This window comes from uncultured Oceanicoccus sp., assembly GCF_963968385.1.
Lineage (GTDB): Bacteria > Pseudomonadota > Gammaproteobacteria > Pseudomonadales > Dasaniaceae > Oceanicoccus.
The window spans coordinates 1-41,394 of record NZ_CAXAHB010000007.1 but is presented as its reverse complement, the minus strand read 5'-3'; the positions used below and the strand labels follow the sequence as shown (position 1 = coordinate 41,394).

Annotated in this window: 37 protein-coding genes and 1 other RNA gene; 21 read left to right on the top strand and 17 right to left on the bottom strand. The window is 44.9% G+C overall.

The window, feature by feature from the left end; genetic code table 11:
* Positions 1-146: 146 nt before the first annotated feature.
* The 6 genes from AACP44_RS01770 to ffs all read left to right on the top strand — a co-directional run bounded on the left by AACP44_RS01770 (position 147) and on the right by ffs (position 5,601).
* The gene (locus AACP44_RS01770; protein ID WP_339338407.1) at positions 147-776 is read left to right on the top strand and encodes a TetR/AcrR family transcriptional regulator; all 630 of its coding nucleotides are present in this window, start codon (positions 147-149) and stop codon (positions 774-776) included.
* A gap of 394 nt (positions 777-1,170) precedes the next feature.
* A complete protein-coding gene (locus AACP44_RS01765; RefSeq protein WP_339338405.1) occupies positions 1,171-1,800 on the top strand; it encodes a TetR/AcrR family transcriptional regulator in 630 nt (209 codons plus the stop codon).
* A 675-nt stretch (positions 1,801-2,475) separates the two neighbouring features.
* Complete coding sequence (locus AACP44_RS01760; protein WP_339338403.1) at positions 2,476-3,105, top strand: TetR/AcrR family transcriptional regulator; 630 nt, start codon at positions 2,476-2,478, stop codon at positions 3,103-3,105.
* Positions 3,106-3,227: 122 nt separating this feature from the next.
* Positions 3,228-4,607 carry a DegQ family serine endoprotease gene (locus AACP44_RS01755; protein WP_339338401.1) on the top strand — a complete coding sequence of 460 codons (1,380 nt, stop codon included), beginning with the start codon at positions 3,228-3,230 and terminating at the stop codon, positions 4,605-4,607.
* Positions 4,608-4,717: 110 nt separating this feature from the next.
* Entirely contained in the window at positions 4,718-5,356 is a 639-nt protein-coding gene (locus tag AACP44_RS01750) for a DUF4136 domain-containing protein (protein ID WP_339338399.1), read from the top strand.
* A 148-nt stretch (positions 5,357-5,504) separates the two neighbouring features.
* An RNA gene (gene ffs / locus AACP44_RS01745) (signal recognition particle sRNA small type) lies at positions 5,505-5,601 on the top strand.
* An 85-nt stretch (positions 5,602-5,686) separates the two neighbouring features.
* Here the strand turns inward: ffs and AACP44_RS01740 are convergent.
* From AACP44_RS01740 to AACP44_RS01730, 3 genes are all read right to left on the bottom strand, one after another.
* Complete coding sequence (locus tag AACP44_RS01740; RefSeq protein ID WP_339338397.1) at positions 5,687-6,688, bottom strand: metal-dependent hydrolase; 1,002 nt, start codon at positions 6,686-6,688, stop codon at positions 5,687-5,689.
* 83 nt (positions 6,689-6,771) lie between these two features.
* Positions 6,772-7,698, bottom strand: coding sequence for a ribosome biogenesis GTPase YlqF (gene ylqF, locus AACP44_RS01735; protein ID WP_339338395.1), 927 nt, complete (start codon positions 7,696-7,698; stop codon positions 6,772-6,774).
* Between the two features lie 234 nt (positions 7,699-7,932).
* Complete coding sequence (locus tag AACP44_RS01730; RefSeq protein ID WP_339338411.1) at positions 7,933-9,105, bottom strand: patatin-like phospholipase family protein; 1,173 nt, start codon at positions 9,103-9,105, stop codon at positions 7,933-7,935.
* Between the two features lie 117 nt (positions 9,106-9,222).
* On the opposite strand from AACP44_RS01730, the gene AACP44_RS01725 reads away from it, so the two are divergent.
* Positions 9,223-9,534 carry a Rieske (2Fe-2S) protein gene (locus AACP44_RS01725; RefSeq protein ID WP_339338393.1) on the top strand — a complete coding sequence of 104 codons (312 nt, stop codon included), beginning with the start codon at positions 9,223-9,225 and terminating at the stop codon, positions 9,532-9,534.
* 33 nt (positions 9,535-9,567) lie between these two features.
* On the opposite strand, the gene AACP44_RS01720 is transcribed toward AACP44_RS01725, so the two are convergent.
* The 6 genes from AACP44_RS01720 to AACP44_RS01695 form a co-directional block, all read right to left on the bottom strand.
* Positions 9,568-10,707, bottom strand: coding sequence for a cupin domain-containing protein (locus AACP44_RS01720; RefSeq protein ID WP_339338391.1), 1,140 nt, complete (start codon positions 10,705-10,707; stop codon positions 9,568-9,570).
* Positions 10,708-10,755: 48 nt separating this feature from the next.
* Complete coding sequence (gene purB, locus AACP44_RS01715; protein ID WP_339338389.1) at positions 10,756-12,120, bottom strand: adenylosuccinate lyase; 1,365 nt, start codon at positions 12,118-12,120, stop codon at positions 10,756-10,758.
* A 116-nt stretch (positions 12,121-12,236) separates the two neighbouring features.
* On the bottom strand, positions 12,237-12,863 hold the full coding sequence (hflD, locus tag AACP44_RS01710) for a high frequency lysogenization protein HflD (protein ID WP_339338387.1): 627 nt from the start codon (positions 12,861-12,863) through the stop codon (positions 12,237-12,239).
* A gap of 10 nt (positions 12,864-12,873) precedes the next feature.
* Positions 12,874-14,004 (bottom strand): tRNA 2-thiouridine(34) synthase MnmA, encoded by a 1,131-nt coding sequence (gene mnmA, locus AACP44_RS01705; RefSeq protein WP_339338385.1) that lies wholly within the window; start codon positions 14,002-14,004, stop codon positions 12,874-12,876.
* A 25-nt stretch (positions 14,005-14,029) separates the two neighbouring features.
* Positions 14,030-14,470: an NUDIX hydrolase gene (locus tag AACP44_RS01700; protein ID WP_339338383.1), complete on the bottom strand. Its 441-nt coding sequence runs from the start codon at positions 14,468-14,470 to the stop codon at positions 14,030-14,032.
* A gap of 35 nt (positions 14,471-14,505) precedes the next feature.
* Positions 14,506-15,099, bottom strand: coding sequence for a pseudouridine synthase (locus AACP44_RS01695; protein WP_339338381.1), 594 nt, complete (start codon positions 15,097-15,099; stop codon positions 14,506-14,508).
* A gap of 395 nt (positions 15,100-15,494) precedes the next feature.
* Between AACP44_RS01695 and icd the strand changes: the two genes are divergently transcribed.
* On the top strand, positions 15,495-16,757 hold the full coding sequence (gene icd, locus AACP44_RS01690) for an NADP-dependent isocitrate dehydrogenase (protein ID WP_339338379.1): 1,263 nt from the start codon (positions 15,495-15,497) through the stop codon (positions 16,755-16,757).
* 120 nt (positions 16,758-16,877) lie between these two features.
* On the opposite strand, the gene AACP44_RS01685 is transcribed toward icd, so the two are convergent.
* Entirely contained in the window at positions 16,878-17,138 is a 261-nt protein-coding gene (locus AACP44_RS01685) for a cold shock domain-containing protein (RefSeq protein WP_339338377.1), read from the bottom strand.
* Positions 17,139-17,401: 263 nt separating this feature from the next.
* On the opposite strand from AACP44_RS01685, the gene clpS reads away from it, so the two are divergent.
* Positions 17,402-17,740 (top strand): ATP-dependent Clp protease adapter ClpS, encoded by a 339-nt coding sequence (gene clpS, locus AACP44_RS01680; RefSeq protein WP_339338409.1) that lies wholly within the window; start codon positions 17,402-17,404, stop codon positions 17,738-17,740.
* A gap of 61 nt (positions 17,741-17,801) precedes the next feature.
* On the top strand, positions 17,802-20,069 hold the full coding sequence (gene clpA / locus AACP44_RS01675; protein WP_339338376.1) for an ATP-dependent Clp protease ATP-binding subunit ClpA: 2,268 nt from the start codon (positions 17,802-17,804) through the stop codon (positions 20,067-20,069).
* 21 nt (positions 20,070-20,090) lie between these two features.
* On the opposite strand, the gene infA is transcribed toward clpA, so the two are convergent.
* From infA to trxB, 4 genes are all read right to left on the bottom strand, one after another.
* Positions 20,091-20,309, bottom strand: coding sequence for a translation initiation factor IF-1 (gene infA / locus AACP44_RS01670; protein WP_339338374.1), 219 nt, complete (start codon positions 20,307-20,309; stop codon positions 20,091-20,093).
* A gap of 125 nt (positions 20,310-20,434) precedes the next feature.
* Complete coding sequence (locus tag AACP44_RS01665) at positions 20,435-21,142, bottom strand: arginyltransferase (protein ID WP_339338372.1); 708 nt, start codon at positions 21,140-21,142, stop codon at positions 20,435-20,437.
* Between the two features lie 12 nt (positions 21,143-21,154).
* On the bottom strand, positions 21,155-21,868 hold the full coding sequence (gene aat, locus AACP44_RS01660; RefSeq protein WP_339338370.1) for a leucyl/phenylalanyl-tRNA--protein transferase: 714 nt from the start codon (positions 21,866-21,868) through the stop codon (positions 21,155-21,157).
* Positions 21,869-21,939: 71 nt separating this feature from the next.
* Positions 21,940-22,893, bottom strand: a complete 954-nt coding sequence (trxB, locus tag AACP44_RS01655) for a thioredoxin-disulfide reductase (protein WP_339338368.1) — start codon at positions 22,891-22,893, stop codon at positions 21,940-21,942.
* A 230-nt stretch (positions 22,894-23,123) separates the two neighbouring features.
* On the opposite strand from trxB, the gene AACP44_RS01650 reads away from it, so the two are divergent.
* Genes AACP44_RS01650 through cysG form a run of 6 tightly spaced genes read left to right on the top strand, consistent with a single transcriptional unit; the run spans position 23,124 to position 30,535 of the window.
* A complete protein-coding gene (locus AACP44_RS01650) occupies positions 23,124-25,454 on the top strand; it encodes a DNA translocase FtsK 4TM domain-containing protein (protein WP_339338366.1) in 2,331 nt (776 codons plus the stop codon).
* A 20-nt stretch (positions 25,455-25,474) separates the two neighbouring features.
* Positions 25,475-26,107 carry an outer membrane lipoprotein chaperone LolA gene (gene lolA, locus AACP44_RS01645; RefSeq protein WP_339338364.1) on the top strand — a complete coding sequence of 211 codons (633 nt, stop codon included), beginning with the start codon at positions 25,475-25,477 and terminating at the stop codon, positions 26,105-26,107.
* The gene (locus AACP44_RS01640; RefSeq protein WP_339338362.1) at positions 26,097-27,419 is read left to right on the top strand and encodes a replication-associated recombination protein A; all 1,323 of its coding nucleotides are present in this window, start codon (positions 26,097-26,099) and stop codon (positions 27,417-27,419) included. Before lolA ends, AACP44_RS01640 begins: the two co-directional genes overlap by 11 nt.
* Positions 27,420-27,439: 20 nt before the next feature.
* Complete coding sequence (crcB, locus tag AACP44_RS01635; protein ID WP_339338360.1) at positions 27,440-27,829, top strand: fluoride efflux transporter CrcB; 390 nt, start codon at positions 27,440-27,442, stop codon at positions 27,827-27,829.
* A 24-nt stretch (positions 27,830-27,853) separates the two neighbouring features.
* The gene (serS, locus tag AACP44_RS01630) at positions 27,854-29,143 is read left to right on the top strand and encodes a serine--tRNA ligase (protein WP_339338358.1); all 1,290 of its coding nucleotides are present in this window, start codon (positions 27,854-27,856) and stop codon (positions 29,141-29,143) included.
* A gap of 9 nt (positions 29,144-29,152) precedes the next feature.
* On the top strand, positions 29,153-30,535 hold the full coding sequence (gene cysG / locus AACP44_RS01625; RefSeq protein ID WP_339338356.1) for a siroheme synthase CysG: 1,383 nt from the start codon (positions 29,153-29,155) through the stop codon (positions 30,533-30,535).
* A 286-nt stretch (positions 30,536-30,821) separates the two neighbouring features.
* Here the strand turns inward: cysG and AACP44_RS01620 are convergent, their stop codons facing one another.
* Together AACP44_RS01620 and AACP44_RS01615 are read right to left on the bottom strand one after the other, a co-directional pair.
* Positions 30,822-32,942, bottom strand: coding sequence for a carboxy terminal-processing peptidase (locus tag AACP44_RS01620; protein WP_339338354.1), 2,121 nt, complete (start codon positions 32,940-32,942; stop codon positions 30,822-30,824).
* 193 nt (positions 32,943-33,135) lie between these two features.
* On the bottom strand, positions 33,136-33,381 hold the full coding sequence (locus tag AACP44_RS01615) for an RNA-binding protein (RefSeq protein WP_339338352.1): 246 nt from the start codon (positions 33,379-33,381) through the stop codon (positions 33,136-33,138).
* A gap of 80 nt (positions 33,382-33,461) precedes the next feature.
* Between AACP44_RS01615 and AACP44_RS01610 the strand changes: the two genes are divergently transcribed.
* The 4 genes from AACP44_RS01610 (at position 33,462) to AACP44_RS01595 (ending at position 38,011) form a co-directional block, all read left to right on the top strand.
* A complete protein-coding gene (locus AACP44_RS01610) occupies positions 33,462-33,701 on the top strand; it encodes a VF530 family protein (RefSeq protein WP_339338351.1) in 240 nt (79 codons plus the stop codon).
* A gap of 88 nt (positions 33,702-33,789) precedes the next feature.
* Positions 33,790-35,091, top strand: coding sequence for a DEAD/DEAH box helicase (locus tag AACP44_RS01605; RefSeq protein ID WP_339338350.1), 1,302 nt, complete (start codon positions 33,790-33,792; stop codon positions 35,089-35,091).
* 2 nt (positions 35,092-35,093) lie between these two features.
* Positions 35,094-35,552 carry a DUF1456 family protein gene (locus tag AACP44_RS01600; protein ID WP_339338348.1) on the top strand — a complete coding sequence of 153 codons (459 nt, stop codon included), beginning with the start codon at positions 35,094-35,096 and terminating at the stop codon, positions 35,550-35,552.
* A gap of 224 nt (positions 35,553-35,776) precedes the next feature.
* On the top strand, positions 35,777-38,011 hold the full coding sequence (locus AACP44_RS01595; protein ID WP_339338346.1) for a cytochrome c3 family protein: 2,235 nt from the start codon (positions 35,777-35,779) through the stop codon (positions 38,009-38,011).
* Between the two features lie 7 nt (positions 38,012-38,018).
* Here AACP44_RS01595 and AACP44_RS01590 read toward each other — a convergent pair whose 3' ends face one another.
* On the bottom strand, positions 38,019-39,452 hold the full coding sequence (locus AACP44_RS01590) for a YdiU family protein (RefSeq protein WP_339338344.1): 1,434 nt from the start codon (positions 39,450-39,452) through the stop codon (positions 38,019-38,021).
* Positions 39,453-39,772: 320 nt separating this feature from the next.
* Between AACP44_RS01590 and AACP44_RS01585 the strand changes: the two genes are divergently transcribed.
* The gene (locus AACP44_RS01585; protein ID WP_339338342.1) at positions 39,773-41,194 is read left to right on the top strand and encodes a deoxyribodipyrimidine photo-lyase; all 1,422 of its coding nucleotides are present in this window, start codon (positions 39,773-39,775) and stop codon (positions 41,192-41,194) included.
* Positions 41,195-41,394 lie beyond the last annotated feature (200 nt).

Sequence of the window (41,394 nt, the reverse complement as noted above, 5' to 3'; positions counted from 1 at the left end):
CCAAATAGACCAAATAGACCAAATAGACGTTTAGCGATCTGGATAATGCTATTATCAAAAATTGGTTAAGCATAGCAATATTATAAGCCGTTTTAGTTTTCTTACCGAAACATCAGCCCATCTCACAAGGAAGTACATGGCGGCTTATGAAAAAAACTCAAAGCAATAATGTGATTCCGATTACACAGGCTAAAAAGCTCAAACCTGTTAACACTCGAAAAAAAATTATTGATGCCTATATTGAGTTAATCACCAAGCAAGGCTTTTCGGCTACCACACATAAACAACTAGCAGAAAAGACACAAGTTTCTTCAAGTACCATCTACCATCACTTTGCCAAAAAAACTGATTTATATGAGGCCTTAATTGACCGCGCCCATAAAAAGTTTCTAACGCTTATCGACGATGAAGATATGTTTGCCGGCACACTTGAAACTCGAGTTAGTCTTCTTGTCTCGTTGAGTTGGGATTTTTTTCAGAGTCAGCTCTATTTGGCCTCGCTAGAAATTCGCATAATGACCCGCAAAGACCCGATCATGGTTGGTGCAGCGGAACTCAGCGAACACTATGATACGAAACGGACACAACGTTTAAGGCAGATATTAGTTGGGGCTAACGTAAACGACCGTGAACTATGGGAGGCATTGACCTATGGGCATACCACTCTTATCGGTTTATGCCATGAAACTATCCGTAAACCCAAACTAGATAATATTGACAGTTATTTATGGCGTATCAGTCGCAATATGGTGAAGATGCTGAAATCTGCTGATTAGTTCTTATTGCGCTTTTATTCTCTGCCGTACTAATGAAATCTATATAGGTCTTGACGATGACTGCAGCTACTAGCACAGCCAAAACGTATCAGAATATATTTTCTTCGGTTAAGATTAATCAACCGTTGGAAGCGTCATCGCTAACGACTAGCTTTAACAAGCCTACAGCCCACTTTGTTCGATTAATATCGATCAGCAGCAGACCTATTGCTCAGTTTTAGCGAGAGTCCCGGCACTTGAAGTACGATTAACCTAAAGTGCTTGAAATCCAATAAACGGTCTAGCGAGCTAGATAATACGAGTATCAAAGTCTGGTTAGGCATAGCTATGCTATCAATGATTTTTGCCTTATTGCTAAAACCTCCCCTTCTTACAAGCTCGTGCTGAGTGGCTTATGGAAAAAAATGAAAGTAATAATGTTGTTTCGATAACGCAGGCTAAAAAGCTTAATCCCGTTAACACTCGGGAAAGAATTATCGATGCCTATATTGAGCTAATCACAAAACAGGGCTTTGCGGCTACCACCCATAAACAACTGGCTGAAAAAGCCAAGGTTTCTTCAAGTACCATCTATTATCACTTTGCCAAAAAAACTGATTTATATGAGACCTTATTTCATCATATCGATGAAAAGTATCTGGCATTATTCGACAACGAAGATCTGTTTACCGGCAAACTTGAAGCTCGAGTGACTCTTTTTATCTCGTTGGTTTGGCAATATACACAAAGTCCGCTCTATTGGATCATGATGGAAATTCGTTTGGTGATTCGTAACGACCAGATGATGGCAAGGACATTGAATCACCCCGAATCTTTTTTAAAGAAACGAAATCAACGATTTAAACTGATATTGGCTGGATCTAAGGTAAGCGATAGAAAAGTCCGGGAGGCAGTCACCTATGCCAATATCTCTCTTATTGGTTTAAGCTATGAAACTGTCCGTAATCCCAAACTGGCTAATATTGGCGGTTATTTACGGCGCATTAGTCGCAATATGGTGAAGATGCTGAAATCTCCTGATTAGTTTTTGTTGCGCTTTATCAGGATCATCGCTTCTCGATTGATCATTTCCGCACTGGTGCCAAATGTTGGTCTTTCCTCATGCCGATGCGTTTGATTCAGGTCACTGACTAGTGGAGAGTGGAGGGCGCAGGAGGTTGCTCGTGACGATAATCATGGCTCGCCGAGTTTTGTTAATAGATTTATTACTGATTCTCGCCATTCCTTTTTAGTACATTGGGCCTGGTTATCGGCTACCAAGCAATTAGCTATCGCTATGCAGTTATTATTTGCCGAGTTTAATTTTGAGGATCTGCTGTTTTTTTTGCAAGGTTTATCCAGTGTTTAAGCCTGCTGGTTACTAGCATTGAGTTATGGCGTTTATTCGACTGACTGGCCTGCAATAATTTACGGCTCTATTGCCGGTTTAATGCTATTAAGTCGTCTAATTATATTCTCTTCGATTAAAACTTATCGTTCACTGCACACACCATCACAAGTACTTAACCTTATGCAGTTTTATTAAATTGGTAGCTAATTTTTTTCGATTAATATGATCGGCTATTGTAGACTTTTCAATCAATTTCAGCGATGATTTTTATACTTGTCATACGACTGATTAAGGATTGTCATGTTGTAAGTAGATTTAGTCTTCTCGCTGAACCATTATCCCATTTCACAAGGCATTGCTAAGTGGCTTATGAAAAAAACGCAAAGTAATAATGTTATTTCGATAACCCAGGCCAAAAATTTTATCCCCGTTAACACGCGAGAGAAAATTATCGATGCCTATGTTGAGTTAATTACAAAGCAAGGTTTTGCAGTTACCACGCACAAACAACTGGCCGAAAAAGCCAAGGTTTGTTCAAGCACCATCTATTACCACTTTGGCAGTAAAACTGATTTATACGAGGCGTTAATTAAGCGTGCCCATAAAAAATTTCTACAACTTATTGACAATGAATATCTATTTTCCGGTGATCTTGAAGATCGAGTTAGCCTTCTGGTCTCTTTGAGTTGGCATTTTTTTCAGAGTCAGCTCCATATGGCCACGCTTGAAATTCGCATGGTGACCCGTAACGATCAAATAAATTCGAGCATATCAGCTATTACCGAATATTATGACAAGAAACGGTTACAACGATTACGACAGATATTAATCGGTGTTGACGTGAATGATAGGGAGCTCTGGGAGGCATTAGCCTATGCCCATATCTCACTTATCGGCTTAAGCTACGAATGTATCCGCAAGCCGCGAATGGCTAATCTTGGTGGTTTTTTGCGGCGTATCAGTCGCAATACGGTCAAAATGCTGAAATCTCCTGGCTAGCTATTGTTGCAATTTTGTCATCGGCTAAATTGGTTATTTTAGCTAGAAAACCCTTGAAAACACTGCTAACCATCGCTATCTAGTGCTTATTGATTGTTATACATTTATCTTAGGAGTAATTAATGAGTCGATTTTTACGCCGTGTTTATTGTGTTTGGCTTATGCTGCTAGTGGTACCCACTACAGGGGCAGTACTGCCTGCTGCCGATAGCGAGGGCAGGCCGTTACCAAGCCTTGCCCCCTTGTTAAAAAATGTGAACCCCTCGGTTGTGAATATATCCACCTATACCACCCGCACCCTGCAACAAAACCCGCTGCTAAACGATCCGTTTTTTAGACGCTTCTTTAATATCCCCCAAGGCCAAACAATACCACAAACCCGCCGCAGCCAAAGTGCCGGCTCTGGCGTTATTATCAATGCCGAGCGGGGCACAGTGGTCACCAATCACCATGTGGTCAATGGTGCCGATGAAATCACTGTAGGCCTTGAAGATGGCCGCAGCTATCAAGCCAGCCTAATCGGATCAGACCCAGAAGTTGATATCGCTGTTCTGCAGCTGCAGAAATTTGAAAACCTTACCGAGTTGCCGATTGCTGATTCTGACCAATTACAAGTCGGTGACTTTGTCGTTGCTATCGGCAACCCCTTTGGTCTGGGTCAAACCGTCACTTCCGGTGTGGTTAGCGCATTGGGAAGAAGTGGCTTGGGTATGCAAGGCTATGAAAATTTTATTCAAACCGATGCGTCAATCAATCCCGGCAATTCCGGTGGCGCGTTAGTTAATTTAAGTGGCGAGCTGGTCGGCATTAACACTGCGATCATTGCGCCGGCGGGCGGTAATATTGGTATCGGTTTTGCCATTCCAACCAATATGGCAAAAGCGAGTATTGACCAAATTGTGCGATTTGGCGCCGTTGAGCGCGGCCAGCTGGGCATTATTATTCAGGACTTAACTCGCGAGCTGGCTACAGCGTTTGATATTGATCAGCAACAGCGCGGTGTGGTGATCGCTCAAGTGCAACAGGGCTCTGCTGCCGATAAAGCAGGTTTATTGGCCGGTGATATTGTCATCAGTATTGATGCTAAACCGATTAAATCAACTGCCGAATTACGCTTTGAAATCGGTCGCCATCGAGTGGGTGATAAGATTCAACTGACTGTGTTAAGAGATGGCAAAAGCCAACTGATCAAAGCTAAAATCGGTGAGGCGGGTGATACGGAAGCGGCGAAAGTCCGGCAGGCCAAAAACGAAAGCCTACATCCCTTTCTGGAAGGCGCCAGCCTTCAAGCCACCGAACAAAGCGGTATTAAGGTGATCGATATTGAACCAGCCTCTAAGGCCGCTTTTGCCGGCCTGCGACCGGGCGATATTATTTTATCGGCTAACCGCGAACAGGTTTCTACTATGACGGATTTGGCACAAGCTGTGCAGAACTCTGATCGTCGCTTGGTACTGCTTATTCAACGTGGTAACGTCGCTTTATATATTGTGTTGCAGTAGTTTTAATGCCTTAATGCTGGTATTAACATGATTAGACATCAGTTGTTACCCAACACCCTGGGCTAACAAAACCAATGGGCTAATAAAACAAGGAAGATTGAGGTCATATTATGATTATGAAAATAATGTCTATGATAAAAATAGCTATATTGTCTGTGCTGTTCACTTTAACTGCCTGCAGCACAATTAAAGTCAGTACCGACTTTAATGTAGAATATGATTTTAATAATCTGACTACTTATGCATGGATGGAACCCAAGCAGGCAATACCGAAGAACCCTTTGGTTGATAATGATTTAATGAACGAGCGGGTGCGACGCTCGGTAGCAAAGCAGCTGACTTCACAGGGCTTTGCTAAAGCCGAGGGCGATAACGGCGCAGACTTTTTAATCACTTACCATATCAGTACTGAAACCAAGATTAGTATTAAACGTTTTCATAATCTGTATGGTTATTATCCTTACTGCTGGAACCATTGCTTCCTTTATAACCGTTTTTACGGTTACGATTATTTTCATGGCTATCGTTATGGTCATTATGGCCCAGATGATGATATCTCGGTCGTTCAATACCAGCAGAGCACCTTTATGCTTGATATCATCGAGCCTGCCACTAATAAGCTTATATGGCGTGGTGTAGCCAAGCGGCAACTACCGAGCGGCAACGCGCAACAGCGGGATATTTATATTGATGAAATAGTCACAGCCATACTGGCGCAGTTCCCACCGCCGGTTAAATTAGCTGATTAGCAAACGATTGATCGGAAAGTAGAGCAGCCTTGCTAAAGCCATAAAATGCGCTTGCAAGGGCGACTAAATTTAAGCACAATACGCGGCCTTTGAAGCAGGCCAGATGTCGAAAAAGCCTTATTGTGTTTCAAAGACGTTATGGTGGTCCTTCCGGTCCTCTCGCAACGTTAGATAGCAAACCCCGCCAGGCCCGGAAGGGAGCAACGGTAGTTATCAATGCGTGTGCCGGGATGTGGCTGGCTGGACTGCCACCAATCTACTGCTCCGTTTAACCAAGTTTTTATGGCTTATTCGGTCAAACAACTCGATAGAATCCTAATAAAACCAGCATTAATCATTGAATAGCATTCGCTTAAAGCTTTCAATGTGCTCTGGGCTCATCTTCCTTAACATCACATAAGCCACATGATCGCTGTCTTTAGCCTCAGGATTTAACTCGATTCCCCATAAGGCGTTTACCTCGTTGGGTAGCAGTGAATAACGCATATCAATAATACGATTTGGATTGTCGGGATCTTTGGCGATATAACCATTGGAAAACCAGCGAAATCGTTCTATATCTTTGGCCTGCTGTGTGTTGGGTTTTAACCATGGAAAATCTCTAGTGAGATTAAGTTTGTTAACACTGTCACCCTGATAGGTGTTAACACTGCTACCGACCCTGACAGCATCAATATAAAACTTATCTTCGGTTTCATAAACTATTTTCCATAGCAGTAAATTAGCAAAACTCGGCTTGGCCTCAAGGCGAATAGGGGTGTGTTGACGTTGTTGGGCCAGTCGTTGACCAAGCTGTTCAGCACGCTCATTTTGTATTAAACCCAAAACGGGGTAGCTAATAGCCCATATCAGTGCCGCGCGGGCGTAGCGGTTATTTTTTTTCAGTGCTGACAGAATCACTAGCAGGACTAATGGCAGGGTATAGAGAGGGTCGATAATGGACAGTGTATTCCAGGCAATACGCATATCGCTGACAGGCCATAATAGCTGAGTGCCATAAGTGGTACAGGCATCGACCAAGCCATGGGTGGCAAAACCTAGCGTACAATAAAGCCAGCAACGCCTAAAGCTAAGACCCCAGCGTCGAGCAAATAGACAGTAGAATACTGCGGCGCAAATCAAACCGCCAAATGGGATAAATACTAGAGAATGCGTAAACTGACGATGATATTCCAAAAACAGCAGGGGGTCGGTATTAGAGCGGAACACTACATCCAGGTCAGGAGCCAAACCGGAAAAAAATCCCAGTAAACCAGCAATCACAGTATGCTGATTTTTATTGGTGGCCTGGGGTAATGTTGCCCCGACAATGCCTTGTGTTAGTGGATCCATAAACAACCTGTTAGCTAGTAATAAGGCTGTGCATAATAACGCTATTGCAAAGCATTAGCATGATTTTTTATGCAGGGGACTACCTAGGAGGACTTGCCTCGCTTTTTGGCAGTTTTCCTAGCCGCTTTTTGGGCCGCTTTTTTAGCCATTAACTGTTTAACCAGCTCGGTTTCGGATTCGGTTTGTTCGGGGCTTTCAAGCGTAATTCGCCCCAGTGTTCCGGCTCTTAATTCATTAAGTAAAATGGTCGATATCTTTTCTAAATCGACTTTGCCGCCTGTCCGCAGGCAACCGCGTTTTTTACCGATCTGTTGTAAAAATTCAAATTCGGTAGCGGGCAGCTGGTCAAGTTGATAGCGATCTAATAATTGCTCAGGATAATACTTGAGTAGAAAGTCCGCAGCAAAAAATGCCACGTCGTCATAGCTCATGGCGGTATCTTTAATCGCGCCGGTTGTCGCCAGCCGATAGCTACTTTGTTCACTTTCAACTTTAGGCCAGAGCATACCGGGGGTATCAAATAGCATAATGCCGTTTCCAAGCTTAATCCGCTGCTGGCCTTTAGTAATAGCCGGCTCATTACCGGTTTTAGCAATGACTTTTCCCGCCAGTGTATTAATCAACGTGGATTTTCCGACATTGGGGATACCCATAATCATCACATGGATATCATGATGGCTTTGGTTTTTTTTTGGTAGCATCTTGCGACACAGATCAATAATGGTTTGAGCTTTCTCCGGTTGGGTATGACTTAGGGCCAATGCTTTTATGCCTTGGGTTTGATCTAGATAATCAATCCATTGTTGGGTCATCAACGGGTCTGCCAAATCGCTTTTTGTCAGTACTTTGATGCAGGGTTTATCGCCGCGCAATTTAGCAATCATGGGGTTTTCACTACTAAAGGGAATTCTCGCATCCAGCACCTCAATAATAAGATGGATTTGAGGCAGTATCTCTTCGATCTGCTTACGCGCCTTGTTCATATGGCCCGGAAACCATTGAATACTCATGCTGATGTTCTCGTGATGTTGATCATGGGGAGGTCGCCCAATGAGGTCACAATCGATATTCGCCATAGATATAGCAATAAATCATTTAATTCAATGATTTACAAGGTATATCTAGAAAGTTAGTTAAAATGGTCGTAGCTCAAAACTTCTTGGCTATCCCCATTTATTTTATCGGCGGTAGATTATACCGCTATTAGTCAACTGCATTAGCCAGTGGAGGACAGTCTTTATCGCTCACTCTGATGATAAAAACTGCAGAATTTTTTCGGCTTGGTCTTTGCCATCTTTATAACCCAGATCAATCAGTCGTTGACAAAAGTTTGGGGTAAATAATAAATAGCTGGCAACGTTAACACCGCCATCACTGGAGCCACCACCACTGATACGTAAAAAGGTTCTAATGCTTCTGGGTAACTCCTTAAAATACTTATCTGCCAGTGTATCAATATCTTCAGAAGGTGAAATAACGTGGAAATCAATCGGGCGCAATGTTCTGCCTTCCTGATTTTCAATCTGGTTATGGTTGTTAGCTAATAACTGGTTCATTTGTTCTAGCAGTTCTATATCTGTTTCAAGGCTATCGACAAAGGCACTATTTAACAGGTGACCAATAACCTGACCAAAAGCGGGCGAGTGAACTCGACTATAGGGGCGCTCATAATTTTTTTTATGGCCGGTACTGCTGATAATTAACACTTTTTTAGCACCGAGATGCAATGCTGGGCTAATCGGTGCTAGCTGTCTTAAAGCGCCGTCGCCATAGTAGTTTCTGCCAACCCGCTGTGGCGGGAAAATAGTCGGTATGGCGGTTGATGCCAACAGATGCCGATGTTGTAGCGGTGTCGGGATGCCTTGCCTGCGCCAGCGCTGCCAGTCGGCATTTTCAGGGCCGCCTTGATAAAAGCTAACTGAAACTCTATCGGTATAGTTCATGGCGGTAACGCAAACAGCTGATAGATTGCCGGCTTTTAAGTTGCGGCCAATACCAGAGAAGTCTATTTTTTCCCGTAAAAATTGTTTTAACGGGGTATTGTCGAGTAGGGCGACTGGGCGACCAACAGCAATCCCAGAGTTAAATAACGAAACAATCAGTCGCCAGGCATTGCGGCAAATGCCAGACCAATCACTGCGATAAACATGCTCTGTTCCCAGTGTTTGCCAAAGCTGTTCTAACCAAGCGCAACTCTGCTGAAAATTACTTTCTCGACTAGCAATAGCCACGGCGTTAATGGCACCCGCTGATGTGCCGCAGTAAACAGGGAATGGGTATTCGTATTTATCTTGGGTCATTTCAGCCAGCGCTTTTAACACGCCAACCTGATAGGCGGCTCTTGCTCCACCTCCGGGCATAATTAAAGCGGTACCCGTATCGCTAGAGGGGCTATTAGATTGTTGGTCTGGATTCATCACAAGATAGGTCTGTTATTATTGATCAAGTTACTTGCAGTTTAGCGGCATATTGCTTATTTTCAAATCTGAACTCTACTCTTGCTGTTGACTAGTCTCAGAACCGGATTTTTCGCCATGCGTTTTTATTCTTTGGATAAGCTGATTAACTTGCACGATGGCTATCGAAAGGTGTTTAAAATTGATCAATATCAATTGATCTTATTACAGTTAGACGGTGAGCGATATTTACTGGAGAGTACTTGCCCGCATCGCGGCCATCCTATTTCAGAGTCAGATATTACCGGAACCACTTTACGCTGCGCCTTACATGGCTATCAGTTTGATATTGCTAGCGGTCAATTAATTGCTGCCACCGCACAGCCTTGTCGCGGCCTTAACACTTATCCATTAATCTATCAGGATACTGAGATAGGCGTCATGCTTTAATCAGCGCCTATTTTAGCTCAAGTCATACCAACATTAGTCAGACTCTGCATCAAAATAGAGAGAGCCTTGCGCAACTAACTGCTTAATCAACTCGACACTTTGTAAATCTTCAAGCCATGGCTGAAGCTCTTCAGCGCGATAATGATCATTATTGGCTAATAGCGCTGCCAGCTTAGGTGCTGCGTTATAGCTACAGCCATTAACAAAAAGCGTGGCTTGATGGCCAGCATTGATATAAGCAAAGCGCGCACTGCTATCACGGCAAAGCCGCTTATGCTTGGTTAGCAGGGTACTGATATCCTCATCCAAAACGTCGGCATGATCTGTATTTTCAGGATACTTGGGCGCTGTTATAAAGTCGCCAAACCAGGCGCCAATAGCCGATTTGTCATCGATAAACTGTTTCAATAATGCCTGTATTTTATCAATGGTAGCGGCGGTGATCTCACCTGGATTCGGCTGCTGTGTTAGTTGGGGGTCGGTATAGCGATTATGTTCGTCAAGCTGGCTTATTTGGTGATCACAAAAATCCGATAATAGCTCACCATAACTGGGTGCCCTAAAGCCAATGGAATAAGTCATACAGTCATTATCGATTGAGGTTCCCCAATGACCATAACCCGGCGGGATATAAAGCATATCCCCAGCGCTTAATTCCCACTCTTGCTCGCTAACAAAGTCTTTCAATAAGCGTAGTTGCTGATTATCTTGTAAAGAGCTTTGCTCAGAGTATTTTGGACCCAGTTGCCAACGACGACGACCAGCGCCCTGCAATAAAAAAACATCATAGTTATCATAGTGTGGTCCGACACTGCCGCCTTGGGTGGCATAGCTGACCATCACATCATCAATCCGCCAGTTGGGAATAAAGCGAAAGCTATTGAGTAATTCCGCTACTTCCGGCACCCAGTGGTCGACGGCCTGCACTAATAAAGTCCAGTTCTTTTCGGGTAGTGTATGAAAAACGGATTCTTCGATTGGGCCATGTTGCACATGCCACTGCTGTTGCTCTGTCGTGATCAGTCTGGATTCAATTTCCTGCTCACAGGCTAGTCCGGCTAACTCCTGCGGTGATAATGGATTGTTAAAATTGGGGAGGGCGTTGCGAATTAGCCGTGGCTTTTGCTGCCAGTAATGTTGCAGAAAGTTGTCAATATCCAGATTGTTAATCATGGTAACCAAATAATAAAAAAGCCCCGCACTGCGAGGCTTTTAAAACGATTAAATATCTTTTGCCTGTTCTATCGCATTGCCTATATAGGTATCAGGCGATAGCTGTCTGAGGTCTGCTTTGGCCTGTTCTGGAATAGCCAAGCTATCAATAAAGGTATCGAGTGTTTCACGGTTTATGGTTTGACCACGGGTTAGCGCTTTGAGCTTTTCATAGGGCTCTTCGATATTGTAGCGACGCATCACCGTTTGAATGGGCTCAGCCAACACTTCCCAGCTATTGTCCAAATCGTCCGATAGGCGTTGCGGATTTATTTCCAGCTTGCCCAAACCTTTAAGGGTGGCGGCATAGGCAATTAAACTATAACCCATACCAACGCCCATATTACGTAATACGGTTGAATCGGTCAGATCGCGTTGCCAGCGTGAAATCGGCAGCTTGCTAGCCATATGACTAAATACCGCATTGGCTAAACCCAGATTGCCTTCGGAGTTTTCAAAATCGATGGGGTTGACTTTATGCGGCATGGTGGATGAACCCACTTCACCGGCAACAACACGCTGCTTGAAAAAACCCATGGAAATATAGGCCCAGATATCACGGTCCAGATCGATCACAATGGTATTGAAACGGGCAAAAGCGTCAAACAACTCAGCAATATAATCATGCGGTTCAATTTGTGTGGTGTAAGGATTCCAGTTAAGACCCAAGCTCTCAACAAAAGCTTGCGCATTAGCTGGCCAGTCAATATCGGGGTAGGCGGACAGATGTGCATTATAGTTACCGACCGCACCGTTGATTTTGCCTAACAATTCAATCTGTTCGATTTGCTGGATTTGGCGGCGCAGGCGGGCGACGACATTGGCAAATTCTTTACCCATGGTGGAAGGGCTAGCGGTTTGACCATGAGTGCGGGACAGCATCGGGGTCGATGCGTACTCGTGGCTGAGCTCGGTCATTTTGTCGACTAGAGAAGTCATCGATTGAACAATAATCTGGCGACCTTCTTTTAACATCAGTGCATGAGATAAATTATTAATATCTTCCGAGGTGCAGGCAAAGTGGATAAATTCGCTAACGGCGTTAACTTCTTGATTGTCTGCCACAGCCTGTTTAAGAAAATACTCAACCGCCTTAACATCATGGTTGGTGGTACTTTCAATTGTTTTAATAGCCAGCGCGTCTTGTTCGGAAAAATTATCGACAATGTTATTCAGCAAGGCATTGGCTTTATCGCTAAAAGGCGGGACTTCACTAATAGCCGGATGCGCAGCCAGACATTGCAACCAGCGAACCTCAACCAGTACGCGATTTTTAATTAAACCAAACTCACTAAAAACACCGCGCAGTGAAGCGGTTTTGCTGCCATAGCGTCCGTCGATAGGTGAGATTGCGGTTAGGGCTGATAATTCCATGAATGTGTCTCGTTATTTAAAAAGGTCTTATGTTTAAAAACTTGCCTGCGCCTGTCTGAAAGGACGCGCAATCATACATGATTTTGTGGCTAATTTCAGCGCCAATCCCTGTTGATTTAACAGCCTGCTAGTAACTCTTTGGCGCATTGTAATAGCTGGCGTCTGGCGAATAGCCATTTCCAGCGCCGGCCACCGGCCTGGCGCCATAACACCGCGCTACGAATCCCGGCCAGTAATAGCGCCCGAATGGTATCGGCGTTTTGCGGGTTTTGCAGTTGCTGCATACTGCCGCTGATGTGAATCCGAAATTTAAAGGTACTTAAGGTATCTTGGTAAATGGCGGCAATACTTTTCGCAGTAGAGGCAGGGTTGTCACTAAAGTGCTCGGCTTTAAGCGAAGCATGTTCCAAACGACTGCGAATAATCGATAATAGCTCGTCATTGGCTAACAGTTTCTTTTGTAAATAAAGCATTCCCATCGTATAGCGAATAATGCTTTGGTATTGATGACGATGGCCACCAGTTAGTATATCGCTTAATACTTGCAAGCCCAATTTAACACCATAAACACCTCCATAAATAGCGGCTGAATCTTTGGCATCAAAAACAAATAGACTATTGATCGAGGGGTTGACGCTTTCAGCGGGAGCCTTACCGGTACGGGCAATTTGATCGACCAGATAGGCACTTTGTAATACGCCTGCTAAGGCCAAGGTTTGCGAGGTGATATTTGCTGTAGACAAGGATAAAGACCTAAATTGATGCCGCCGTGCTGTTTGAGAGCGTGGTTGGGTTGTAAGCCTGCTCTATAATACCGCCGCCAAGACAGAGTGTATCGTTGTAGAAAACCACCGATTGCCCCGGGGTAATGGCGCGCTGAGGCTGATCAAAAATCACCTGATAACCCGCCTCACCCTGAAGGATTTCACAGGCTTGATCCTGCTGGCGATAGCGAACTTTTGCCAGACAGCGGTAGGGCAGTTTCGGCTCAACACCGTCAATCCAGTGAAGATGACTAACGAATAGCGCCTGTTTAAATAATCGTGGATGCTGGCTACCTTGAGCAATAATTAATACATTGCGTTGCAGGTCTTTATCAACCACATACCACGGTTCATCACCGCCACCCTTAACACCCCCAATACCCAAACCCTGACGCTGACCAATGGTGTGATACATCAGGCCGTTATGCTGACCCATGGGGCTGCCATCAATACTTTCTATGTCACCAGGCTGGGCCGGTAGATACCGCTGTAAAAAATCTTTAAACCGGCGCTCGCCGATAAAACAAATGCCGGTACTGTCTTTTTTGTTGTGGGTTACCAGATCATGCTGTGCAGCGATATGCCGGACTTCTGGTTTTTCTAGTGCGCCGATCGGAAATAAGGTTTTGGCGATTTCCTTGCCGCTAACTGCATGCAAAAAATAACTTTGATCTTTGTTGTTATCGACACCTTTGACCAGTTGCGCCGTATCACCTTGCTGTTGTTTGCGAACATAATGACCTGTGGCAATAAAATCGGCGCCTAATGCTAAGGCATAATCGAGAAAAGCCTTAAATTTTATTTCGCGGTTACAAAGAATATCGGGGTTGGGGGTTCTACCGGCTTTATATTCTGCTAAAAAATGTTGAAATACATTATCCCAATATTCCGCTGCAAAATTGGCCGTATGTAAATGAATACCGAGTTTATCTGACACTGCCTGTGCATCCGCCAAATCTTCTTTGGCCGTGCAGTACTCCGTGCCGTCATCCTCGTCCCAGTTTTTCATAAACAAACCCTCAACCTGATAGCCTTGCTGTTGTAGCAACAAGGCTGATACGGAAGAGTCAACGCCGCCGGACATACCGACAATAACTTTTTGTTGTGCGGGTTTATTCATCAATAATAAGTTGGGCAGTTAGGTTTTAATTAAAGACCAGATCAAGCGGGTAACGATGTCCCTGCTGATAATGCTCAATACATGTGATCACCAAATCTGAGCGCATACGATCACGGTTGGCCAAAATCTCGTCATAACTCATCCATACAGCTTGTTCGATACCCTCATCAAGCGCTTGCTTAGGATCGTGCTCCACAGCTGTGGCATAAAAGGTCGTACGGTGATAAGTCACTTGATTATGAGGTGAGGTATAAAGGCCAACACCTACCACACCCTGAAGTTGCACATGCCAACCAGTTTCTTCGAAGGTTTCCCTGATAGCGGCCTGCTCGAGGGTCTCATCCGCATCAAGATGGCCGGCAGGTTGGTTAAATACCAGCTCGCCGTTGCAATGCTCTTCTACTAATAAATACTTGCCGTCTTTTTCTATTACCGTGGCCACGGTGACATGGGGCTGCCAGTTCATCCGAATTCCTACTACTTAATGTTGTGAAGCGGCGATTATAGCCTTCTATTGCCACGAGTTGAACGCTTGGATCGCTTGTTTACTGGCGCATGAACCATTAATTGTCTGGATTGTCCGGGGCTTAATGACTCCAGCGACCAATCACCCACCTTGGTGCGAATTAACCGAAGCGTTGGCAAACCGATGGCTGCGGTCATTCGTCTAACTTGACGGTTGCGACCCTCGCTAATCGTCAATTCAAGCCACTGAGTAGGGATCGAGGCTCTTTCTCTAACAGGGGGGGTACGTGGCCATATCTTCGGCTCTGTTATTAAGCCGACTTTGGCAGGGCGACAGAGACCATCTTTGAGCTCTATGCCTTTACGAAGCGGCTCAAGGTCAGTGTTAGTGGGCTTACCTTCCACCTGAACCCAGTAAGTTTTATTGCGCTTAGTATCAGCATGACTAATCTGATGCTGTAATTGACCATCATCGGTCAGTACGACTAGCCCCTCGGAATCATAATCAAGTCGACCGGCAGGATAGACTCCAGGGGTATCGACAAAATCGGCAAGGGTGGAGCGACCTTCTTTATCCGTAAATTGACAAAGCACGTTAAAAGGTTTGTTCAGAAGGATGATTTTGGCCATTAATTGATCGATACTAAGCTAAGTGATTGTTTTAAACCATATTATCATCTATCAGAATGCGTTGCTTGGTGCTATAATCACCACCGCACAACTTGGACAGACCAACAATTGCAGTAACCATGGCTGTTATCAATAAAACCTCACCTATAGTGAATAAAATTGTCCATATGCTGTTGATAAAGGGAAGGGTCTCTGTCTGTTTTTCTTCGACAGCAGATTGAAAACGCTAACAACAATAGTGCAAGCTTTAGCCATGCTGACAATAGCTTTATCTGACCACTTTCGGCGTTAATAGGGTTTCGATGGTCTTTTTATTTATTACTTCATCATTGTATAAAAGTGGCTCAATCTACCGCGCCATTTTTGACTTTACCAGTTAATCAAAGGAGTTTTTGATGTCTTATCAGTTTATCAAGGTGCCCGTCCAAGGCGAGAAAATTGTCGTTAACAACGACTCGTCCTTAAACGTACCCGACCAGCCTATTATTCCTTATATTGAAGGTGATGGTATTGGCGTCGATATTAGTCCAGTGATGATTAAGGTGGTCGATGCAGCGGTAGAAAAAGCCTATGGCGGCGAGAAAAAAATTAGCTGGATGGAAATTTTTACCGGCGAAAAAGCCGCTGAAATGTACGATGGCGATTGGTTTCCGGCCGAAACCCTTGACGCTATTAAAGAATATTCTGTGGGTATCAAAGGCCCATTGACTACACCGGTAGGTGGCGGCTTTCGTTCATTAAATGTAGCGCTACGTCAGGAACTGGATTTATATACCTGCCTGCGTCCAGTTCGCTGGTTTGAGGGTGTGCCTTCACCGGTTAAGGAACCCAATAAAACCAATATGGTGATCTTCCGTGAAAACTCTGAGGATATTTATGCCGGCATAGAGTGGAAAGCGGGCACCGATCAAGCGGACAAAATTATTCAATATCTGCAAGCAGAAATGGGCGTTAGTAAAATCCGCTTCCCAGACAATTGCGGTATCGGCATTAAGCCTGTTTCAAAAGAGGGCACCCAGCGCTTAGTTCGCAAAGCGATTCAATATACGATCGATCAAGATTTGCCGTCACTGACGCTGGTGCATAAGGGCAATATCATGAAGTTTACCGAAGGGGCCTTTAAAGATTGGGGCTACCAGTTGGCTCAGGAAGAATTTGGTGCCGAGTTATTAGATGGCGGACCATGGATGCGTTTTAATAACCCAGTGACCGGCAAAGAGATTATCATCAAAGATGTGATTGCCGATGCCATGTTGCAACAGGTGCTATTGCGCCCTGATGAATACAGCGTCATAGCCACCCTAAACCTTAATGGCGATTATTTATCTGACGCCTTGGCGGCTCAAGTGGGTGGTATTGGTATTGCTCCCGGCGCCAATCTCAGTGACAACATTGCTTTGTTTGAGGCGACGCACGGTACCGCGCCAAAATATGCTGGGCAGGATAAGGTTAATCCAGGTTCATTAATTCTTTCGGCTGAAATGATGCTACGTCATATCGGCTGGAATGAGGCGGCAGATTTGATTATTGATGGTATGAACGGTGCTATTCAGGCTAAAACGGTCACCTATGACTTTGAGCGACTAATGGATGGGGCGACATTATTAACATGTTCCGAGTTTGGCGATGCCATTATCGAACATATGCCCTCAGCCTAAAGGCTGATGCTCTGGGGATTGAAAAGCCCGTGGGTATTTTTCCCCATCTGATTACACTTATCCAACAGTATCGAAAAAGTGTGAGACTGAAGAAAAGCTAGAAGATGGATTGATCAGCTGTTAGCTGGTCTCTGTTGCCGCTTCTAGGGTAGCAGTAACTTCATTATCACTGGGACTATCGACAACCACTATATTTGTCGCATGGAGGCCTTTGGGGCCATCAACGGTTTGATAAGATACAGCTTGGCCGGCTTTGAGTGTTTTGTAACCACTCATATCGACAGAAGAGTAATGAGCAAAGACATCAGCACCACCATCCTCCGGAAGGATAAATCCGAAACCTTTAGCGTTGTTGAACCACTTTACTGTTCCAGTTTGCAAGGCAGAGGTCCTTTTATTATTACCCGCAGGCGGGAGTACTTATAGATCACTAGCTTGTTTAATGGCTGGGTGTTATACAATGCTAGGTAAATTCGCCCTAGCCGTCATATCAGAATGTAATTTTTTAACATTTTTTAACCAATAGTCAAGCGTTCTGGCCGAAATTTAGCCAAATAGCTAAAATTAGGACGATAAATTTGGCAATATTTGTTGTAAAAGGTAGGAATATGGGTCAACAGGAAAATCTTCAACTAACATTCACTATGGGTGAAGCTGATGATCTCCCTCCCGATTATGATCAGGAGGGGGATGTTGCTCTGGCCGAAGCTAAGCCAGAGCTTAAGCCGCCATCCATGTATCAGGTGGTGTTGCTTAACGATGATTACACCCCGATGGAGTTTGTCGTCGAGATACTTGAAATGTTCTTTAATATGAACCGAGAGAAGGCCACTCAGGTGATGTTAACCGTACATACTCAAGGCAAAGGTATTTGTGGTATTTACACCAGAGATATTGCTGAAACCAAGGCGGCTCAGGTGAATCAATACGCAAAAGATTGTGAGCACCCCTTGCTGGCAGAAATCGAGGTAGCCGATAGCTAACAATCCGCAGTAAAACTGGCCAATAAAACAGCGAGAAGACCCCGAATTTGGAGTGTTAAGTATGTTAAGTAAGGATTTGGAGCAGACATTAAACCAAGCATTTAAAGGTGCTCGAACCAAGCGGCATGAGTTTATGACCGTTGAACATCTTTTATTGGCCCTGGTAGATAATGCTGTTGCAGCCAATGTGATGGTTGCCTGCGGTGCCGATTTGACTCAGTTACGGACTGACTTGGTCGATTTTGTCGACTCCACCACACCCTTGATCCCTGAGCGCGATATAGAGCGTGAAACCCAGCCTACCTTGGGTTTCCAGCGGGTATTACAGCGCGCGGTGTTCCATGTGCAATCATCCGGCAAAAAAGAGGTCACAGGCGCCAATGTGCTTGTGGCTATTTTTAGCGAGCAGGAAAGTCAGGCTGTCTATTTCCTTAAACTACAAAGCGTGACCCGTCTTGATGTGGTGAATTATCTGACTCATGGTATTTCTAAAGTGACGGATGAGTCCGACCACGATGAAGATCACAACCCATCGTCAGCCGATGATGAGGCCAGTACTGGCGACAGTGAAAAAAGTCCACTAGAAAGTTTTGCTACCAATTTGAATGAACAAGCCCGCCTGGGTCAAATTGATCCTTTAGTGGGTCGCTCTGGTGAAGTTGAGCGTGTGTCACAGATTCTGTCACGGCGCAGAAAAAACAACCCGCTGTTAGTGGGAGAATCGGGTGTAGGTAAAACCGCTATTGCTGAAGGACTGGCCAAATTAATCGTCGATGGCGACGTACCCGAAATTCTTAAACAAAGCGTGGTTTACTCGCTGGATATGGGCGCCTTATTAGCTGGCACTAAATATCGTGGTGATTTTGAAAAACGCTTTAAAGGTTTATTAGCGGATTTAAAAAAACATCCGCACTCTGTTTTATTTATCGATGAAATTCATACCATTATCGGTGCCGGTGCTGCCTCTGGTGGCGTTATGGATGCCTCTAATTTACTCAAGCCATTATTAAGTGGTGGGCAGATGCGCTGCATTGGCTCGACCACCTTTCAGGAGTATCGCGGTATTTTCGATAAAGATAGGGCGCTGAGTCGTCGCTTCCAAAAAGTGGATGTATTGGAACCTTCAGTTGATGAAACCTATCGCATCCTAAAAGGCCTAAAAAGCCGCTTTGAAGAACATCACGAAATTCGCTATAACGACAAAGCCCTGCAAGCCGCAGCGGAATTATCCGATCGCTATATCAATGATCGCTTTATGCCGGACAAGGCGATTGATGTGATTGATGAAGCAGGGGCCTTTCAACGTTTACAAACGGCTAGCAAACGCAAAAAGGTGATTGGTGTTGGTGATATTGAAAGCATTGTTGCCAAGATTGCCCGTATCCCACCCAAATCTGTCTCCAAGGATGACAAGAAATCCTTACAAAAACTGGAAGACAATTTAAAAATGGTGGTGTTTGGTCAGGATAACGCCATTACTACTTTATCAACGGCCATCAAAATGGCCCGTGCTGGCCTAAAGTCAGTAGAAAAACCGATTGGTTCTTTTTTATTAGCGGGTCCTACTGGTGTTGGCAAAACCGAAGTTAGCCATCAATTAGCTAAAATTCTTGGCCTTGAATTAGTCCGTTTCGATATGTCTGAATATATGGAACGACATACGGTGTCGCGTTTAATCGGTGCGCCTCCCGGTTATGTGGGTTATGACCAAGGTGGATTGTTAACCGAGGCTGTAACCAAGCATCCTCACTCTGTCGTACTGCTTGATGAAATCGAAAAGGCTCACCCTGAAGTCTTTAATCTTTTATTGCAAGTTATGGATCACGGCACTCTCACCGATAATAACGGACGCAAAGCCGATTTTCGTAATGTGATCTTTATTATGACCACCAATGCCGGAGCAGAGAGTGTTAGCCGTCGTTCTATGGGCTTTACCGAGCAAGATAATGCTACCGATGCGATGGAAGCGATTAATCGTTTGTTTACTCCGGAATTTCGCAACCGTCTGGATGCCATCGTTCAATTTGAACCATTGCCGGAACAGGTGGTGTTAACGGTTGTGGATAAGTTTTTGATCGAGCTGCAAGGTCAGCTAGATGATAAGCGCGTGACTTTAGATGTCGATGATGAAGCCAGATTGTGGCTAGTTAGAAAAGGCTACGATAAAAATATGGGTGCAAGGCCGATGGCTCGAGTTATTCAAGAGCACATCAAAAAGCCCTTGGCTGAAAAAGTCTTATTCGGAGACCTGTCGCAAGACGGTGGGGTAGTAGCAGTACGGGTTGAAGACGGAGAGTTGGTTGTCGTTGAAGAAGAGGCGCTGGCATAGCGCTTGATACTCACAAAAAACTTATCTGGCGCGGTAGGTAATACGACCTTTAGTTAAATCGTATGGCGTTAATTCGACGCGAACTTTATCACCCGTCAAAATACGAATATAGTTTTTACGCATCTTGCCAGAAATATGGGCAATCACTTCGTGACCGTTTTCTAGCTTCACTTTAAACGTAGTGTTAGGCAGGGTATCAATAACTTCACCTTCCATTTCTAACTGTTCTTCTTTTGCCATTCGGCGTATTCCTCTAATAGTCGTCTATTCGTCTATTCGTCTATTCGTCTAGTCGTCGATTAATCCACCTGAAGGTGAAAAACTGCGCGCATTGTGCCTGAAAATATCCCAGGAAGCAAAACGCATTAGCTTAAGGTCAGCCAGCGATTATTAAGCAAAAGCTGCAATGGCCTATAATCAGTTTTGTAACTCATCTTGCTGCATTCTTTGACCCAGTAACCCAGATAAACAAACTCCAGACCCAGCACTTTACACTGTTCAATTTGCCATAATATGCCGTAAACACCAAGGCTGCGCTTACCCATATCGGGGTCAAAAAAGGTATAAATGGCGGAGAGACCATTATCCACCTGATCAGTAACAGCAACGGCAATCAATTGTTTGTCCAGCATAAAGCCATAGTAACAGGTGGTGCCCATTTCTTTGGTCAGGAAAGTCATATATTGCTCATAACTGGGCGGATACATGTCTCCATCCTGATGACGGGTATTGATATAGCGTTGGTATAGCTGATAACAGTCCTGATTGAAAATATCGTCAATTTCAATAACCCTAAGATCTTTGTTGCGATTCAAAATTCTGCGCTGACCGCGGTTAGGTTTAAAGCTGTCCACAGGCACTCGCGCGGGTACGCAAGCTTTACAATGATCACAATGCGGTCGATAGATACGAGGCCCACTACGCCGAAAACCAATCTCCAGCAACTGACTATAGGTTGCTGCATCTACAGTGGCTTCAGGGTCGACAAATAAGGTGGTTGCCTGCTGGCCTTCGAGATAACTGCACGGATGTGAGTGGGTGGTATAGAATTTTAAATCTGATAAAACGGTCATGGCACTACTTGCTCACTCGGTCAACAGCGAATTCCAGTTATCGGCCCAATTATCACCGCTTCGCTTATCTATATTATCTGAGAGTAGTTTACAAAACACCTCACGGCTAATCTCTTCTGCGCCAAGACTGGTTAAATGCGGGTTAGAGACCTGACAGTCAATCACGGCAAAACCCCAATTTTCAAGCTGTTTGGCTAAATGGGCAAAGGCCACCTTAGAGGCGTCTGTACTAAGACTAAACATGGATTCGCCATAGAACACCTTGCCAATGGCTATACCATAAAGCCCGCCAACCAACTGCCCGTCTTGCCAGGTCTCAATAGAGTGCGCAATGCCTCTGTCAAACAGCTCACCATAGGCTTGCAACATTTCATCGGTAATCCATGTGCCGTCTTGTCCTGCTCTAGGTGTATCAGCACAGTGCTGCATCACTTGTCGAAATTGCTGGTCGCAGGTCACCGTATAATCCTGTCGGCGCAGCCGTTTTTTTAAACTTTTGGAAAGATAAATACGATCGGGGAACAACACGGCTCTCGGGCTAGGGGACCACCAGAGAATCGGCTGCGAGGCTTCGAACCAGGGGAAAATACCCTGTCGATAAGCAGCGATAAGACGCTCAGGGCTTAAGTCACCGCCAACAGCCAATAAACCATTGGGTTCATCAAGAGCATTATCTATTGCCGGAAAATCACAATTGGCTGAGTCCAGCCAGGAGATAGTAGACATAGATCTATTGAACGCCGGTTGTTAAGCCGGCGTCAAGCACCGGAGTGAAGCATTGGGATGAAGGATTGGGGTCAGGCCAAATCATCCATATACTTTTCAGCATCAAGCGCCGCCATACAACCGGCACCGGCAGAGGTCACTGCCTGACGATAAATATGATCGGCCACATCACCTGCGGCAAACACGCCTTCAACGCTGGTTTGCGTGGCCTTGCCTTCAAGACCGCTATTAATTTTGATATAGCCGTCTTTCATAGCCAGTTGGCCTTCAAAGATATCGGTATTGGGCTTATGGCCAATGGCAATAAATACGCCGGCAACATCAATTGATTGTTTGCTGTCATCAATAGTGCTGGCCAAATTAAGTCCGGTCACACCGGTTTCGTCACCGGTTACCTCTTCAAGCACATGATTCCAGAGAATCGTCACATTGCCGTTTTTTTCTTTTTCTAACAGTTTGTCACGCAGTATTTTCTCGGAACGAAGGCTGTCACGGCGATGCACCAACGTCACCTCAGACGCAAGGTTAGACAGATATAACGCTTCTTCAACCGCCGTATTACCACCACCAATGACTGCGACTTTTTTATTGCGATAAAAAAAGCCATCACAGGTGGCACAAGCACTAACGCCTTTACCCATAAATTCCTCTTCAGAGGGAAGGCCTAAATATTGCGCAGAGGCGCCGGTAGCAATAATCAATGAGTCACAGCTATAGGTGGCGCTATTGCCTTTAAGAATAAAAGGGCGCTGATTAAGGTCGGTCTGTTCAATATGATCAAACACGATTTGAGTATCAAAACGCTCGGCATGCTGCTGCATTCTGACCATCAGATCAGGCCCTTGCAAACCTTCGACATCACCAGGCCAGTTATCGACTTCGGTTGTCGTAGTCAGCTGACCACCTTGCTGCATGCCGGTAATGACGACGGGATTCAAATTGGCTCGAGCGGCGTATACCGCGGCTGTATAGCCGGCTGGACCTGAACCTAGGATAATTAATGGGTGATGTTGTAGGTCGCTCATAAAATACCTTCTTCGCAGCTTTCTATAAATCAATCGGTGACATTTAAAGTGTCGGCTATAATAGAGTAATTAACCGACGCAATATATGTGTAATTACAGCAAATCGCTGATTTAGATGCTAATATTGCGACGTTTTCAATAATTAAAAGAGCCGTTGGTCAATATTATTCACCGGCATAGCATTTCAGTAAAACAAGGGGATAGTGACGGTCTTGAATAAGCAGGCCTCTGTGCAAAAAACAAGCAATCACCCAGTGGTAGAGAAATTTTTGCCTCGCTTGCGCGAAGGCGCCCTGATTGGTTTTGTAGCGGTTTTTCTCTATTTAATGATGGCGCTTCTCAGCTATGATCAAGGCGATCCCGGTTGGTCACGGACAGGTAGCGGTGGCGCCATAGCTAATTCCGGCGGTCCTACCGGGGCTTGGTTGGCGGATATCTTCTTCTCACTGTTTGGCTATATGGCCTATTTATTCCCGCTAATGATTGGCTATCGTGCGTGGATTTTATTCCGAGAACGCTATCAGCCACTGCCTTTTGACTGGGCCTCATTTGGGGTGCGTGTTATCGGTCTTATTCTGGTTATGATTGGCAGCACCTCATTGGCGATGATTGGTGATACTGGTACATCGGGCTTGCCCTTTGGCGCCGGTGGCGCCTTGGGACAATCGGTTGGCTCTTCGAGCGTTAGTGCTTTTAGTCTGTTTGGCGGCAGATTGATTCTGTTAGCCCTATTGCTATTCGGCATGACCATATTTACTGACCTTTCATGGTTGAAGCTGATGGATATAACCGGCGCCTGCACTTTGCAGTTTGTGGCATTTGTGCGTGGCAGCCTGATCAGACGTTGGCAACAATGGCAGGAAAAACGTGTCCAACAAAAAGCTCAACTGGAACGTAAAGTGGTTATCGCCAAACAGGTTGAAAAAGAAAAAACCCGCAAAGCACCCAAAATTCAGCTACTGCCAAAAAAACCCGAAAAAAGTGAGCGGGTAGAGCGCGAGAAACAGCGCCCCTTATTTAACGCCCCGGTAGTTGGCTCATTACCACCCTTGAATTTATTAGACCCTGCTGATGACTCGCATAAAAAAGGCTTCTCTGCTGATGCACTGGAAGCCTTATCAAGATTACTTGAACACAAGCTGAAAGATTTTGGTGTTGTAGCCGAGGTAACAGAAGTATTACCAGGACCCGTGGTTACCCGTTTTGAAATTCAACCTGGCACTGGCGTTAAGGTTAGCAAAATTACTAACCTCGCCAAAGATATTGCCCGCTCCTTGGCAGTCATTAGTGTTCGGGTAGTAGAAGTTATCCCCGGCAAGTCGGTTGTTGGTATCGAAATCCCCAACGAAGATAGAGCCGTGGTAAATTATCGCGATGTTTTATCGTCAAAGGTTTATGAAAATTCAAAGTCACCGCTAAGTATAGCCTTGGGGCATGATATTTCCGGTGAGCCGATTGTCGCCGACTTGGGCAAGATGCCGCATCTGTTAGTTGCTGGTACCACCGGTTCTGGTAAGTCGGTGGGTGTTAACGCCATGCTGCTAAGCTTTCTGTATAAATCGACACCAGCCGAAGTAAGATTGATTTTGGTTGATCCTAAAATGCTGGAACTGTCAGTGTATGACGGTATTCCTCATCTACTAACCCCCGTTATCACCGATATGAAAGATGCCGCCAATGGCCTGCGTTGGTGTGTGGCTGAAATGGAACGTCGCTATAAACTGATGGCTGCACTAGGCGTCAGAAACTTAGCGGGATTCAACCGTAAAGTTGAAGACGCGGCTTCCAGTGATAATCCGATTGTTGATCCTTTATGGACACCCCAAGAAGTCCTTGATCCGGAAGCAGATCCACAAGTAGCACCACCGCTTGAAACCTTGCCATCTATTGTGGTGGTCATCGATGAATTTGCCGACATGATGATGGTGGTGGGTAAAAAAGTGGAAGAGTTAATTGCCCGTATTGCACAAAAAGCCCGTGCCGCCGGTATTCATTTAATACTCGCCACACAGCGACCCTCAGTCGATGTCATTACCGGCTTGATTAAAGCCAATGTGCCATCGCGTATTGCCTTTCAGGTTTCATCGCGCGTTGATTCCAGAACCATACTTGATCAGGGTGGGGCGGAACAATTATTAGGCCATGGTGATATGTTATACCTGCCACCAGGAACCAGTTTACCGGTGCGTGTTCACGGCGCCTTTGTTTCAGATGAAGAAGTGCATCGTGTTGTTGCTGACTGGAAGCGTCGCGGCGAACCTGCTTATATTGAAGGCTTACTCGATGAAGGCGCCAATGGCCCTGCAATCCCGGGCTTTACCGCCGAAGGCGGCAGCGGAGGTGGCGATGGTGATGACGAAAGTGATGCCTTATACGACGAAGCTGTTCATTATGTCACCCAGTCGCGCCGCGCCTCAATTTCCTCGGTGCAGCGCAAATTACGGATTGGTTATAATCGTGCGGCACGCCTAATCGAAGCCATGGAAGCGGCTGGCGTGGTCACTGAAATGGGCCACAATGGCAGCCGTGAAGTGTTAGCGCCACCGCCGCCTTCAGAATAAACCAGCAGAGATTTTTTATTTTGAACTTACTAGCTCGTTGTTTTTTGCTCTGGCTATTAAGCAGCTGTTGTTTGGCTGCCAGTAGCGAAACCGCTGTGCAACAACTCAATGCACAACTGCAAGCCATGAACAGCCTCAGTGCGCACTTTAAACAAACTATCCACGACCATACCGGTATCTTGCTACAGCAAGCCGAGGGGTCTTTAACGGTAAAGCGCCCAAGACGGTTTCACTGGCTAACCGAGCAACCCTATAAACATTTAGTAGTGACCGATGGCCAACAATTATGGCTCTATGATATCGACCTTGAACAAATTACTCAGCAAACCTTTACTGCCGATTTAGATAAGACACCCGCTTTATTACTCAGTGGCGAAGTTAAACAAATCAGCCAGCAATATCAGGTTTCTGTCACCGAAGCTGCCGATAAAACATTAACCTTTACCTTAACACCTAATCAGCCAGACAATCTTTTTACACAACTCAGCATCCGCTTTAATAACCGGCAACTACTTGGAATGACCTTAAAAGATAGTTTTGAACAGCTAACCACTATCGTTTTTTCTGACTTAAAGTTAAATGCAGATATTGCCGATAGTCTGTTTAACTTTGTGCCTCCCGACGGCATCGATGTTATTCGCGATGAATCGTAATCTATTCGAACAAACCACGGCTTACCAACCCTTAGCAGCCAAAATGCGCCCGCGTCGGCTGGATCACTATATCGGCCAACAGCATATTTTAGGGCAGGGCAAACCACTGCGGGAAGCTCTGGAAAATAATCAGTTACATTCGATGATTTTATGGGGGCCACCCGGTGTCGGTAAAACGTCGCTGGCCAAACTGGTTTCAGATACCTGCGACGCTCACTTTATTACTCTATCTGCTGTGCTAGCAGGAGTTAAAGATATCCGAGCCGCGGTTGACCAAGCAGCACAGCATCAATCTGCGGGTAAAAAAACCATTCTGTTTATTGATGAAGTGCATCGCTTTAATAAAGCCCAGCAAGATGCCTTTCTACCGTTTGTAGAAGATGGCACTGTGATCTTTATTGGCGCCACCACCGAAAATCCATCGTTTGAGTTAAATAACGCACTATTATCGCGAACCCGTGTTTATAAGTTGCGCGCTTTAGACCCTGAAAATATTGCCACCATTATACTTAACGCTTGTGAGCAGGATCAGTCCGTTACTGTACAGCTAGATCAGCAGCAACTTGATCAACTATCAATGGCAGCCGATGGCGATGCCCGTCGAGCTTTAAATCTGCTAGAACTGTCATTAGAGCTGGCACCAGAGCGCGACGGCGCCAAATATATTGGTGCCGATACCGTAGCTGAAGTCCTAGATGGCTTTGTGCGCCGCTTTGATAAAGGCGGTGATCTTTTTTATGAGCAAATATCAGCCCTGCATAAATCCGTTAGAGGCAGTTCACCCGATGCCGCCCTATACTGGTTTTGCCGTATGCTCGATGCTGGCTGTGATGCGCTGTATATTGCTCGCCGAGTGGTGCGTATCGCAAGCGAAGATATTGGCAATGCCGACCCCAGAGCGCTGGAGCTTGCGTTAAATGCCTGGCAGGTTCAGGAACGACTGGGTAGCCCTGAAGGTGAGTTGGCTATCGCCCAAGCGGTTATTTATTTGGCCAGCGCAGCAAAGAGCGATGCGGTCTATAAGGCCTTTAATCACGCGATGGCGGATATTCAGCAGCAGCCTAGCTACGCAGTGCCCGAGCATTTACGCAATGCACCGACCACTATGATGAAAGATTTGGGCTATGGTAGCGAGTATCGCTATGCTCATAATGAGCCTGAAGCCTATGCCGCCGGTGAAAATTACTTCCCCGAAGCATTAAAAGACACCGAATATTACCAACCAGTAGATCGTGGTCTGGAAAAGAAAATCGCAGAGAAGATGAATTATCTGCGTGAACTCGATAAAGGTAGTAAAATACACCGCTACTAACCCAATTCGAACACCATATTATGACGCATTTATTGATGATTGCCGTTGGCGGCGCTGCAGGTGCACTATGTCGCTATGGCCTGGTTAACTGGATCAGCAGTTTGCCCTATAGCAAAAGCCAATGGGGCGCTTTTCCTCTGGGTACGCTAAGTGTGAATGTGATTGGCTCGTTTGGCATTGGTATACTGTATGTATTAATTGCCGAGCGCATGGCACTGCATCCTGACTGGCGCAATGTCGCTATGATTGGTTTTTTAGGCGCATTGACTACGTTTTCAACTTTCTCGCTGGAAACCATTATGTTATTGGAGCGCGGTCAACTTGCTTATGCGCTATTGTATATAATCAGCAGTTTGTTGATTTGCATTATTGCAACCTGGCTGGCTATTAGCTTGACCCGATTATTTTAAGACTGTTATTAAGGTTTAAGACACATGTTAGATATCAAAATGATTCGTCAAAATCCGGAGCAGGTTGCAGAAAAGCTCAAAAAGAAAAAGTTCGATTTTGACGTTGCCGCGTTCAAACAACTGGATCAAGAACGCAAACAGGCTGACACCGACAGCCAAAATCTGCTAGCTGAGCGCAAGCAGGCGTCGAAAAAAATCGGTGAACTAGTCAAGCAAGGCATTCCAGTCGACGAAGCTAAACAAACCGTTAATGAAACATTGGCAAAAATAGAACAACAGCTGGACAACTTAAAACAACAAGCCACAGCCGCCGCCGATGCGTTAGCGTCACTTATGATGAGTGTCCCTAATATTCCGGACGATGAAGTCCCGGAAGGCGATGATGAAGAGGCCAATGTCGAGATTATGAAATGGGGCGAGCCACGCCAATTTGATTTCGACGCTAAGGATCACGTTGATATTGGTGAGCAAGTCGGTGGATTGGATTTTGAATTAGCCAGCAAAATTACCGGCTCACGCTTTGCTGTGATGCAAGGCAATATGGCAAGACTACATCGCGCATTAATCCAATTTATGCTCGACACGCATCTTAATGAGCATGGTTACAATGAGGTTTATGTCCCCTTTATGGTTAATGCTGATGCTCTACGCGGCACCGGCCAGTTGCCCAAATTTGAACAAGATCTTTTTAAAATTGAAGGTGAACAGAACTATTATTTAATTCCTACGGCCGAAGTGCCGGTTACCAATATCGCTAGCAATACCATTTTCGAAGCAGGGGAATTACAACAGGGTCTGCATTTTGTTTGTCATACCCCTTGCTTTAGAAGTGAGGCGGGTAGTTATGGTCGTGATACTCGCGGCATGATTCGCCAGCATCAATTTGAGAAAGTTGAATTAGTCAAAATGGTTAAACCCGAACAAGCCAATGCCGAGCTTGAATCCTTAACAGAAAATGCTGAAGCTATTTTACAAAAACTGAATCTTCCCTACCGAAAAGTCATGCTCTGTGGTGGTGATTTAGGTTTTTCTGCACAGCGCACCTATGACCTTGAGGTATGGCTACCCGGCCAGCAAAAATACCGTGAAATTTCATCCTGCTCGAATTTTGGTGACTATCAGGCTCGTCGTATGCTGGCGCGCTGGCGCAACCCTGAAACCGGCAAGCCGGAATTATTAAATACCATTAATGGCTCTGGTCTCGCTGTGGGCCGCACCTTGGTAGCCGTGCTTGAAAACTACCAAACCGCTGATGGTGGCGTTGATATTCCTGACGTGTTGCGCCCCTATATGGGCGGCGCAACTAAGCTCTAAAATTTGCCAATGGATTTTCTACCGCTGTATTTTCAACTGCAAGGTAAACCCTGTGTCATGGTTGGTGGTGGCACCATAGCACTACGTAAAGCGATACTGCTACAAAAATCTGGCGCAATTATTAATATCGTCGCTCGCAAAGTTCTCCCTGAACTGAGGCAATTAGCCGAGTCCACCGAAGGCACTATCCGTATCGGGGATTATTCTGTCGCTGATATCGAGGGTATGTTTTTAGTGGTTGCCGCCACTGACGACGAGGCATTAAATAAGCAGGTTTCCGATGATGCTCATCAACGTCAGCTTCCTGTCAATGTTGTCGATAGTCCGGAGCTATGTAGCGTTATTCTCCCTGCTATTATTGATCGTTCGCCGTTGGTGATTGCCGTCTCCAGTGGTGGTAAGTCGCCGGTGCTTGCCAGAATGTTGCGATCAAAAATTGAAAGCCTTGTTCCGGCCGCTTATGGGCGGTTGGCCAATTTAGTCGGCGGTTTTCGCGATAAAGTAAAACTGAGTTATAAAACCGTGGATGAGCGTAAAAACTTTTGGGAGGAGGTGCTAAACGGCCCCATTGCTGAAATGGTTTTTGCTGGCAAAGATACAGTTGCCAATCAGATGTTATCCCAACGCCTAGATGCCGAACCCGCTGAGATGATTAAGGGCGAAGTCTATTTGGTCGGTGCAGGGCCGGGCGATCCTGACCTATTAACCTTTAGAGCTTTGCGTCTGATGCAAAAAGCCGATGTCGTGCTTTATGACCGTTTGGTGGCCGATCAAATTATTGAATTAACTCGCCGCGATGCGGAAAGGATTTATGTCGGCAAAAAACGCTCTAACCATGCGGTTCCGCAAGAAGATATTAATCAAATGCTGGTTAAACTGGCCAAAGAGGGCAAGCGAGTACTGCGTTTAAAAGGCGGGGATCCGTTTATCTTTGGTCGCGGTGGTGAAGAAATAGAACAACTGGCGTCGCATAATATTCCGTTTCAAGTCGTCCCCGGCGTCACCGCAGCTTCTGGCTGCTCCACCTATGCCGGCATCCCGTTAACTCACCGTGATTATGCCCAGTCAGTCCGCTTTATTACCGGCCATCTCAAAAATGGTACGGCAGATTTACCCTGGGACGAGCTGGTTCATACCAATCAGACTCTGGTGTTTTATATGGGCTTGGTCGGGCTGCCAATTATTTGTCAAAAACTGATCGAATATGGCCGCAATCCAGAGACTCCAATTGCGTTGATACAGCAAGGGACAACCGAACAGCAGCGTGTTTTGGTCAGCAATTTGCGAGAAATGCCGGCAACGGCGGTAAAAGAGCAGGTCAGGGCACCCACCTTGCTGATTATCGGCGAAATCGTCACCCTAAGAGAGAAATTGGCATGGTTTGAGCATTAACTAGGCAACTGGACGATAAGCTAAAGTTTGACGTCCTATTTGTCGATATATGGGTTAAGAGGAGCTCATAAATGGTTAATTTTCCAACAAACTATACGGCATCTGGCGCTAGCATGCCGACAAGAGCGACGCGTAGAGTCGTACCATCTAGCCCGGCTGATAAACGTGAAACTTATAGCCAGGATCGCCGGCTGGGCAAAGATCGTCGTGGTCGTGCTAACACTCAAGCTGTAATGGATCGTAGAAGCGGGTCAGAAAGACGTCGCTCTACCATCAATTTCAGTGTTTAGGGATTGCTGGCTAGCTTTTTAGCACCATAAATCGGCATGGAATCCACCAGAATATGACCTGCCTCTCTCAATAGAGGATCAACTTCCTCATCGTCCTTATCCATTTCCTGCTCAGGCTCTTTAGCGGTCTGATCAGCCTCTTCAGTTACATCTAATTCATCCAGAGCAGCTAATGGCTCCAAACCTTTAGCGGTACGGCGCGCATTCTGAATCAGCAGTTTCTTGGCTTGATCTTGCTCTTGGTTAGCAAGGCGCGTTTTTTCATTAAGGCTAATCGTGGTTACCGAGCGAAACTGTTCCTGTAATTCCAGCTGCGCTTGTAAAAAGATAAAATCAGGATCTGTTTTAAAGCGCTCGGCATGCTTGGCTTTAAGCTCAGGCATAATAGCTGGCAGATTAAAATAGCGACGATGCCTAACAGGGTCAATACGATCCCAAGAGAGCGCATTATCTAAAGAGCTCTCGCCAACTTTTTCTTTATCGTAACTTGCTGGGAATTCAATATCAGGGATTACTCCACGGTGCTGAGTGCTTTCACCAGAAATTCGATAAAATTTGGATTCGGTAATTTTTAACTGCCCATGTTTTAAAGGATTTAAAGACTGAACCGTGCCTTTACCAAAAGACTGTGTACCCACCACAATGCCGCGCTGATAATCTTGAATAGCGCCGGCAAAAATCTCTGAGGCAGAAGCGCTAAGACGGTTAATTAACACCACCAATGGGCCTTGATAATAAGCACTGCTGGAACGTTTACCATCGCGATAAACCTGTTTGCTCGAATGCCTAACTTGTACGGTGGGCCCTTGCTCAATAAAAAGACCCGTCAGCTCGTTAACCTCCCTTAATGAACCACCGCCGTTTTCGCGCAAATCGATAATAATGCCATCTACGCCTTCATCGATAAGTTCATTCAGTAATTTACTCACATCGCGAGTGGTACTTTTATACTGTGGATCGCCTTTGCGCATAGCTTCAAAATCAATATAGAAGGCAGGAATATCAATAATGCCAATTTTTGATAGCTTGTTATCATCAAAGATATCGAGCACTTTTTTCTGGGCGCTTTGCTCTTCAAGCTTTACCGTATCCCGAACAATTTCAATCACGGTATGTTCATCGTCGGTTTTAGCCGTCACGGGGATCACCTCAAGTCGAACCGTGCTGCCTTTTTTACCCCGAATCAACTTAACCACTTTGTCTAACCTAAGACCAATCACATCCTCAAATTTACCATCACCCTGCGCCACAGCAACAATCCGATCTGATGGCTGTAGTTGTCCCTGTTTATCGGCCGGACCTGCATGTACCAGACGCACCACCTTGGTGAACTCATCCTCGGTTTGCAAGATAGCACCAATCCCCTCCAGCGATAGGCTCATATTGATTTCAAAGTTTTCAGAGCTGATCGGTGAAAGGTAAGTGGTGTGAGGATCATACAGGGTGGTCATGGAATTCATATAAATCTGAAAAGCATCTTCCGCAGTCGATTGCTGCAGGCGGTTTAACTGGTTTTGAAACCGATTAATTAGCAGCGGAACAATGTCAGACTCTGGCTTTTTAGCAGCACGTAAGCCAAGAACGCGGCTTTTAATAATTTTGCGCCATAGCTCATCTGCCTCGGCCTGAGTGACAGGCCAAGACATCTCTGACCGATCGAGCACAAGAGATTCATCGCGCTCGAAGTTCATCGCAGCCACCATTTCTGGTAACTGCTGAATAATCGAACTAAGACGAGAGGCCAAACGCTGCTGATAGCGATTAAAGATAATAAAACCAGGACCGAGATCACCCTTATTCAAAGTGTTATCAAGGGTATAACGATATTGCTCAAATTCTTCCAAATCAGCCTTTATAAACAGGCTTTTATTACCATCAAGACGACGCAGGTAATTGTCGAAAATACGGGAAGACATCGCGTCATTGAGAGTCTGGGTAATATAGTGGCGCTGGCCTAGCTTGTTAATAATATCCAGTGCGGTGCTAGATTGTTCTTTGCTATAGGTAATATCACCACTGGATAACTCGACTTTGGCGTTAACCGCAGAGGACAGTAATAGGGTGGTCAGTAATGTAGTGAATACGGCTAGAAAACGAACACGGTATATAACGATCATAAATTATTATCTCAACGGGCTCTTGGCTTAACAGAGCTAAACTACGGTATTAAGTTCAATAAAACGGCGGAGCATAAATAGCAGGTATCTGTTTTAGTGGGTAGTTCTTTTTTGATCAGTTAACAGCCCTATTATCCAGTCGACAATATATAAACTATAATTAACTTTATATTAACAGTACAAACCATTGATATTAAACTTTATTTTCTGCCTTTTTAACCCTAATAACGCTACCTTCAAAATTCAAGTTATTCAGGCTCTTAATGGCAGCTTTGGCCTCACCAGGATTGGGCATTTCCACAAAACCAAAACCCTTAGAGCCGCCGGTTTTTTTATCCATGACCAAATTACATGACTGCACGCCGCCATAGGCCTGAAACATATCAAGAATAGTGGCTTCAGTGGTGCTACGGCTTAAATTTCTGATTAATACTTTCATGACTTTGCGGTGATGGTATAAAGTGGAAGGCTATCTTAACAGCATATACTACAGCCTCACAGTAAAGGTTAAACAATTTTATGAGTCATCACCAACAACCCAATAACCCGCTTCACGGACTAACTCTGGAGAACATATTGACCCAGCTGGTGGATCATTATGGCTGGGAAAGCTTAGGTAACAAGATCGATATTCGTTGTTTTAACCATGAGCCCTCGATTAAATCCAGTCTGAAATTTTTAAGAAAAACCATCTGGGCGAGGGAGAAAGTAGAGCAGCTATACTTGGATACTCAAAATAGTGTCTGGATAAAACAATGACGGCCGATAAATAATCCCCATTTGTAGCGAGCAATTCTGTTAAAATAAACACTATTAAGCGCTAACAAACTCGGCCGGAAACTCAGAATTGTCTCTACTCAAAGACTTACCCCTTCACCAACAACTGCTCAAAGCACTGGATAAGCTGGGCTTTAGCCAAGCCACCAAAGTGCAGGCAGAAGCTATTCCCGCTGCCATCTCCGGTAAAGACCTGTTGGTATCAGCGCAGACCGGTAGCGGTAAAACAGCCGCCTTTCTGTTACCGGTTCTGCAACGGCTACTAGAGAATGACTCGCCTAACACGGGGACTAGGGCGCTCATCCTGCTACCAACCCGAGAGCTTGCCCTACAAACCCAAAAGCAATTTGAACAGCTGGCAGCCTTTAGCTATTTGAAATGCGGTTTAATTATTGGTGGCGAAGCTTATAAACATCAGGTTGCAACATTACGTAAAAATCCAGAAGTGTTAATCGCAACTCCTGGACGCCTTGTTGATCATATTGAAAAGGGCAATCCGGATTTTAATGATCTGGAAATACTGGTGCTGGATGAAGCAGACCGCATGCTGGATATGGGCTTTGCGATAGCGATGCATACTATCTCGGATTACAGCAACCCCGAGCGTCAAAATTTATTATTTTCTGCAACCCTGAATACCAAGGGAATGGATAAGATGATCGCCACCTTTTCTGATCCTCTGACCATTGAAATTGATTCCCATCGTCAACAACATAACCATATTTTACAACAGGTCGTGCTGGCGGATGATATCAAACACAAGGAAAAGCTAGTTGATGCCATCATCAGAGAGGAACGGGCGAAAAAAGTTTTTATCTTCTGTAATAAGCGCGCTCAATGTGAACAGCTAAGTCATTTTCTACAATATAAGAAGTGGAAAGTTAATTTCCTGCATGGCGATATTACGCAAAATGATCGCAAACAAATTATGAACAGCTTTCGTCAGGGCAGCCTTGAAGTATTAGTGGCTACAGATTTGGCGGCACGGGGTTTGGATATACAAGATGTGGATTTGGTAATTAATTTTACGATAGCCCACTCAGGCGATGATCATATTCATCGGGTTGGCCGTACCGGTAGAGCCGGCAAGGAGGGCAAAGCCCTATGTCTAGTGAGTGCTGACGAGTGGCGTCAGATGTCTAGTATAGAGCGTTATTTAAAGATTCGCTTTCAACGTCGAGTGATAAAAGATTTAAAGGCTAACTATAGCGGCCCTAAAAAACTGAAAAAATCTGGCAAAATCGCAGGCTCAAAAAAGAATAAAACCGCCACCAAAACCACCAAGGCCGTTAAAAAATCACGCACCACAAAAAAGATTAAACGCGTCACCGGTGATGGCTTTGACGCTATCCGTAAAAAAGAGAAGCAATAACCATGACCAATAACGATATCTTAAGACGACTGCGCTATATCTTTGATCTGGCTGATACCAAGATAGTATCCATTTTTGGCTTGGCCGGTAGCGAGATTGAGACTGCCGAGGTCACAGCATGGCTTAAGAAAGATGACGACCCATGGTTTAAAAGCTGCCCAGATATTAAAATGGCAACGTTTTTAAATGGCCTTATCGTGGCTCGCCGAGGCAAAAAAGATGGTCCAGCGCCGATAGCGGAAAAGCAACTGAATAATAATATGGTGCTAAGAAAATTAAAAATCGCAATGGATTTCAAAAGTGATGATATTCAGGCGGTACTACAGTTAGCGGGACTCACTATTAGTGACCATGAGTTAAGCGCTTTATTTCGTAAAAAAGGTCATAAGCATTACCGCGAATGCAAAGACCAGATTCTACGTAACTTCCTTGAAGGTTTACGCCATAAATATCGTCCATAAACCAAAGCTTGGGACGACTCTCGTTGACTTGCAACTGCTTGGCAGTCTCATGGTTAGAGATATGGGCATCAATAAAATTGCTTATATCGAGAGTTGATAATAGATTTTTTGATCATCAAAGCATAACGTTACCGTAACCTCTATTTCAGAAAGTCATCACATTGTTTAGTTATCTACCGTTGGGCATAATAAGCCTCATAATATCAAAAGGGTTGTTCTGGAGAATGCGTTCTTTACTCGCTGTTTATATCGCCTTTTTATTGACAGGCATTTTCTCTTTGGTTGCCTCTGCTAGTCCTTTAAGCAATCCCGAATTTATTGGCAGTGAGCAATGTGGTTCTTGCCATCAGCAGCAATATCAAGATTGGCGGAGCTCTCACCATGATCAGGCGATGATGGAGGCTAATAGCCAAAGCGTTTTAGGCGATTTTAATCAATCAAGTTTTAGCTTAAACGGAATTACCTCAACCTTTTTTAAAAAGGGCAGCGAGTTTTGGGTAAATACCGATGGTACCGATGGCATATTACAGGATTATAAAATTGCTTATACCTTTGGCATCACTCCATTGCAGCAATACCTGATTGCTTTTGACGATGGTCGTTATCAGGCGTTGAGCATTGCTTGGGACAGTCGCAGCAAGGCAGAAGGTGGGCAGCGTTGGTTTCATTTATACCCTGATGTTACAGGCCACAAAGATGTGTTGCATTGGACACGCCAGTTGCAAAACTGGAATTCACATTGTGCCGAATGCCATTCCACCCAGCTGCAAAAAAACTATGATCAGCATAGCAATAGCTACCAAACGACATGGTCCGAAATTAATGTCGCCTGTGAAGCCTGTCATGGGGCTGGCCGTCAACATGTGGCATGGGTCAATAGCAAAGATCCGAAAAAGCCTGACAACAAAGGCCTGCTAACCGATATTCGCTCCCATGGTCACTGGCAACGACTGCCAGCACAGGCTACCGCTAATAAGCTTGGGACGAACCCTACCCATGGCGATCAGCAAATCAATAGCTGTGCCAGTTGTCATGCTCGTCGCACAACCATTGATACTGTTGATAATAAAAACTTTCGGGGAAAAGAGTTATTGGATACCCATATCCCCTTGTTAATAGAAGAGCCTTTTTACCATGTTGATGGTCAGATATTAGATGAGGTTTATGTTTATGGCTCTTTTATCCAAAGCAAAATGCATCAACAAGGTGTAGTTTGCAGTGATTGTCATAACCCTCATAGTCTTGAACTAAAAGCGCCAAATAATCAGCTTTGCGCACAATGTCACAACCCCTCGGTTTTTGATAATCCAACACACCATCATCATAACAATGCCAGTGAAGGCGCCCAGTGTGTTAACTGCCATATGCCCGAAACAACCTACATGACAATAGATCCACGACGAGATCATAGCCTGCGCATTCCACGTCCCGATTTATCAGCGACGCTGACAGTGCCCAATGCTTGCAATCAGTGTCATACCGATAAAGATAACGATTGGGCCTTAAAGCATTTTAAAACCTGGTATCCCAGCCGTATTGATCAACCAAGTTTTGCCCCCTTGTTCGATGCGGCACAGCGAAGAACAGCCCAAGCTTTACCGCAACTTTCAACACTGATTAATGATGAATCGATACCTGTTATGGTGCGCGCATCTGGCTTGCAACTCTTACGCAACTATCCAAACCAATATGCAGTCAATACTGCCTTGATACAACTGGAATCGACTAATGCTACTTTACGCTTGGCAGCGATTAAGGTCGTTGAACTTTTACCTGTACAACAGCGACTTCACTATTTATGGCCTTCATTAAACGACCCAGTTAAAGCGATAAGAATGGAGGCTGCTCGTTTATTGGCCAGCACACTGGTTGATCGAACTATTGTATTGCAACCACCACAACAACAGGCCATACAAAAAGCGGTAGATGAATACATAGCCTCTTTGCAACAAAATGCAGACACACCAGCAGGGCAAATGCAGTTTGGTGCACTTTACCAATCTCTAAATCAACTGGATTTAGCCGAGTCCGCTTATCAACATGCGCGGTTAATTGAACCTTTTTACTTGCCGGCAATAATCAATCAAGCTGATCTTTATAGAGCAAAAGGGCAAGATCAACTGGCTGTGCCACTATTGAAGCAAGCATTAAGCATAGAGCCAAAAAATGCGGCCGCCAACTATGCAATGGGACTATTAATGATTCGCTTGAAGCAACTGGATAGCGCTGTGGACTACCTTGAAATTGCCGCCACACAAACACCTGAAATTGCTCGCTATAACTATGTTTATGCTGTCGCTTTATTTGAAAATGGCAAACAAGCATTGGCCATTAGCATATTAAAAAAAGCACTACAGAACAGCCCTAATAATCAGGAGATTATTGGCGCCTTGGCAGCTTACTTAACGATGATGGGTCGGATAGAAGAAGCTCGACAATACTCCGTACAGTTGCCATAACCAGCGCTTAGGTGCCACAAAAAGTTTGATACGACGAATCAAAATCCTCTGCAGGATCTTGATAGTGATGGCTATTAGGAAGCTCTTGGTAAGGTGAGCGCAACACTTCAAGAAAATCATTAATAGCTTCAGTGCTACCAGTCGTTTCGCAGGCGGTTAATACTGCCTCAACATAATGATTTCTTGGAATTACTATTGGGTTATTAGCCTGCATTAATGCTGCGGAATTATCATTTAAATGGCTGCGCCATTGTGCAATCCATTCATTGTAATTTTCAGACAATGGGTTGGCGCCTGCCATGGTTTGACCAAGATCCAAAAAGGTTTGAGTGTAATCCAAGGCGTCGGTTTGCATAGATTTCAATAAACGTTCAATCAAGCTGCGAATTTCGACAGTCACGTCACTAATACCCAGTTTGGCGGCCATCATGGCAAAATACGCCTGCTCAAAACGCTCAGAGTAATCCTTTAGTAATGGTTCTATTACAGCGATAGCCAGCTTTTTTTCGTTGTTAATCAGCGGCAGCAAACATTCAGCAAGTCGAATAAGGTTCCAAATAGCGATATTAGCCTGATTACCAAAGGCATAACGCCCCTGGGTATCAATAGAGCTGTAAACCGTAGCGGGGTGGTAGGCCCCCAACATAGCACAGGGACCAAAGTCGATAGTCTCACCAGAGATAGCGGTATTATCTGTGTTCATAACGCCATGAATAAAACCTACTCTCATCCATTCAACAATTAAAGTAATTTGTCGCTGCATAACTGCATCAAGAAACTGCAGTGCTTTATCATCGGCGTTAAGATCAATATCGGCAAAGTGACGCTCTATGCTGAAATCCAATAAAGCAGCTAACGACTTTACATCGTCCCTTATAGCAAAATACTGAAAGGTACCGACTCGGATATGACTAGCAGCTATTCGAGTAACGATAGCGCCAGGCTTAACTGCGTCTCGATAAACCGACTCACCAGTAGCCACTACCGCCAAACAACGAGAAGTCGGTACACCTAAAAAATACATTGCTTCGCTCATAATATATTCACGCAGCGCAGGGCCTAGTGCACAACGGCCATCGCCTTGGCGTGAATAGGGCGTAGGGCCAGAACCTTTTAACTGCACATCAACTCGACAATTATCTTTATCAAGAAGCTCGCCAAGCAAGTGGGCACGACCATCGCCCAATTGGGGGTTGAGGTGGCCAAACTGATGACCGCTATAAGCCAAAGCCAGACTTTCAGTGCCGGCGGGAAGCTGATTACCTGAAAAGATTTGTGCCTGTAAAGTAGCGTCTGACTGCAATGTAGTGCTTAGCTTCAAACTATCAGCTAGAGATCGGTTCCATAAAAGCACTTTAGGATCAGCAACGGGTGTGGGCAATACACGCTGATAAAAGGCGCCACCCAGTGCTGAATAACTGTTTGAAAATCTTAATGTCATAAATAGCGAAGCTCAGTGATAACAAAAACCTAAGTGTAACAGCTAAAGCGGGGGCATAAGCCCTGACCAAGGATTATTAACGGCTATAATTGGATCGATAGGGGATATTTGACTGTAGGCTCCGAGCTCATTTGAGATTGGCCCGCCAAATTATAGCTATATAAATCAGCTGAGTTATCTGTTCGACTGAACAGTTCAGATCCGTGATAGATTCTGGGTTGGCCGAACATGAATCCATCTGAGGGACTAAAGCCGTATAGTCAAATGAGTTACTGTCAGTTTGCGTCAGGCGTGGCAGCATCGGAGATGACACATCAGTTATGACAAAAAAAATCGCAATCCACTGGTTTCGTCAAGACTTACGGTTATCTGATAATCCAGCATTAACAAAAGCGGCAGAGCATGAGGCCGTTTTACCCATCTATATTTTAGACGATGATAATGCGGGAAATCATGTCATGGGTGGTGCGAGTCGTTGGTGGCTTCATCATTCACTGAAGGCATTAAATGCCTCCTTAGGCAACAAGCTCTCCGTGTATCATGGCAATCCGCAAACAATTCTGGATGATCTACTGACACGTTTTGACGTTGAAGCCGTGTATTGGAACCGATGCTATGAACCATGGCGCATACATCGCGATACACTGATTAAAGAAAATCTTAAAACGCGTGGAATAGAGGCTTATACATTCAATGGCTTATTATTGTGGGAGCCTTGGACGATTAAAAAAGACGATGGAACGCCCTATAAAGTCTTTACACCATTTTTCCGCAAAGGCTGCTTAAATGCAGAACAACCTCGCTCGCCTTTATCAACACCGAAAAATACCAACTACGGTGATGACCCTGGTCATATAGGCATTGATGCGCTTGATCTTTTGCCCAAAATACCATGGGACAAACAGCTTGAACCTCATTGGGATATTGGAGAGGAGGGTGCTCGCAAACGATTTGAAACGTTTGTTGATGAGGGACTTTCCTTTTATAAAGAGGGCAGAAACCTTCCTGCAAAACCTTATGTATCGCGCTTATCACCCCATCTACATTTTGGGGAAATATCAGCTAATCAGCTATGGCATACTGTTCGAAGCCTTGGTGACGATAAACATATTGGACACTTTTGTAGCGAACTAGGCTGGCGTGAGTTTTCGTATAGTCAGCTTTATCATAATCCGGAACTACCGCGTAGAAATCTACAATCGAAGTTTGATGCTTTTCCATGGGTGGATAACGCAGAGAATTTGCGTGCATGGCAAAGAGGACAAACGGGTATTCCCATGGTGGATGCGGGTATGCGTGAATTATGGCAGACAGGTTATATGCATAACCGGGTTCGAATGATTGTCGGCTCATTTCTGGTGAAAAACCTGCAACTTCACTGGCACCATGGGGAGCGTTGGTTTTGGGATACTCTGATTGATGCTGACTTGGCTAATAATAGTGCCAGTTGGCAATGGGTTGCAGGATGCGGGGCGGATGCGGCACCTTACTTTCGTATTTTTAATCCGGTCACACAAGGTCAGAAATTTGATCCCGATGGTGAATATGTCCGTCAATATATCCCTGAAATTGCTTCGCTACCGAATAAATACCTTTTCAACCCATGGGAAGCTCCGGAGCTTATTTTAACAGAAGCAGGTATCGAGCTAGGATCAACTTATCCACGCCCTGTTGTTGATCTCAAACAATCACGCGAGTCAGCGCTCATAGCTTTCCAATCCTTAAAAAAAGGGGAATCATAAGTAGTATATGACTTGTTTTAGGGGATCAGCTCTAACAGTCTATCTGATTATTTTGTTATGGGTGGTATGGGATGAGACAACCTATGTGAAATACCCTAAAAAGAAGTCTGCCTCTATTTTTTCAGCGATACGCCATTGCGCAGTCCTTTTCCTCTCGGTGAAATCGGCAACTTGCTATTGTTGTTTAAGTGCTTTTTCTT

Excerpts from the sequence above, each read along its gene's own strand:
- AACP44_RS01770 (WP_339338407.1), top strand. The coding sequence starts at position 147 with ATGAAAAAAACTCAAAGCAATAATGTGATTCCGATTACACAGGCTAAA.
- AACP44_RS01765 (WP_339338405.1), top strand. The coding sequence starts at position 1,171 with ATGGAAAAAAATGAAAGTAATAATGTTGTTTCGATAACGCAGGCTAAA.
- AACP44_RS01760 (WP_339338403.1), top strand. The coding sequence starts at position 2,476 with ATGAAAAAAACGCAAAGTAATAATGTTATTTCGATAACCCAGGCCAAA.
- AACP44_RS01755 (WP_339338401.1), top strand. The coding sequence starts at position 3,228 with ATGAGTCGATTTTTACGCCGTGTTTATTGTGTTTGGCTTATGCTGCTA.
- AACP44_RS01750 (WP_339338399.1), top strand. The coding sequence starts at position 4,718 with ATGATTATGAAAATAATGTCTATGATAAAAATAGCTATATTGTCTGTG.
- AACP44_RS01740 (WP_339338397.1), bottom strand. The coding sequence starts at position 6,688 with ATGGATCCACTAACACAAGGCATTGTCGGGGCAACATTACCCCAGGCC.
- ylqF (WP_339338395.1), bottom strand. The coding sequence starts at position 7,698 with ATGAGTATTCAATGGTTTCCGGGCCATATGAACAAGGCGCGTAAGCAG.
- AACP44_RS01730 (WP_339338411.1), bottom strand. The coding sequence starts at position 9,105 with ATGAATCCAGACCAACAATCTAATAGCCCCTCTAGCGATACGGGTACC.
- AACP44_RS01725 (WP_339338393.1), top strand. The coding sequence starts at position 9,223 with ATGCGTTTTTATTCTTTGGATAAGCTGATTAACTTGCACGATGGCTAT.
- AACP44_RS01720 (WP_339338391.1), bottom strand. The coding sequence starts at position 10,707 with ATGATTAACAATCTGGATATTGACAACTTTCTGCAACATTACTGGCAG.
- purB (WP_339338389.1), bottom strand. The coding sequence starts at position 12,120 with ATGGAATTATCAGCCCTAACCGCAATCTCACCTATCGACGGACGCTAT.
- mnmA (WP_339338385.1), bottom strand. The coding sequence starts at position 14,004 with ATGAATAAACCCGCACAACAAAAAGTTATTGTCGGTATGTCCGGCGGC.
- AACP44_RS01700 (WP_339338383.1), bottom strand. The coding sequence starts at position 14,470 with ATGAACTGGCAGCCCCATGTCACCGTGGCCACGGTAATAGAAAAAGAC.
- AACP44_RS01695 (WP_339338381.1), bottom strand. The coding sequence starts at position 15,099 with ATGGCCAAAATCATCCTTCTGAACAAACCTTTTAACGTGCTTTGTCAA.
- icd (WP_339338379.1), top strand. The coding sequence starts at position 15,495 with ATGTCTTATCAGTTTATCAAGGTGCCCGTCCAAGGCGAGAAAATTGTC.
- clpS (WP_339338409.1), top strand. The coding sequence starts at position 17,402 with ATGGGTGAAGCTGATGATCTCCCTCCCGATTATGATCAGGAGGGGGAT.
- clpA (WP_339338376.1), top strand. The coding sequence starts at position 17,802 with ATGTTAAGTAAGGATTTGGAGCAGACATTAAACCAAGCATTTAAAGGT.
- infA (WP_339338374.1), bottom strand. The coding sequence starts at position 20,309 with ATGGCAAAAGAAGAACAGTTAGAAATGGAAGGTGAAGTTATTGATACC.
- AACP44_RS01665 (WP_339338372.1), bottom strand. The coding sequence starts at position 21,142 with ATGACCGTTTTATCAGATTTAAAATTCTATACCACCCACTCACATCCG.
- aat (WP_339338370.1), bottom strand. The coding sequence starts at position 21,868 with ATGTCTACTATCTCCTGGCTGGACTCAGCCAATTGTGATTTTCCGGCA.
- trxB (WP_339338368.1), bottom strand. The coding sequence starts at position 22,893 with ATGAGCGACCTACAACATCACCCATTAATTATCCTAGGTTCAGGTCCA.
- AACP44_RS01640 (WP_339338362.1), top strand. The coding sequence starts at position 26,097 with ATGAATCGTAATCTATTCGAACAAACCACGGCTTACCAACCCTTAGCA.
- crcB (WP_339338360.1), top strand. The coding sequence starts at position 27,440 with ATGACGCATTTATTGATGATTGCCGTTGGCGGCGCTGCAGGTGCACTA.
- serS (WP_339338358.1), top strand. The coding sequence starts at position 27,854 with ATGTTAGATATCAAAATGATTCGTCAAAATCCGGAGCAGGTTGCAGAA.
- cysG (WP_339338356.1), top strand. The coding sequence starts at position 29,153 with ATGGATTTTCTACCGCTGTATTTTCAACTGCAAGGTAAACCCTGTGTC.
- AACP44_RS01620 (WP_339338354.1), bottom strand. The coding sequence starts at position 32,942 with ATGATCGTTATATACCGTGTTCGTTTTCTAGCCGTATTCACTACATTA.
- AACP44_RS01615 (WP_339338352.1), bottom strand. The coding sequence starts at position 33,381 with ATGAAAGTATTAATCAGAAATTTAAGCCGTAGCACCACTGAAGCCACT.
- AACP44_RS01610 (WP_339338351.1), top strand. The coding sequence starts at position 33,462 with ATGAGTCATCACCAACAACCCAATAACCCGCTTCACGGACTAACTCTG.
- AACP44_RS01600 (WP_339338348.1), top strand. The coding sequence starts at position 35,094 with ATGACCAATAACGATATCTTAAGACGACTGCGCTATATCTTTGATCTG.
- AACP44_RS01595 (WP_339338346.1), top strand. The coding sequence starts at position 35,777 with ATGCGTTCTTTACTCGCTGTTTATATCGCCTTTTTATTGACAGGCATT.
- AACP44_RS01590 (WP_339338344.1), bottom strand. The coding sequence starts at position 39,452 with ATGACATTAAGATTTTCAAACAGTTATTCAGCACTGGGTGGCGCCTTT.
- AACP44_RS01585 (WP_339338342.1), top strand. The coding sequence starts at position 39,773 with ATGACAAAAAAAATCGCAATCCACTGGTTTCGTCAAGACTTACGGTTA.